The sequence below is a fragment of the Methyloceanibacter sp. genome (genome assembly GCF_041573655.1).
Classification (GTDB): Bacteria; Pseudomonadota; Alphaproteobacteria; order Rhizobiales; family Methyloligellaceae; genus Methyloceanibacter.
The window spans coordinates 1-57,671 of sequence record NZ_JBFFQD010000010.1 but is presented as its reverse complement, the minus strand read 5'-3'; the positions used below and the strand labels follow the sequence as shown (position 1 = coordinate 57,671).

At 63.7% G+C, this 57,671-nt stretch carries 46 protein-coding genes and 2 other RNA genes (1 of these 48 running past the window's edge); 31 read left to right on the top strand and 17 right to left on the bottom strand.

The window, feature by feature from the left end; all coding sequences use genetic code 11:
• Together ABY454_RS04210 and ABY454_RS04205 are read right to left on the bottom strand one after the other, a co-directional pair.
• Positions 1-1,205 carry the 5' portion of a hydantoinase B/oxoprolinase family protein gene (locus tag ABY454_RS04210; RefSeq protein WP_372928925.1) on the bottom strand. It extends 2,434 nt beyond the left edge of the window, so 1,205 of the gene's 3,639 nt are visible here — the first part of the coding sequence; it begins with the start codon at positions 1,203-1,205; the stop codon falls past the left edge of the window.
• A 19-nt stretch (positions 1,206-1,224) separates the two neighbouring features.
• Positions 1,225-1,755 carry a gamma carbonic anhydrase family protein gene (locus tag ABY454_RS04205; RefSeq protein ID WP_372928924.1) on the bottom strand — a complete coding sequence of 177 codons (531 nt, stop codon included), beginning with the start codon at positions 1,753-1,755 and terminating at the stop codon, positions 1,225-1,227.
• A gap of 230 nt (positions 1,756-1,985) precedes the next feature.
• Here ABY454_RS04205 and ABY454_RS04200 point away from each other — a divergent pair, with 230 nt between their 5' ends.
• The 3 genes from ABY454_RS04200 (at position 1,986) to ABY454_RS04190 (ending at position 3,907) form a co-directional block, all read left to right on the top strand.
• Entirely contained in the window at positions 1,986-2,312 is a 327-nt protein-coding gene (locus ABY454_RS04200) for a hypothetical protein (protein ID WP_372928923.1), read from the top strand.
• Between the two features lie 83 nt (positions 2,313-2,395).
• Entirely contained in the window at positions 2,396-3,118 is a 723-nt protein-coding gene (locus ABY454_RS04195) for a TerB family tellurite resistance protein (RefSeq protein WP_372928922.1), read from the top strand.
• Positions 3,119-3,145: 27 nt separating this feature from the next.
• A complete protein-coding gene (locus ABY454_RS04190) occupies positions 3,146-3,907 on the top strand; it encodes an N-acetylmuramoyl-L-alanine amidase (RefSeq protein WP_372928921.1) in 762 nt (253 codons plus the stop codon).
• 59 nt (positions 3,908-3,966) lie between these two features.
• On the opposite strand, the gene ABY454_RS04185 is transcribed toward ABY454_RS04190, so the two are convergent.
• From ABY454_RS04185 to ABY454_RS04170, 4 genes are all read right to left on the bottom strand, one after another.
• Positions 3,967-4,236, bottom strand: a complete 270-nt coding sequence (locus ABY454_RS04185; RefSeq protein WP_372928920.1) for a hypothetical protein — start codon at positions 4,234-4,236, stop codon at positions 3,967-3,969.
• A 196-nt stretch (positions 4,237-4,432) separates the two neighbouring features.
• Positions 4,433-4,693, bottom strand: a complete 261-nt coding sequence (locus ABY454_RS04180; protein WP_372928919.1) for a hypothetical protein — start codon at positions 4,691-4,693, stop codon at positions 4,433-4,435.
• A gap of 237 nt (positions 4,694-4,930) precedes the next feature.
• On the bottom strand, positions 4,931-6,004 hold the full coding sequence (locus tag ABY454_RS04175) for a hypothetical protein (protein WP_372928918.1): 1,074 nt from the start codon (positions 6,002-6,004) through the stop codon (positions 4,931-4,933).
• Between the two features lie 105 nt (positions 6,005-6,109).
• Complete coding sequence (locus ABY454_RS04170; RefSeq protein ID WP_372928917.1) at positions 6,110-6,820, bottom strand: Crp/Fnr family transcriptional regulator; 711 nt, start codon at positions 6,818-6,820, stop codon at positions 6,110-6,112.
• 235 nt (positions 6,821-7,055) lie between these two features.
• On the opposite strand from ABY454_RS04170, the gene rnpB reads away from it, so the two are divergent.
• Positions 7,056-7,440, top strand: an RNA gene (gene rnpB, locus ABY454_RS04165) — RNase P RNA component class A.
• Between the two features lie 145 nt (positions 7,441-7,585).
• Here the strand turns inward: rnpB and katG are convergent.
• Both katG and ABY454_RS04155 read right to left on the bottom strand, forming a co-directional pair.
• Positions 7,586-9,766 carry a catalase/peroxidase HPI gene (gene katG / locus ABY454_RS04160; protein WP_372928916.1) on the bottom strand — a complete coding sequence of 727 codons (2,181 nt, stop codon included), beginning with the start codon at positions 9,764-9,766 and terminating at the stop codon, positions 7,586-7,588.
• Positions 9,767-9,912: 146 nt separating this feature from the next.
• Positions 9,913-10,800, bottom strand: coding sequence for an alpha/beta fold hydrolase (locus tag ABY454_RS04155; protein WP_372928915.1), 888 nt, complete (start codon positions 10,798-10,800; stop codon positions 9,913-9,915).
• A 484-nt stretch (positions 10,801-11,284) separates the two neighbouring features.
• Here ABY454_RS04155 and mraZ point away from each other — a divergent pair, with 484 nt between their 5' ends.
• The 20 genes from mraZ (at position 11,285) to ligA (ending at position 36,310) form a co-directional block, all read left to right on the top strand.
• The gene (gene mraZ, locus ABY454_RS04150; RefSeq protein ID WP_372928914.1) at positions 11,285-11,767 is read left to right on the top strand and encodes a division/cell wall cluster transcriptional repressor MraZ; all 483 of its coding nucleotides are present in this window, start codon (positions 11,285-11,287) and stop codon (positions 11,765-11,767) included.
• Complete coding sequence (gene rsmH, locus ABY454_RS04145; protein ID WP_372928913.1) at positions 11,764-12,789, top strand: 16S rRNA (cytosine(1402)-N(4))-methyltransferase RsmH; 1,026 nt, start codon at positions 11,764-11,766, stop codon at positions 12,787-12,789. The genes mraZ and rsmH overlap by 4 nt, the downstream gene beginning before the upstream one ends.
• Before the next feature lie 34 nt (positions 12,790-12,823).
• On the top strand, positions 12,824-13,168 hold the full coding sequence (gene ftsL / locus ABY454_RS04140; RefSeq protein ID WP_372928912.1) for a cell division protein FtsL: 345 nt from the start codon (positions 12,824-12,826) through the stop codon (positions 13,166-13,168).
• Positions 13,169-13,188: 20 nt separating this feature from the next.
• Positions 13,189-14,883 carry a peptidoglycan D,D-transpeptidase FtsI family protein gene (locus tag ABY454_RS04135; protein ID WP_372928911.1) on the top strand — a complete coding sequence of 565 codons (1,695 nt, stop codon included), beginning with the start codon at positions 13,189-13,191 and terminating at the stop codon, positions 14,881-14,883.
• A gap of 77 nt (positions 14,884-14,960) precedes the next feature.
• On the top strand, positions 14,961-16,418 hold the full coding sequence (locus tag ABY454_RS04130) for a UDP-N-acetylmuramoyl-L-alanyl-D-glutamate--2,6-diaminopimelate ligase (protein ID WP_372928910.1): 1,458 nt from the start codon (positions 14,961-14,963) through the stop codon (positions 16,416-16,418).
• Complete coding sequence (locus tag ABY454_RS04125) at positions 16,411-17,829, top strand: UDP-N-acetylmuramoylalanyl-D-glutamyl-2,6-diaminopimelate--D-alanyl-D-alanine ligase (RefSeq protein ID WP_372928909.1); 1,419 nt, start codon at positions 16,411-16,413, stop codon at positions 17,827-17,829. Before ABY454_RS04130 ends, ABY454_RS04125 begins: the two co-directional genes overlap by 8 nt.
• A 24-nt stretch (positions 17,830-17,853) precedes the next feature.
• A complete protein-coding gene (mraY, locus tag ABY454_RS04120) occupies positions 17,854-18,942 on the top strand; it encodes a phospho-N-acetylmuramoyl-pentapeptide-transferase (protein WP_372928908.1) in 1,089 nt (362 codons plus the stop codon).
• A gap of 12 nt (positions 18,943-18,954) precedes the next feature.
• A complete protein-coding gene (gene murD / locus ABY454_RS04115) occupies positions 18,955-20,370 on the top strand; it encodes a UDP-N-acetylmuramoyl-L-alanine--D-glutamate ligase (protein ID WP_372928907.1) in 1,416 nt (471 codons plus the stop codon).
• On the top strand, positions 20,367-21,545 hold the full coding sequence (ftsW, locus tag ABY454_RS04110; protein WP_372928906.1) for a putative lipid II flippase FtsW: 1,179 nt from the start codon (positions 20,367-20,369) through the stop codon (positions 21,543-21,545). The genes murD and ftsW overlap by 4 nt, the downstream gene beginning before the upstream one ends.
• Positions 21,542-22,642, top strand: coding sequence for an undecaprenyldiphospho-muramoylpentapeptide beta-N-acetylglucosaminyltransferase (murG, locus tag ABY454_RS04105; RefSeq protein ID WP_372928905.1), 1,101 nt, complete (start codon positions 21,542-21,544; stop codon positions 22,640-22,642). Before ftsW ends, murG begins: the two co-directional genes overlap by 4 nt.
• 8 nt (positions 22,643-22,650) lie before the next feature.
• A complete protein-coding gene (gene murC / locus ABY454_RS04100; RefSeq protein ID WP_372928904.1) occupies positions 22,651-24,081 on the top strand; it encodes a UDP-N-acetylmuramate--L-alanine ligase in 1,431 nt (476 codons plus the stop codon).
• A complete protein-coding gene (gene murB, locus ABY454_RS04095; protein WP_372928903.1) occupies positions 24,078-24,989 on the top strand; it encodes a UDP-N-acetylmuramate dehydrogenase in 912 nt (303 codons plus the stop codon). The genes murC and murB overlap by 4 nt, the downstream gene beginning before the upstream one ends.
• Before the next feature lie 149 nt (positions 24,990-25,138).
• The gene (locus ABY454_RS04090) at positions 25,139-26,074 is read left to right on the top strand and encodes a D-alanine--D-alanine ligase (RefSeq protein ID WP_372928902.1); all 936 of its coding nucleotides are present in this window, start codon (positions 25,139-25,141) and stop codon (positions 26,072-26,074) included.
• Positions 26,062-27,057 (top strand): cell division protein FtsQ/DivIB, encoded by a 996-nt coding sequence (locus tag ABY454_RS04085; RefSeq protein WP_372928901.1) that lies wholly within the window; start codon positions 26,062-26,064, stop codon positions 27,055-27,057. The genes ABY454_RS04090 and ABY454_RS04085 overlap by 13 nt, the downstream gene beginning before the upstream one ends.
• A gap of 61 nt (positions 27,058-27,118) precedes the next feature.
• A complete protein-coding gene (ftsA, locus tag ABY454_RS04080) occupies positions 27,119-28,372 on the top strand; it encodes a cell division protein FtsA (protein WP_372928900.1) in 1,254 nt (417 codons plus the stop codon).
• 75 nt (positions 28,373-28,447) lie between these two features.
• Positions 28,448-30,169: a cell division protein FtsZ gene (gene ftsZ / locus ABY454_RS04075; RefSeq protein WP_372928899.1), complete on the top strand. Its 1,722-nt coding sequence runs from the start codon at positions 28,448-28,450 to the stop codon at positions 30,167-30,169.
• A 296-nt stretch (positions 30,170-30,465) separates the two neighbouring features.
• Entirely contained in the window at positions 30,466-31,416 is a 951-nt protein-coding gene (gene lpxC, locus ABY454_RS04070; RefSeq protein ID WP_372928898.1) for a UDP-3-O-acyl-N-acetylglucosamine deacetylase, read from the top strand.
• A gap of 201 nt (positions 31,417-31,617) precedes the next feature.
• The gene (locus ABY454_RS04065; protein WP_372928897.1) at positions 31,618-32,493 is read left to right on the top strand and encodes an outer membrane protein assembly factor BamD; all 876 of its coding nucleotides are present in this window, start codon (positions 31,618-31,620) and stop codon (positions 32,491-32,493) included.
• A 10-nt stretch (positions 32,494-32,503) separates the two neighbouring features.
• On the top strand, positions 32,504-34,186 hold the full coding sequence (recN, locus tag ABY454_RS04060; RefSeq protein WP_372928896.1) for a DNA repair protein RecN: 1,683 nt from the start codon (positions 32,504-32,506) through the stop codon (positions 34,184-34,186).
• A gap of 12 nt (positions 34,187-34,198) precedes the next feature.
• Complete coding sequence (gene ligA, locus ABY454_RS04055) at positions 34,199-36,310, top strand: NAD-dependent DNA ligase LigA (RefSeq protein ID WP_372928895.1); 2,112 nt, start codon at positions 34,199-34,201, stop codon at positions 36,308-36,310.
• Here ligA and ABY454_RS04050 read toward each other — a convergent pair whose 3' ends face one another.
• The 4 genes from ABY454_RS04050 to ABY454_RS04035 are packed head-to-tail and all read right to left on the bottom strand — an operon-like array spanning position 36,311 to position 41,968.
• Positions 36,311-38,131 (bottom strand): aminopeptidase P family protein, encoded by a 1,821-nt coding sequence (locus ABY454_RS04050; RefSeq protein WP_372928894.1) that lies wholly within the window; start codon positions 38,129-38,131, stop codon positions 36,311-36,313. It lies immediately after the preceding gene.
• A 33-nt stretch (positions 38,132-38,164) separates the two neighbouring features.
• A complete protein-coding gene (locus tag ABY454_RS04045) occupies positions 38,165-39,067 on the bottom strand; it encodes a 50S ribosomal protein L11 methyltransferase (protein WP_372928893.1) in 903 nt (300 codons plus the stop codon).
• Entirely contained in the window at positions 39,064-39,618 is a 555-nt protein-coding gene (locus ABY454_RS04040; RefSeq protein WP_372928892.1) for a gamma-glutamylcyclotransferase, read from the bottom strand. Before ABY454_RS04040 ends, ABY454_RS04045 begins: the two co-directional genes overlap by 4 nt.
• Positions 39,605-41,968 carry a UvrD-helicase domain-containing protein gene (locus ABY454_RS04035; RefSeq protein WP_372928891.1) on the bottom strand — a complete coding sequence of 788 codons (2,364 nt, stop codon included), beginning with the start codon at positions 41,966-41,968 and terminating at the stop codon, positions 39,605-39,607. Before ABY454_RS04035 ends, ABY454_RS04040 begins: the two co-directional genes overlap by 14 nt.
• 156 nt (positions 41,969-42,124) lie before the next feature.
• Between ABY454_RS04035 and ABY454_RS04030 the strand changes: the two genes are divergently transcribed.
• The 3 genes from ABY454_RS04030 to ABY454_RS04020 all read left to right on the top strand — a co-directional run bounded on the left by ABY454_RS04030 (position 42,125) and on the right by ABY454_RS04020 (position 48,683).
• The gene (locus ABY454_RS04030; RefSeq protein WP_372928890.1) at positions 42,125-42,505 is read left to right on the top strand and encodes a hypothetical protein; all 381 of its coding nucleotides are present in this window, start codon (positions 42,125-42,127) and stop codon (positions 42,503-42,505) included.
• 117 nt (positions 42,506-42,622) lie between these two features.
• Positions 42,623-44,032, top strand: coding sequence for an FAD-binding oxidoreductase (locus ABY454_RS04025; RefSeq protein WP_372928889.1), 1,410 nt, complete (start codon positions 42,623-42,625; stop codon positions 44,030-44,032).
• Positions 44,033-44,132: 100 nt separating this feature from the next.
• A complete protein-coding gene (locus ABY454_RS04020) occupies positions 44,133-48,683 on the top strand; it encodes an AsmA family protein (RefSeq protein WP_372928888.1) in 4,551 nt (1,516 codons plus the stop codon).
• On the opposite strand, the gene ABY454_RS04015 is transcribed toward ABY454_RS04020, so the two are convergent.
• Both ABY454_RS04015 and fumC read right to left on the bottom strand, forming a co-directional pair.
• Entirely contained in the window at positions 48,680-48,919 is a 240-nt protein-coding gene (locus ABY454_RS04015; protein WP_372928887.1) for a ribbon-helix-helix domain-containing protein, read from the bottom strand. The genes ABY454_RS04020 and ABY454_RS04015 overlap by 4 nt on opposite strands.
• Positions 48,920-48,933: 14 nt before the next feature.
• A complete protein-coding gene (fumC, locus tag ABY454_RS04010) occupies positions 48,934-50,355 on the bottom strand; it encodes a class II fumarate hydratase (protein WP_372928886.1) in 1,422 nt (473 codons plus the stop codon).
• Between the two features lie 216 nt (positions 50,356-50,571).
• Here fumC and ABY454_RS04005 point away from each other — a divergent pair, with 216 nt between their 5' ends.
• Positions 50,572-52,482 (top strand): sensor histidine kinase, encoded by a 1,911-nt coding sequence (locus ABY454_RS04005; protein ID WP_372928885.1) that lies wholly within the window; start codon positions 50,572-50,574, stop codon positions 52,480-52,482.
• On the opposite strand, the gene glsA is transcribed toward ABY454_RS04005, so the two are convergent.
• From glsA to ssrA, 3 genes are all read right to left on the bottom strand, one after another.
• Positions 52,479-54,347, bottom strand: coding sequence for a glutaminase A (gene glsA, locus ABY454_RS04000; protein ID WP_372928884.1), 1,869 nt, complete (start codon positions 54,345-54,347; stop codon positions 52,479-52,481). The genes ABY454_RS04005 and glsA overlap by 4 nt on opposite strands.
• Positions 54,348-54,495: 148 nt before the next feature.
• A complete protein-coding gene (locus ABY454_RS03995; RefSeq protein WP_372928883.1) occupies positions 54,496-55,038 on the bottom strand; it encodes an SspB family protein in 543 nt (180 codons plus the stop codon).
• 53 nt (positions 55,039-55,091) lie between these two features.
• Positions 55,092-55,476: a transfer-messenger RNA gene (gene ssrA, locus ABY454_RS03990) on the bottom strand.
• Between the two features lie 258 nt (positions 55,477-55,734).
• Between ssrA and ABY454_RS03985 the strand changes: the two genes are divergently transcribed.
• From ABY454_RS03985 to ABY454_RS03975, 3 genes are all read left to right on the top strand, one after another.
• On the top strand, positions 55,735-56,529 hold the full coding sequence (locus ABY454_RS03985) for a thymidylate synthase (RefSeq protein ID WP_372928882.1): 795 nt from the start codon (positions 55,735-55,737) through the stop codon (positions 56,527-56,529).
• The gene (locus ABY454_RS03980; protein ID WP_372928881.1) at positions 56,526-57,068 is read left to right on the top strand and encodes a dihydrofolate reductase; all 543 of its coding nucleotides are present in this window, start codon (positions 56,526-56,528) and stop codon (positions 57,066-57,068) included. The genes ABY454_RS03985 and ABY454_RS03980 overlap by 4 nt, the downstream gene beginning before the upstream one ends.
• A gap of 165 nt (positions 57,069-57,233) precedes the next feature.
• The coding region (locus ABY454_RS03975) for a protease modulator HflK (RefSeq protein ID WP_372928880.1) at positions 57,234-57,671 on the top strand (438 nt) is incomplete at its 3' end.

Here is a 57,671-nt window from a genome sequence, read left to right as displayed (position 1 = left end):
ACGGCGGCGCGGTCCAACGCTTGGTCCTGACCGGGTCCGAAGATCTTTGGGAAGAGGTCCGGCTGGAGCTTGCCGGTCATGACATTCGCGTCGGTGACCGTGAGCGGGCCGCCGCGCCCATAAGCGCGCGGTCCTGGATCCGCGCCGGCCGAATCCGGACCCACGCGGAACCGGGCCTCGTCGTAATGAAGGATCGAGCCGCCGCCCGCGGCGACTGTGTGAATGAGCATCATTGGCGCACGGACGCGCGCGCCCGCCACCTCGCTTTCGAAGGTGCGCTCATACGCTCCGTCATAGTGGCAGACATCCGTGGAGGTGCCGCCCATGTCGAAGCCGATGACTTTGGTGAAGCCGGCGGTATCCGCCGTTTCCACCGCGCCCACCACGCCGCCCGCGGGGCCGGAGAGGATCGCATCCTTGCCGCGGAACAGATTCGCCGACGTCAGCCCGCCCGAGGACTGCATGAACAGCAATCGCGGACCGGCGTCTTCGCGATGTGCCGACAGCGCCCGCGCCACGCGGTCCACGTAGCGGCGGAGCAGCGGCGACAAATACGCATCGACCACGGTTGTATCGCCACGGCCCACGAACTTGACCAGCGGGCTGACCTCGTTGCTCACGGAGATCTGCGTGAAGCCGAGTTCGCGGGCGATCTCGGCGGCGGCCCGTTCGTGTGTCGGAAACGCATAAGCGTGCATGAACACGATGGCGACCGCATCGAGGCCGTCATTTCGTGCGGCCTCCATGGCAGAGCGTGTCGCGTCGAGATCGAGCGGCACCTCAATGGTGCCGTCGGCACGCACGCGCTCGGGTACTTCGGCGACGGCGCGGTAAAGCATCGACGGTTTTTCGATTTGCCGCGCGAAGATCTTGGGCCGTGCCTGGTAGCCGATCTCCAGCGCATCGCGGAACCCTTGGCTGACGATCAGGAGCGTGGGATCGCCCTTGCGCTCCAGCAGCGCATTGGTGGCAACAGTCGTGCCCATGCGCACGCTGCCGATGGCTTGCGGCGGCAGCGGCCTCGAACGCGGCACGCCAATCAGATCGGCGATACCGGCGATGGCGGCGTCGTCGTAGGCCGCCGGATTTTCGGATAAGAGTTTGGTGGTGACGAGCCTGCCGTCAGGCGCGCGGCCCACGATGTCGGTGAACGTGCCGCCGCGATCGATGAAGAATTGCCAGGTTGCTTGGGTTGTGCCGCTCATGATGCGGAGTGTCCCCGCATCAGGCGATGCGCTTCAAGCCCGCCGCGTATTGTTTCCAGCGTTTTACGTAGACGTCGGCGCCGCGCGCGATCATGGCGCGAGCCTTGTCGTCGATCTCGCGCAACGCTTTGGCCGGCGCGCCAAGGATCACAGAGTTGTCGGGAAATTCCTTGCCTTCGGTGATGAGGGCGTTGGCGCCGACCAGGCAGTTGGCGCCGATCTTCGCGCCGTTCAGGATCGTCGTGCCCATGCCGATCAAGGTTTGATTGCCGATGGTGCAGCCATGCAGGATGACGTTGTGGCCTATGACGCAATCGTGGCCGATGTCCAACGGAAAGCCGGGGTCGGTGTGGAGCGTGGCGTTGTCCTGGATCTGCGAGCGCGCGCCGATGTCGATCCACTCATTGTCGCCGCGCAGCACCGAGCCGTACCAGATGCTCACGTCGGAATGGAGCCGCACCTTGCCGACCACGGTTGCGGTCTCGGCCACCCAATACAGGTCGTCCGCCGGGAACTCGGGGCTCTGCCCGTCAAGCTCGTAAATCGCCATGCCTTGCCTCTTGCTCCTCGCGCTGGAAGGGGTGTGGATAGACCGCCAGCCGGCCCTTGTCATGCCTCCGTCCCGCTTCGTAGCGGAAGGGCCCCCAATCGGCCCCGATTTGACCCCCCAATCTGTGCCTATTTGAGCCCTTGTAACCCGGGGTTGGCCCGGCTAATGAAGGGTCCCCGGGCCATTTTGGAAGGTCCCGGAGCCAATTTTTCGAGGATCCGCCTGAGCCGATGAGCACCGAAGCGTCCGAAACGCCAGCGCCCGAGAGCGCCGCAAAGAGCGGAAATCCGCTCGTCGTCTTCATCATTTCGCTCTGTGCCGCCATCGTCATGGCCGGCGGCTTCGCCATTGTGGTGCAGGCCTTCATTATTGCCGCCGCCAACCTGTTCGAGCTCGGTGTCACATTTCTCTGGATCGCCAGTGCCGCCAACGCCTTGGCCGCCATCTGGTTTGCCATCTGGACCTTCGTCCGCTCCTGGCATGTGGAGCGCCGCTTGCGGTCCGGTTTGGAGGTCGATGAGCCGAAAATGTCGATCCTCGCCACTCTGCGGGGATAGGGATCAAGGATTTACGCGCGTGCGGCTCTGGACAAGGGCCCGTATGCTTGGACCAACGCATCAAAGCTTAGGGGACGACGGTCATGTCAGTTTGGGGAAAGCTCGCAGGCGCTGCCGCAGGCCTAGCGGTTGGAGGGCCCATCGGCGCGCTCCTTGGCGGCGTGGCCGGACATTATGTGATCGACCGCGATCAGGTGAAAGACGGCGAAGAAGGCGGCGACCAGGTTGCCTTTACCGTTGGCGTGATCGCACTTGGCGCCAAGATGGCCAAGGCGGACGGCGTCGTCACCATGGACGAGGTCAACGCCTTCAAGGAAGTCTTCAAAGTGCCCGAAGGCGAGATGAAGAACGTGGCCCGCGTGTTCAACCTGGCCAAGCAAGACGTGTCTGGATACGAGGCATATGCCGAACAGCTGGCGACCATGTTCAAGGGCAACAGGAAGCTGCTCGAGGACGTGATCGACGGCTTGTTCCATATCGCCAAGGCCGACGACCAGCTTCATCCCGGGGAGGAAGAGTTCCTCGCTCAAGTCGCCAACCGCTTTGGGTTCACCGAGACGGAGTTCAGCTACATCAAGGCGCGCCACGTGGTCGCTGCCAAGCGCAATCCTTATGACGTGCTCGGGGTTGAGCCCGCGATTGGTAATGACGAGCTGAAAGCCCACTACCGCAGTCTCATCGCGGAGAGCCACCCTGACAAGCTGATCGCCCGCGGTGTTCCGGAGGAGTTCGTCTCCATCGCCACGGAGAAGGTCGCGACCATCAACGAGGCCTACGAGGCGATCGCCAAGGAGCGTGGTCTCTAAAGCGCTGCCGGTATGTGGGCCGACTGAATGAGTGCCCCGGATAGCAAACACGCAACCGAGTGGTGTCCATCGCCGAACTGCGAAGCGCGGGTCGCAGCGCGCACACCCGACATGCTGATCCTCCACTACACCGGTATGGAGACGGCGGCCGGCGCGCTCGACTGGTTGACCCGCGAGGAGTCCGGGGTCTCCGCCCATTACCTCATCGATGAGTCCGGGCGTATCGTGCAGATAGTCGCCGAGAGTGCGCGAGCGTGGCACGCAGGCCAAAGCTATTGGGCCGGCGAGACCGACCTCAATTCCTGCTCCATCGGCATCGAGATCCACAACCCGGGTCACGACTTCGACTATCCGGCGTTTCCGGATGTGCAGATGCGCAGCGTCGAGGCGCTCTGCCTCGATATTCTCGGCCGCCATCCGATCCCGGCGTCACGCGTGCTGGCGCATTCCGATATCGCACCGGGGCGTAAACGCGATCCCGGCGAGAAGTTCGACTGGGCGAGGCTCGCGCGCGCCGGCATCGGACTTATGGTCGCGCCGGCGCCTGTGATGGGCGATGAAGGGTTTGGCGTGGGCGATGAATCCGACGACATCGCCGCCTTCCAGCGCGCACTGCAAGAGTATGGGTATGGCGTTGAGGTGACCTCGACCTTCGGCAAAGGCTTGGAGAAGGTGGTGGAGGCCTTTCAGATGCACTTTCGGCCCGAACGGGTCGACGGCCGGGCCGACCGATCGACCCGTGACACGCTGGCGAAGCTTTTGGCTGCGCGGCGGCAGGTAGTGAGCTGAAAGAAAGAGCCCGCTCCGGCGAGAAGCGGGCTCTTCAATAGCTTGGCCGATCTTGACGGCTACTCGGCCCCGAAGGCCTCTTCCGCTTTCGCGATGTTGCCTTCCGGGTCCTTCATGAAGGCTACCTTGGCGGATTGCTTGCTGAAGCAATAGCGCTTTTCGCCGACCATCTCCTGGATCGAGCAGTCGGTGAACTTCTTCTTGCCTTGGGTCAGACCATAGGCGCAGTTGTTGCCGAATTCGCCCAAATCCCCGGCGGCGAGTGCAGCCGAACCGGAAGCAATCATCATGGCGCCAGCAAGCGTGGTGGCAAGAACAACCTTCTTCATAGACATCTCCTCATAGACCTTTGTTTTGAGCCGTGTCGGCCGGGAATGCATACCTGAATCGTCAGAAAAAACGTCTGAGGTCAATGGGCAATTGTGCTGCCAAGTCATGGCAGGGCGCGGCCTCAAACGAAAAGAGGCCCGCCGGGAATCCGGGCGGGCCTCTTTAACCGCACCGCGAGCGCGGTGAGGGCGCTTCTTATTGGTTGTCGTTGTAGAAGCTCCGGGCTTTGGCGAGGTTGCCTTCCGGATCCTTCATGAACATGGTCTTGGCATCCTGATTGCCGAAGCAATATGTCTTGCCGCCAATCATGCCGCTGATCGAACAGTCCGTGTCGACCTTCTTGCCGAGCGCAAGGCCCATGGTGCACATGTTGTCGTACTCACCGGTCGCAGCGATGGCGGCGGTGGAAAACAGAAGCGCGCCAGCAAAAGCCGGAACCAGATAGATCGTCTTCATCGCTATTTCCTCCGAGTTTAATCAAATGGGGGACACAACCCACGCGAGAGCGAAAGCCGTTCGCGTATGATTCACCCTACAGAGGAGCAACGTCCGAACTGTGTGACTGGGGTCACGAAGAGCCGTTCACAATTTCGCGAGCACGGACGGGAAAGTCGGAAAGAAAAAGCCCGCTCTCTGCATAGAGAGCGGGCCAATTTCGCAACCCGGCGCGTTGGGGGGCGGGCCGGGCGCGGGCTACAGCGTTTCTTCGAAGTCCATGCCTTCGAAAGTATAGCGGTCAACTTGCGTCCAGATGCCATCTTCCTGTATCGGGACCTTGTGCACCTTCACCTCTTTGACCTTGAGATCACCGCTGTCCTCGTCGACCCAGAAGTCGAGGTCGTAGTACTCGTCCTTGCTGCCCGGCTTGCGGAAGTCGCTGCAGGCGAAGTACTTGCCGTCGCCCTTCAAGTGGCGAACTGGACGATGCATCTCAACGAACTGCAGCTTGAGATCCTCGCCCGTCTTCTCGTCCTTCACGGTGATGTTCCCATCCTCATCTTTGTTCTCAAGGATGTAGTTATGGATGGCCGCTAGCACGTGCCACGCCCGTGCGCCTTCGATGCTGCCAGGGTGCTCCTGCACCGGCAGCCACCACCAGGCGACAGGCAGCCGCGTAATCATAAAGTAGCCGTCACCGTCGCGCTTCGGACCCTTCTGAACACGGATATCCATGAGGGTGAGCTGCTCGCCATCCGGCTTGAACCAGAAGTCGATGGCGTATTGCTTCTTCGGCTCGTCCTTGTCGTGGAAGATCGCATTGGCGAACCAGCCATAACCTTCCATGCCGCGAACGACTTTGATTTTTTCGAAGTTGAGGTTGAGGTCGGCGCCGAGCTTGGGGTCGTGGAACACGAAGGCCCCACCCTTGGAGCGCTCGTCGATGACCTCTTTAACGCGTGCGTTCACTTCGTCTTCGGTAAAGATCTTGGCGCCCAAGGCAGCCTTGGCCTTCTGTTGCTCAAGAAACTGCTTCGCTTTGGCGATGTTGCCTTTCGGGTCCTTGAGGAAGGCAGCTTTCGAATTCTCGCTGGAGAAGCAGTAGACCTTGCCGCCATCGGGATCGATCCAGTGGACCGTGCAATCCGTCTTGACCCTCTGTCCGTCGGCGAGGCCCATGGCACAGCTTTCGCCGAACTCGCTTTTAGATCCAGTCATCGACATGTCGTCGGCGAGGGTGGCTGTTGCGGTGCTCAGGCACAGGGTCGCTGCGAGCGCTGCGGGGCCGGCCAGCGAGACAAAGAGCCGATGGAAGAGTGTGTCAGTCATTGGTCTGGTTTCCTTGGGGGCGTTCTTGTTGGAATTTGAGTTATGTTGCTTCTAATTCGAACTTGGGCAAGCGGTATGTGACTTAGGTCACGTTGTGAAAAGGTGTCAGTGTCTAGCGCCGGCGCGCAAGGGTTCCTCTTCCTCGCCGGCGCCGTAACGCGCGAGCGCCGGCTTGTCGAGAACCACGATCGAGCCGCGAGCCGAGCGGACCCATCCCATGCGTTCCCACTCGGACAGATAGCGGCTGATCACTTCCCGCACACTGCCAAGATCGAGCGCGAGCTGCTGATGTGTTTTTGACACCACGCCATCCGAACCGGCCTCGGCTAAGAGCCGCCGCGCTAGCCTGAGATCGAGACTCGCGAACGCGACTTCATCGACCAGCATGATCAGGCTCGAGAGAAGGTCGCCGTAATTGCCGAGCACATAGTGACGGAACTTCGGCGATGTGACCATCAGACGGTGGAACACGGTCGATGGCAGCGCCGCCAGGAGCACATCGGCCTGCGCTGTGCTCTCGGCCGGGAAAGGGTTGCCCGCGATCAGGCAGGAGGTTGTGAGCACGCAGGTCTCACCCGGACCGACTTGATAGAGCATGATCTCCCGGCCGGATTCCGACGTCTTGAAGATGCGGGTCTGGCCCTCGATGCACATCACGTAGTTGTGGCAGACCTGGCCCTGCCGGTAGGCGATGTCCCCCTGGCGCAAGCGGTTGAACTGCGTGGCGCCGAGCAACTCGCCCTGGGCCTCGGGCTCCAGTTCGGCAAGCTCGGGGAAGGTATTGAGCCAGCGGGTGATCAGGATTTCATTCGACATTGCTCACACATGATGTTTTGCGCGGGGAGAGCCCGCCGGACCTTGCCGAAGGGGCCTGGCCGAAGGGCCTGGAGACCCGCGCCAGACGTGGCAGATCGTCGCGAGCATATGGGAACAATGGCAATTGGGGGGATCAAAAAGCCGTTACGAGGACGGGGCCTTTAGTGCTAGGCGTTAAGCATATGCCCCGCCCGGCACCTTGACGAAGCGCCTCCAAACCCCCTTATTTCAAGGGTCAGCAGGCCGGATGGCCGCTCCGCCCAGAGTTTTGCGTATCAGGCGGGGAGGAAAGTCCGGGCTCCTTGGAAGCACGGTGCCGGATAACCTCCGGCGGGGGCGACCCCAGGGAAAGTGCCACAGAAAGCAAACCGCCCTCATACGAGGGTAAGGGTGAAAGGGTGCGGTAAGAGCGCACCGCGTCTTTGGCAACAAAGGCGGCAAGGCAAACCCCACCGGGAGCAAGACCGAATAGGGGCGGCGCGGCGAGTAATCGCCCAAGTCTGTTTCCAGACTGACCGCCCGGGTTGGTTGCAGGAGGCGCATCGCAAGATGCGTCCCAGATGAATGGCCATCCCCTCGCTCGCGAGGGACAGAACCCGGCTTACAGGCTTGGTGACATGTTAGGGCCGGTGCGAGGAAAAACCTCGCGCCGGCCTCCAACTTATATAGCAGCGCAAATAGAAAACGGCCGGCGTGAAAATCACACCGGCCGTTTTGCATCGAAGCGCCGGGGAAGGTGGCACTTCGCACTACTCGCTGCCGCGACTAGGCAATGTCGAAGCGGTCGGCGTTCATCACCTTTGTCCAAGCCGCCACGAAGTCGTGCACGAAAGCGTCTTTCGAATCGTCAGTTGCGTAGACTTCCGCCAGCGCTCGGAGTTGGGAGTTCGATCCGAAGACGAGATCGGCGCGCGTGCCGGTCCATTTCAACTCGTCCGTGTTGCGGTCGCGTCCCTCGAACTCTTCTTCCTCATCCGAAACGGCCTTCCACGCCGTGCCCATGTCGAGCAGGTTGACGAAGAAGTCGTTGGTGAGTTGTCCGGGCCGGTCGGTGAAGACGCCATGCTTGGAGCCGCCGTGGTTCGCGCCAAGGACACGCAAGCCGCCGACAAGCACGGTCATCTCGGGCGCCGTGAGTGTCAGCAATTGTGCCCGGTCGACCAACAGTGTTTCCGGCGAAACCGTGTAGTGCGTCTTGAGGTAATTGCGGAACCCGTCCGCAACGGGCTCAAGGAAGTTCACGGACTCGATGTCCGTCTGCTCCTGCGTGGCGTCGCCGCGGCCGGGCGAGAAGGGCACGCTAACATCGTGTCCTGCGTCCTTGGCAGCCTTCTCGACCGCCGCACAGCCGCCCAGGACGATGAGATCGGCGAGCGACACCTGCTTGCCGCCGCTTGCCGCGTCGTTGAACGAGGACTGTATGTCTTCCAGCTTGGCGAGCACGCGTGCGAGTTGCTCCGGCTGATTGACCTCCCAATCCTTCATCGGCGCAAGACGAATGCGTGCGCCGTTCGCGCCGCCGCGCATGTCCGAGCCGCGGAACGTGGCGGCCGACGCCCAAGCCGTCGAGACCAGCTCGGATGTCGTCAAACCGGACGCCAGAATCTTGGCCTTGAGATCGGCGATGTCCTTGTCGTCGATCGGCTTGTGCGTAACGGCGGGGATCGGGTCCTGCCAGATGAGATCCTCGTCCGGTACCTCGTTGCCGAGATAGCGGGACTTGGGGCCCATGTCGCGATGGGTCAGCTTGAACCAGGCGCGGGCGAACGCGTCGGCGAATTCTTCCGGGTTAGCGTGAAAGCGCCGCGCGATTTTCTCGTATGCCGGGTCCATGCGCATGGCCATGTCGGCCGTGGTCATCATGGTCGGCACTTTCTTCGACGGATCGTCGGCGCGCGGTGCGAGGTCTTTCTCGGCCGCATTCTTCGGCGCCCATTGATGTCCGCCGCCGGGGCCTTTCACCAGTTCCCACTCGTGACCGAACAGCATGTCGAAATAGCTCATGTCCCACTGCGTTGGCGTCGGGGTCCAGGCGCCTTCGAGGCCGCTGGTGATGGCGTCGACACCTTTGCCGCTCTTGTAGGTGCTGTGCCAGCCGAGGCCTTGCATCTCGATGCCGGCCGCTTCCGGTTCGCGCTCCACATAAGAGTCGGGCGCGGCGCCATGGCACTTCCCAAATGTGTGCCCGCCAGCGGTGAGCGCGACAGTTTCCTCGTCGTTCATCGCCATGCGGGCGAAGGTCTCGCGGATGTCGCGGCCCGAGGCGATCGGGTCGGGATTGCCGTCCGGCCCTTCCGGGTTCACATAGATGAGACCCATTTGCACGGCGGCGAGCGGCCGTTCGAGCTCGCGGTCGCCCGAATAGCGCCGGTCGCCGAGCCACTCGGCCTCCGAGCCCCAGTAGATGTCTTCTTCCGGCTCCCAGATATCCGCGCGGCCACCCGCAAAGCCGAACGTCTTGAGACCCATCGACTCCAGCGCGCAGTTGCCGGCCAGGATTAGCAGATCGGCCCAGGAGAGCTTCTTGCCGTATTTCTGTTTGATCGGCCAAAGCAGGCGGCGCGCCTTGTCCAGGCTTGCATTGTCCGGCCAGCTGTTTACCGGCGAGAAGCGTTGGTTGCCGGTGCCGCCGCCGCCGCGTCCGTCAGCGGTGCGGTAGGTGCCCGCGCTGTGCCAGGCCATGCGGATGAACAGCGGTCCGTAGTGACCGTAATCGGCCGGCCACCAGTCTTGGCTATCCGTCATTAGCGCGACAAGGTCTGCTTTCACTGCATCGAGGTCGAGCGTCTTGAACGCTTCGGCATAGTCGAAGGCCTCGCCCATGGGATCGACCTTGGACGAGTGCTGGCTCAGAATCTTGAGGTTCAGTTGGTTGGGCCACCAGTCCCGGTTGGTGGTGGCTCGGTTGTGGCTAACGGGGCAGCCGCCCTCGACTTTCGCATCCATGTCTCATCTCCGATCATTGGCCTTGATTTGGCTCTTGGTACTCAGAGCGGAGATTGCGCGCGGTTCACCATAAGGGCAAATCGTATTTCCCTATTGGTGCGATAAGCAAAACTTATCTCAGATGTCGGAGAGAGTGGTGCCGGGCGTCAGCCGTCGAGAAAGTCTTCGATCAGCTCAAGCGTCGCTTCGGGCTGCTCTTCGTGGGGCATGTGCCCGCAGCTGTCGATGATCTCGAGCGTCGCGTTCGGCAGTGTCCGTCGCAGCTTCAGCCCCACGTCCAACGGGACGACGCGGTCGTAGTCGCACCAGGCGATGAGGGTCGGCAGTTCGATCGACGCGTAGCGCTTCGATATCTCTTCCAGGTCTTCCGGCATGATCTGCCGTGCGCTGTGAATGATCGCGTGCTTGCCGGCGGCGGTCCTGAGCGGCGCGGCGTACATCTCGACCTCGTCGTCGTCGATCTTGCTGTTGTCCAGATAGGCGATGCGCAGCGCCAGGCGCGCCTGAACGGCTGGGGGCAGCATGCGCACCCCGACATGGGAGACGACCGGCATGTCGAGCATTTTGAAGGCCACCGGAATGTCCTGGGGATAGGCAATTGTGTCGAGCAGCACGAGCTTCTTGATGCGGCCCTTGAGCTGCGGGTCCTCGTCGAGAGCGAGCACGAGCGCCACGCCTCCACCGAAAGAGTGACCGATCAGCGTGAGGTCGCGCAGATCCTTGTCGATGATGAGTTGCTTGAGCAGCTCGGCCTGGTCGAAGACGGAATAGCGCTCGTCGAAGGGCTTGTCGGACTGGCCGAAGCCCTTGAGGTCGACGGCGATCACCCGGTGCTGGCGTGCGAGCGCGGGCGCGATCTCCCGCCAGGTGAACGTGCTTGCGCCGAAGCCGTGGATCAGGAGCAGGGGCGAGCCTTCGCCCTTTTCCTCAACGAACAGCTTCACCGGTGCGTCGGGCGGTCCGAGCCGCGCGAACCCGGGCGTTTCTTCCGTGCCGTGGGCCGTGGGGCAAACGACGAGGACAGCGAGCAGCATGGCGACTGGGCCAAATGCGCGTCTTAAACTTCTGTTTGCCATATTTCGCCAGTCCCGCCGCAAAAGGCCCTTGGCCACCTGTCCCAGGCACAGCAGACGCCTCGAATGCGCAAATCCTAAGGCCGTCTCTAGCGTTCCGGATCACGAGGTCCGACGCATTAACGTTCCGCGCCTTTCTACGTGCTTCGCGCTCAAGCGGCAATTGAGCCTTGCGGACATTGGGTCGTCGAGCGAGACGCGCTTTCCCACAGAATTGAGGGTGCAACCCGGTCGATTCCATTGACGCCCATGTTATCCCATGCTATCCCATTAATGCCCGTTCGGTGAATAGGGGTGGGGGAAGCTGGCAGCGCTTCCCATGAGGCCACGGGGGGATTTCGCGCCGTTTCCTCCACCCCATTTTTCTCAAAGTCCGGGTGCCAAGCGCCGAAGTGCCGTTTGTCCTTGTTCAGTTCCGTCGACTTCGAAGCGCAAGAGGGGGGAGATGGACCAGTTTGTCTCGACATTCACAAATAGGATCGACACCAAGGGCCGCGTTTCGGTCCCTGCGTCCTTCCGAAACGTCCTCGCCAAGGACGGGCTCGACGGCATCTATTGCTATCCGTCTCTTGACGCCCCCGCGCTCGACGCCGGCGGGCAGCGCCTCGTCGATAAAATCAATCATCTGGTCGAAGATCTCGCGCCTTACTCCGATGAGCGCGATCAGCTCGCGACTGCGCTCTTCGGCACCAGCGAAGTGCTCTCCATCGATCAAGACGGCCGTACGATTCTCCCGGAACGCTTGCGCGAACACGCGGGGATTACGAGCCACGTCACTTTTGTCGGGCTGGGAGAAAAGTTTCAGCTCTGGGAGCCCAAGAGCTTCGAAAATCATCTCGCGGAGGCGCGCAACAAGGTACGCGACCTTCGCAGGTTACTCGGCGCGGGGCGCCGCGGAAGCGGCGAGCCAGAGGGAGAACGGGAATGATGGCGGGTCGCGGCAGCAATATGGCTGCCGTTGGCGGACCGGCCCGCCACATTCCCGTGATGCTCGAAGAGGTTCTGGCCGCGCTTCAGCCTAAGGACGGCGATATCGTCGTCGACGGCACCTTCGGCGCCGGAGGCTATACAAAAGCCATTCTCGACGCCGCCGACTGCAAGGTCATCGCCATAGATCGCGATGCGGAGGCCTTCCGCCTTGGCGGCCAGCTTGCCGAGGCCTATCCCGGCCGGCTCATCGCCATGCTGGGCCGCTACGCTGAGATGGAAGCGCTTGCCGCCAGCGAGGGGTTCGAGAGCGTCGACGGGGTGGCCCTCGATCTCGGCGTGTCCTCGATGCAGCTCGATCAGGCCGAGCGCGGCTTTTCCTTTGCCAAGGACGGCCCCCTCGACATGCGCATGGGACCCGACGGCCCCACGGCGGCGGATCTCGTGAATAGCCTGTCTGAACGAGAACTCTCTGATATCATTTACATTTATGGCGAGGAGCGGCGCTCGCGCGCCATCGCCAAGGCCATCGTCGCGGCCCGCACGGAGGCCCCGATCACGCGTACAGGCGAGCTTGCGGACCTCGTCGTGGGCGTTCTGGGCCGTAAGGGGGACGAGCCCAAGCATCCCGCCACGCGCACGTTTCAGGCTTTGCGGCTCTATCTCAACGCCGAGCTGGATGAGCTGGCCAAGGGCCTGTCCGCCGCCGAAAACCTGCTGAAAACAGGTGGCCGGCTGGTCGTGGTGACCTTTCATTCGCTGGAAGACCGCATCGCCAAGCGGTTCTTCGCCAGCCGCAGCGTCGCAGGCCCCAAGGGCTCCCGGCACCTGCCCGAGGCCGAAACGCAAGAATTTGCGCCAAGCTTCCAGCTTCTTAACCGTCGTCCTTTAGAACCCGGTAACGATGAGATTCAGGGGAATCCGCGGGCCCGTTCGGCCCGGCTGAGAGCCGGGGAGCGTACGGCGGCGCCAGCCCACCCGTTGGATCTGGCGAAAATTGGGGTGCCGCAAGTGCCGAGTTAGGGGGAGCGCGTGAGCCTCACGCGTTTTGAGTACCATGTTGCGTTTAGTGAATGTCTGCCTCGTCCTCGGCCTCGCCGCGCTGGCCTATGGAATCTATCAGGTGAAGTACGAGGCCCGCGCGCTCGATGAGCGCATTGCCGCCCTGCACACGGAAATCGAGGACGAGAGGGACGCGCTCGCGGTGGCACGCGCCGAATGGAGCCTGCTCAACAGGCCCGAGCGCATCGAACGGCTCGCCAAGAAATATCTCGAGCTTGCACCCACCCAGCCGCGGCAACTCGTGGTTATGGACGAAGTCACCGAGCGCGATCTTCAGAGCATCGGTACGCCGGCGGAACCCACCAAGGCCGCCGCGCTCAAGGCCCAACCCGTCAACTAACTTTACGGACCAGCAGAACTTTGCGCGAGACCGACAAATCCGATCCCGCCGAAGCGCGCTCCGCGCGCGCCTACCACACACGCTGCCGGTATCGTTTCCGGCTGGCGTGCCTTGGCTTCGCGGTCGCTTTCGTGCTGATCGGCGGACGGCTGGTCTCGCTCGGCTTTGCCGGAACGGAGAAAGGCCGCGGCGGGGCGCTCGACATCTCGACCACCGTACACCGTCCCGACATTCTGGACCGCAACGGGCAATTGCTCGCGACCGACATTCGTGGCGCGACTCTTTATGCCGATCCGAGACGCGTTATCGATCGCGACGAACTCGTCGAGAAGATTTCAAGCGTCTTTCCGGACGTCAACAAGCCGAAGCTGCGCAAGCGCCTAGCGGGCCGTAGTCGCTTCGTTCGCATCAAGCGCGAGCTGACCCCAAGGCAACAGTCCGACGTTCACGAGCTTGGCCTGCCGGGTCTCGGTTTCATTGAGGAGTACCGGCGCGTCTATCCCGTCGGCGCCACGGCCAATCACGTTGTGGGACTGGTCGACGTCGACAATCGCGGCCTGGCCGGCATCGAGAAGTTCGTCGACAACAATCCGCAGCTCACCATGATGAGCCCCCGCACAGAGTCGGGCGATGAGACCGTCACGACGTCGCTGGATGTCGGTGTGCAGCACGTGCTGCGCGAGGAACTGAAGAACGCCATGGCCACCTACGAGGCCAAGGCGGCCTCCGGCATCGTCATGGACGTGCACACCGGAGAGGTGGTGGGGCTGGCTTCACTTCCCGATTTCGATCCCAATCACCGCGAGCAGGCGCTCGACAAGGACAGGATCAATCGCATCGGCTTTGGCGTCTACGAGATGGGCTCCGTGTTCAAGGTGTTCACCGTGGCGGGCGTGCTCGATCTGGGGCTCGCCAATCTGAACACGACATATGATGCCACCAGTCCCATCAAGTTCGGCCGCTTCTCGATCAGCGACTTTCACGGCAAGAAGCGCCCGCTCAGCGTCACGGAATCGTTTATCTACTCGTCCAACATCGCCACGGCGAAGATGGCGCTGCATATGGGCGTGAACCGTCACAAGGCGTTTCTGAAGAAGCTCGGTCTCCTGAACTCCGTGACCACGGAACTTGGGCCGAGCGCGGCGCCGATTGTTCCGAAGCATTGGAAGAAGCTGAACACGATGACCATCGCGTTCGGTCATGGGCTGTCGGTGACGCCGCTTCAACTGGCCACGGCAACAGTGCCGCTCGTCAACGGCGGTCTTTCCGTACCGCCGACATTTCTGCCGCGCACGCGCGAGGAGGCGATGCAGGTCGCAACGCGCGTGCTGAAGCCCGGCACCAGTGAAGCAATCAACAAGCTGATGCGCATGAACGTGGTCAAGGGCACAGGCAAGCGCGCCGACGCGGAAGGCTATCGTGTCGGCGGCAAGACGGGTACGGCGGAAAAAGTCGTCAATGGCCGCTATGCACGGTCGGCGTTGCTCAACAGTTTCCTGGCGACCTTTCCGACCGACGATCCGCAATATGTTGTCCTCGTCACGCTGGACGAACCGCAGCGCGTCGCCGCGACGAACAATGCCTATACGGCCGGCGTGAATGCCGCTCCGACCGTCGGTAAGGTCGTGGCCCGCATCGCGCCCATCCTCGGGGTGCCGCCTAAGCTCGAAGCCGGTCAAGACCGGTTTGACGCCAAGGTTTCCGCCACCTATTAGAAGACTCCCCCTTGTCCTGAGGCGTGCGCGCCTTTGGAATTATTCTTAGATAACAGCCGGTTGCCGGCAATCGAACCATGACCTTGGGTGAGTTGATCGGACCGGAGGCGAAGCTGCCGGCATCGCTGGCTGCAACGCCGATCAAGGGGCTTGCCGCGGACAGCCGGCAGGTCGCGCCCGGCTATCTCTTCGCGGCGCTTCCCGGTGTGAATGCGGATGGGACACGGTTTGTCGCCGACGCCGTGTCGCGCGGCGCGGCCGCTATTCTCGTGCCCGAAGGTGTGCATCCGGAAACGAGCGCGCCGGTGATTGCGGACGCCGATCCGCGCCGGCGGCTCGCGCTGATCGCCGCGCGTTTTTTCGGAGCGCAGCCCGAGACCGTCGTGGCGGTCACTGGCACCAACGGCAAGACATCCGTTGCGTCGTTCGTGCGTCAGCTCTGGGCGGCGCGCGGTTTCGAAGCGGCAAGCCTTGGCACGATCGGTGTCGTCACACCGCGCGGCACGAAAGTGTTGCGCCACACGACGCCCGAACCCATCGAGCTTCAGGGGCTTCTTGCGGAGCTCGCTAAAGGCGGGGTCACACATCTCGCTCTCGAAGCGTCAAGCCATGGTCTGCAGCAACGGCGCATCGATGGCGTGACGTTAGCGGCGGGCGCCTTCACCAACATTTCGCGCGACCATCTAGATTATCACGCGACGTTCGAAGACTACTTCACGCAGAAGCTCCGCCTGTTCACGACGCTGCTCGCGCCGGGCGCCGCCGCTGTCATCGACATGGATGGCGATGGAAGTGTGCGTGTGGCCGATGTCGCGAACGCGCACGGGCTCGATGTCATGACTGTCGGGCGTGCCGGGGAGACCTTGCGTCTCGTCTCCGACGACATTGACGGCTTCGCTCAAGTGCTCGGCATCGAACACGGCGGCAAGCGTCATGACGTGCGTCTGCCATTGGTGGGTGGCTTCCAAGCGGCCAACGCGCTTGTCGCGGCGGGTCTCGTCATGGCCACGGGCGCGAACGCCGCCGACGTGCTGCCGCATCTTGAGAACCTACAAGGCGCGCGCGGCCGGCTCGATCTGGCCGGCACCGCGCCGGCCGGTGCGCCCATTTTCGTAGATTACGCTCACACGCCCGATGCACTGGCCAAGGCGCTCGATGCGTTGCGGCCCTATGTCAGGAACAGGCTCCTTGTTGTGTTCGGTTGCGGCGGCGACCGCGACAAAGGCAAGCGTCCCGAGATGGGTGCCGCCTCAGTCGCCAAGGCCAACATTGCCATCGTCACCGACGACAATCCGCGCAACGAGGACCCAGGCGATATCCGCCGCGAGATTCTTGCCGCGGCCCCCGGGGCCATCGAGATCGGCGACCGCGCTGAGGCCATTGTTGAAGCCGTTGCCATGCTAGAGAAGGGCGACGTGCTGCTCGTGGCCGGCAAGGGACATGAGACCGGTCAAACTGTCGGCACGACGGTCATTCCGTTCTCCGACCACGAGGCGGTGTCCGCCGCGCTAAACGATGAGGCGAAACTTGGCTGATCCGCTCTGGACCTTAGGAGAGATCTTGGTTGCCACCGGCGGTCGCAGCGAAGGCAATCCCGCCAGCAGGGTTTCCGGTTTCTCCATCGACAGCCGCAGCCTGAAGTCGGGTGAGGGGTTCATCGCCATTCGCGGTCTCAATCGGGATGGTCATGAGTTCATACCGGCCGCGCTCGATGCAGGCGCTGCCTGCGCCGTGGTGGAAGAGACCTATCACCCGAGCGATGAACAACGCCTGGTGCGGGTGACTGACACGTTCGACGCGCTCAACGATCTCGGCCGCGCGGGCCGAGATCGGGCAGAAGCCGCCGTCGTGATTGCCGTGACCGGCAGTGTCGGCAAGACGGGCACCAAGGAGGCTTTGCGGCGCGCGCTTGAGCCCAGCGGCACGGTGCATGCCTCCTCCAAGTCCTACAACAATCACTGGGGCGTGCCGCTCACGCTCGCCAACATGCGAAGAGACATTGCTTATGGCGTGTTCGAGGTCGGTATGAACCACGCCGGCGAGATTGACGCGCTGACGAAGCTGGTCCGGCCGCACATCGCCATCGTCACCACCGTGGCGCCGGTGCATTTGGGCTTCTTCGACTCCGTGGAAGAGATTGCCGATGCCAAGGCCGAGATCTTTCACGGGCTCGAGCCGGGCGGCGCGGCGATCATCAATCGTGACAATTCGCATTATGAGCGGCTGGCGGCCCGTGCGCGCAAGAACGGGGCTGAGATTGTTTCGTTCGGCGAGGACGAAGGCGCAAACGCAAGGTTGATCTCGGCGGATCTCACCCCCGAAAGCTCGCAAGTGCGCGCCGATATCATGGGCGAGACGGTGGACTACCGTCTCGGTGCGCCAGGACGCCATCTCGTCCAGAACTCGCTTGCCGTGCTCGCGGCGGTAAAGCTGGCGGGTGCCGACCTTGCAAAGGCGGCCGAGGCGTTTGGCGTCATGCAGCCCCAAGCCGGCCGGGGGGAGCGCCGCGTCATCCAGACGAAATCGGGGCCGGTGGCCATCGTCGATGAGTCCTATAATGCCAACCCGGCCTCCATGCGGGCGGCCCTGGCGACGCTCGGACTTGCGCCGCGCGATGCCTATAAGAGGCGGGTCGCGGTTCTGGGGGATATGCTGGAGCTGGGCGCGGAGGGACCAAAGCTGCATGCCGGGCTCGCGGAAGCCGTTGACGAGGCGGGGGTAGATGTTGTCTTTGCCTGCGGCGAGCTTATGGATTCACTGTTCCAGGCGCTCCCCGCGGGGCGCCAGGGCGGCTATGCTAAGTCCTCGGAGGAGCTTTCTCCGAAATTGCTCGAAGCGGTGGGGCCAGGGGACGTCATCATGGTCAAGGGGTCTTTAGGCAGCCGCATGGCCCCGCTCGTCGAGGCGTTGACGCGCCATTTCGAGGCGGAAAGCGTTTCGGCGTAAGGCGCCGAAGAAGGGGGAAAGGCGATGCTCTATTGGTTGGCCGAGCTGGCGCCGGACTCCTCTGTCTTTAATGTCTTCCGCTACATAACCTTCCGGACGGGAGGCGCGGTCCTCACCGCGCTTCTGTTCGTCTTCTTGTTTGGGCCGCGGGTAATCCGGTCCTTGCGTGTCCGTCAGGGCAAAGGCCAGCCGATCCGCAAAGAAGGACCCGAGCGGCACATCCTGCAGAAGCAGGGAACGCCAACCATGGGCGGGTTGATGATCTTGTCCGGCGTCGCGGCCTCGGTGCTGCTATGGGGCAATCTGGGCAACCCTTATGTGTGGGTCGTGCTGCTGCTAACGCTTGTCTACGGCGCCGTCGGCCTCTTCGATGATTTCCTGAAAGTCACCAGGCAGTCGGCGGACGGCTTCCGCGGACGGATCAAGATCGTCGTCGAAACCGCCGCCGCGCTCGTCGCCACCTATGTCATTGCGTCTTTTGGCGAGGAACCGTTTTCCACTTCGATCGCCATTCCGTTCTTCAAGGACTTCATGATCCCGCTGGGCAAATGGCTGTTCATTATCTTCGGGACGTTCATCATCGTCGGCGCGGGCAACGCAGTGAACCTGACCGATGGTCTCGACGGGCTCGCGATCGTGCCGGTGATGATCGCCGCAGCGACGTTCGGCTTCATTGCCTATGTAGTCGGCAACGCGCTCTTCGCCGACTACCTTCAGATCCACTTCGTGGCCGGGACGGGTGAGCTTGCCATTGTCTGCGGGGCGCTCGTCGGCGCAGGACTCGGATTCTTATGGTTCAACGCGCCACCTGCGCTGATCTTCATGGGCGATACCGGCTCGCTGGCGCTCGGCGGGGCGCTCGGCACCATCGCCGTCGCCACCAAGCATGAGCTGGTGCTGGCCATTGTCGGCGGTCTGTTCGTTCTAGAGGCCGCCTCGGTGATCGTGCAGGTCTTCTCCTTCAAGATGTTCGGCAAACGCGTGTTCCGCATGGCGCCGCTGCACCACCATTTCGAACAGAAGGGATGGCCCGAATCCACGGTCGTTATCCGCTTCTGGATTATCTCTGTGGTGCTGGCTCTGGCCGGTCTCGCGACGCTGAAATTGCGCTAAGTTCAGGCCATCATGATTCCCGTAACGATCTTCGCCGGCAGCGAGGTTGCGGTCGTTGGAGCAGGGCTAAGCGGCCTTGCGACCGCCCGCGCGCTGGACGTCGGCGGCGCCAACGTCGTGGTCTGGGACGACAAGCTGAAGGCGCGCGATGAGGCGGAAGCCGCAGGTTTCGCCGTGCGCGACCTGCCGGCCGCCGACTTTTCGAAGTTCGACGCCCTCGTCCTTGCGCCGGGCATCCCTCTGACCCATCCCGAGCCGCATTGGAGCGTGAGGAAGGCAAAGGGCGCCGGGATCGAAGTCATCGGCGATGTGGAGCTGTTCCTCCGCGAGCGCGCCAAATCCGGCGCCGGCAGCAAAGTCATCGCCATCACCGGCACCAACGGCAAATCCACCACCACGGCGCTTGCCGCGCATCTGTTGGATACCGCCGGCAAGCAGGTGGCCCTTGGCGGTAATATCGGCAAGGCGGTGCTGGACCTTCAGTCCTTCACCCCCGACATGACCTATGTCTTGGAGCTGTCCTCGTACCAGATCGACCTGACGCCCTCGCTTGCGCCCGACGCCGCGGCGCTTCTCAACGTCACACCGGATCATCTCGACCGGCATGGCACGCTTCAGAACTACGCCGCCGTCAAGGCGCGCATCTTTGCGCAGGTTCCGCCGGACGGAACCGCCGTTATCGGCGTCGACGACGAGTCCTGCCGGGCTATCGCGGACGACTTGCGCGGGTCCTTTGCCGTGAAGCGCATTGCCGTTGGACACGCCGTCGAAGATGGCGTTTGGGCGAAGGACGGCGTGTTGCTCGAAATGGAAGGCGGGCAAGAGGTCGGCCGCGCCGATCTCGCCGGCATCGGGTCTTTGCGCGGCGCGCATAATTGGCAGAACGCCGCCGCCGCCTACGCGCTCGCTCGCGCCATGGGACTGGACGGCGCTGCCATTCAGCAAGGCTTGAAGAGTTTCGTCGGCCTTGCCCATCGCATGGAACAGGTGGCGCGCGTGGGCAATGTGCTGTTCGTCAATGACTCAAAGGCAACGAACGCGGATGCCGCCGGCAAGGCGCTGGGCAGCTTCGACGACATCTATTGGATTGTCGGTGGCCGCGCCAAGGATGGCGGGCTTGCCGGGCTTGAAGCGTTCTATCCCAAAATTACGCGCGCCTATTTGATCGGCGAGGCGGCGGAGGACTTCGCGCATCAGCTGGGCGATGCCGTACCTCATGTCGTCTGCGGTACCCTCGACCGCGCCGTGACGGACGCCGCGCGCGATGCGGGCGGCTCGGACGCGTCCGAGCCCGTCGTGCTGCTGTCGCCCGCGTCTGCCTCTTTCGATCAGTTCGATAACTTCGCCAAGCGGGGCGATGCATTCCGTGAGCTTGTCTTAGGACTCGACGGCGCGACGAGCGTGACGCAGCGAGGGAAGGCGGCATGAGGATCACGCGCGCCGATAAGAGCATCCTCTCCGACTGGTGGTTCACCGTCGACCGCCTGATGTTCTTTGGCCTTCTCTTGCTCATGGGCGCCGGGCTTGTCTTGTCCTTGGCTGCCAGCCCGCCGATTGCCGAGAAGCTCGACCTGGAGTCGTTCTACTTCGTGCGGCGTCACGCCATGATGCTCCTGCCCGCGGTCGCCGTCATGTTTGCCGCCTCAACGCTGACGCCGAAGCAGATCAGGCGCACCAGTCTCGTGATCTTCTTTATCGGCATCGCTCTGATGATCGGCATTCTCTTCTTCGGGCCCGAGGTGAAGGGCGCCAAGCGCTGGCTCCAGGTCGGCGCGTTTTCGCTGCAGCCGTCGGAGTTCGTGAAGCCGGCCTTCATCGTGCTCACCGCGTGGCTCTTCAACGAAAGCCAGAAGCGCAAGGACGTGCCCAGTCTCGAGTTTGCAATCGCGCTTTACGCCGTCTTCGCTGTGCTCTTGATGCTCCAGCCGGACTTTGGCCAGACGCTCCTCGTCAGTCTGGTGTGGGGCGCGCTTCTCTATATGGCGGGCATCAATATGCTCTGGATTGCCGCCCTGATCGCGCTCGGCGCCGCGGGCGTCGTGGCGGCATATCTCCTCCTGCCGCATGTGGCCTCGCGCATCGACCGCCATATCGATCCGGCCTCCGGCGACACCTACCAATCGGACCGATCGCTGGATTCCTTCCTCCACGGGGGCTGGCTGGGGCGGGGACCCGGCGAGGGGACCGTAAAAGACGTCCTGCCGGACTCCCATACGGACTTCATCTTTGCCGTCGCCGCCGAAGAGTATGGCTTGATTGCTTGCCTGATTTTGCTGACTCTATTCGCCTTCATTGTGCTGCGTGGTCTGTCCAAGGCATCTCAAGAGCCTGACGGGTTCATCCGGCACGCCGTGGCGGGACTCGTGATGTTGTTTGGCTTGCAGACCTTGATCAATATGGCCGTGAATGTCGGCCTTCTCCCGGCCAAGGGCATGACCTTGCCGTTCATCTCTTATGGCGGTACGTCGCTCCTCGCCATGGCGTTGACCATGGGGTTCGCGCTGGGGCTCACCCGGAAACGGCCCATGGCCGGACGGCTGAAGCATTCGGCACGCGAACGGCACGGGGCGCAGACCGCAGGGGCGAGGGGGCAGACGGCTTGACTCAGACCATTCTTCTTGCCGCTGGCGGCACGGGAGGACATCTCTTTCCCGCCACGGCCTTGGCCCAGGAGCTGACGCGCCGCGGTTTCGCCGTGGAGCTCGCGACCGATGAGCGCGCCGAGCAGTACGGCACGGATTTTCCAGCTCGCGCCATCTACCGGGTCCCATCGGCGACCTTCACGAGCCGCGCACCGCTTGCCGTCGCGAAGACGCTCGGCCGTTTGGGCAAAGGCTTCCTACGCGCCCGGCGGCTCCTGGAAATGGTGCAGCCGCACGTGGTCGTGGGCTTCGGTGGCTATCCCACGGTCCCGCCCATCATGGCGGCGCGGTCGCTGGCCATTCCCACCGTCATCCACGAGCAGAACGCCGTCATGGGGCGCGCCAACCGCATGTTGTCCCGCTTCGCCGACGCCATCGCGCTGTCGTTCCCGTCGACAAAATATTTGCGCCGCAGCGCGCAGAAGCGCTCGATCGTCTCAGGCAATCCGGTGCGCGATGAGGTGATCTCATATCGCGACGTTCCCTACGCGCCGCCCGAACCGGCAGGGCGGCTTCTGGTCCTGGTGTTCGGCGGCAGCCAAGGCGCGCGCTTCTTTTCCGAGGTCTTGCCGCCGGCGATGGAGATGATGCCCTCAGCAGCGCGCTGGCGTCTGACGGTCGTGCAGCAGGCCCGGCCGGAGGACCTCAACGAACTCCGCGCCGCCTACAAGGAAGCCAATATTGCCGCGCACGTGGCGCCGTTCTTCCGCGATCTGCCCGAGCGCATCGCCAACGCCCATCTGGTGATCTCCCGTGCCGGGGCCTCGACCGTGGCCGAGCTGATGGCCATTGGCCGTCCGGCCCTGCTGGTGCCGCTGCCCCACGCCCTCGACAACGATCAGTTGGAGAACGCAACGCGTCTTGAGGAAAGCGGCGGCGGGTGGTGCATGCCCCAATCGGGCATCACGCCGGAGAATCTGTCGGAGGAACTCGCCCGGCTTCTTGGCGCGCCGGACATGTTGGCCAAGACGGCAGCGAGGTCCAAGGCCATGGCCAATGTCGATGCAGTCAAGAAACTCGCCAACCTCGTCGAGGAGCTGGCGGGGCCCGAAGAATAGACGCATCGATGCATCTGCCCCCGCCACAAACGACAGGCCTGTTCCACATCGTGGGCATTGGCGGTATCGGCATGAGCGCCATCGCCGAGGTGATGCATACGCGCGGCTACCGCGTACAAGGCAGCGACCTGAAAGAGGGCGCCAACCTTCAGCGCTTGCGCGATCACGGCATCGCCTGCCTCATCGGTCATGATCCGGGCAATATTGAAGGCGCCTCGTATCTGGTGATCTCCAGTGCCGTGAAGTCGGGGAACCCGGAATTCGAAGCGGCCAAGGAGCGCGGTATTCCGATCATTCGCCGTGCGGAGATGCTCGCTGAGCTCATGCGCCCATGCACGACGGTGGCGGTGACGGGCACGCACGGCAAGACCACGACGACATCCATCATCGCGGACCTATTGCAGGGCGGCGGCTGCGATCCAACCGTCATCACGGGCGGCATTATCAATGCCTGGGGCACCAACGCGCGCATCGGACAAGGCGAATGGATGGTGGTCGAGGCCGACGAGTCCGACGGCACGTTTCTAAAACTCCCGACAGAGATCGGCGTCATTACCAACATCGATCCCGAGCACATGGACTTTTGGGAGTCCGAAGAGGTGCTCTATGAGGCCTTCGAGCAGTTCATCGAGGCGATCCCCTTTTACGGTGTCGTTGTCGCATGCATCGACCATCCCGTCGTACGCGGTCTTATGGCTACTCTGGGCGGCGCAGAAAATGGGCGGCGCACATTGACCTATGGCGTGTCGCGCTCGGCCGACATTCGGCTGTTCAATGTGCGCCCCGACCACGCCACCATGACATTCGATGTTCGCCTGGGCTCAGGTGTTGCAGGCGGTGCCCGCGAACTCAGCGATCTGACGCTGCCGACTCTGGGCCACTACAACGCGCTCAATGCGATTGCCGCGTTGGCGGTGGCCACGGAAGCGGGCGTGAGCGACGAGGTGATCCGCACGACGCTTGCTGGCTTCTCCGGGGTGAAGCGGCGCTTTACCCGCGTCGGCGCGTGGCAAGGCATCGCCATCTATGACGACTACGCCCATCACCCGGTGGAGATCGCCGCTGTCCTGCGCGGGGCGAGTGCGGCAGGCAATGGCCGCATCATCGCGGTCATGCAGCCGCATCGCTATACGCGGCTCCAGTCGTTGTTCAACGAGTTCTCCGCCTGCCTCGACGACGCCGACATCGTGATCCTGACGCCGGTCTACTCCGCGGGCGAGCCGCCGATCCCCGGTATCGACCGCGACGAACTGGCGGCGGGGCTCCGCCGTCACGGCCACCCCAATGTGTTCATGGTCGACGACGAAGAGTCGCTGACGGCCGCCGTCGCCTCGGTCGCTAAGGACGGCGACCTCGTCGTGGGGCTCGGCGCCGGCACTATCACCGATTGGATCAACGCACTTCCCGCCCAGCTGAAGCAGCACGGGGGTAAGGCGTGAGCTTGGTCGAGACGCTGACGGCGTCCATGCCGGACCTGCGTGGACGGCTCAGAGGCGATGCGCCGCTGAAGGACTACACTTGGTTCCGCGTGGGCGGCCCGGCCGAAGTGCTTTATTCGCCCGCCGACGAAGCGGACCTTGCCTATTTCTTGAAGACACTCCCTGCGGACACACCCATCACCATGATTGGGCTGGGCTCGAACCTGCTGGTACGCGACGGCGGGATCGAGGGCGTGGTCATGCGCCTTGGCCGCGGCTTCGGCGAGATCAAGGTCGAGGATGGCCATCGCTTGCGCGTCGGCACGGCGGTGCCCGACGTCAGGGTGGCGCGCGCGGCCGCCGAAGGGGGCATTGCCGGGCTGTCGTTCTATCGCGGCATTCCGGGCGGCGTTGGTGGCGCCTTGCGCATGAATGGCGGGGCGCATGGGAGCGAGACCTGCGAGGTGCTCATCGAGGCACGCGCCGTGGACCGCGATGGCAACATCCATGTGCTGCCGGTCGAGGACTTCCACTACAGCTACCGCCATTGCGGTGTGCCCGACGACTACATCTTCACCGAGGCGCTGTTCCAAGGTGAGCCCGGCGACCCTGAGAAGATTCTTGCGGAGATGGACGACATCGCCGCCTACCGCGAAGAGGTGCAGCCCATTAAGAGCCGCACGGGCGGATCCACCTTCAAGAACCCGCCTGGCAACAAGTCGTGGCAGCTCATCGATGCCGCCGGCTGCCGGGGGCTGACAATAGGGGACGCGAAGGTCTCCGAGATGCACTGCAACTTCCTCATCAACGAGGGAGAGGCCACGGCCGCCGACATCGAAATGCTCGGCGAGACGGTGCGCGCGCGCGTCAAGGAGACGAGCGGCGTCGAGCTTGAGTGGGAAATCAAGCGCCTCGGCAAGCCCGCCTGAAGCCGCAGTTTTTCTGCCGCCTCCCTCGTGCCATTCGGCGCGAATACAGGTAACCAGGGTCTCAAGTGATTTGGTCCCAAGTGATTTGCGCGTCCGGCGCGGGGTCGGGCGCGTTTGTGCACGCCAACTAAGCAATTGGGGGCTTTGGCATGACGAAGAGGCAAACCCACGTCGCCGTGCTCATGGGCGGGCTGTCGTCGGAACGGGAGATCTCCTTACGCTCTGGCGAAGCGTGCGCCGAGGCCCTGGAGGGCGAGGGCTACAAGGTCACCAAAGTCGATGTCGGCCAAGACGTGGCCGCGCGGCTTGCCGAGATCGCGCCTGACGTCTGCTTCAACGCGCTCCATGGCCGTTATGGCGAGGATGGCTGCATCCAGGGCGTCCTGGAGTATTTGGGGCTGCCCTACACGCATTCCGGCGTGCTGGCCTCAGCACTTGCCATGCACAAGGAACGCGCCAAGGCGGCCTTGCGCGAGGCCGGCGTGCCGGTGGCCGAAAGCCGCGTGGTTGCCCGTGCCGAAGCCGCCAAAGGGCACGTCATTGCGCCGCCCTACGTGATCAAGCCCCCGGCCGAAGGCTCGTCCGTGGGCGTCTACATCGTCCGCGAGGACCAGGAGCACCCCCCGCAAGAGCTCAATTCCGCCGATTGGGCCCTCGGCGAGGAACTCATGGTCGAGCGGTTCATCCCCGGCCGCGAGCTCACCTGTGCCGTGATGGGCGAGGAGGCCTTGGGCGTCATCGAAATCCGCCCTGCGGACGGGCTCGCCTTCTACGACTATGAGTCGAAATACGCCCCAGGAGGCTCAATTCATGTGCTCCCGGCCCCGCTTAAACCAAATGTTTACCAATTGGTACAGAAGCTGTCGGTAGCGGCTCATAGGGCACTGGGCTGTCGTGGGGTTAGCCGGTCCGACTTTCGATTCGACGACCGGCCGGCCGGCACGGGGGAGCTGATCTGCCTAGAGATCAACACCCAACCTGGCATGACTTCCACGTCTCTGGTGCCCGAGCTCGCGGCCTATGGCGGCCGCTCTTTTGGAGAGTTGGTGCGCTGGATCGTGGAGGACGCGTCGTGCAATCGTTAGGCCCGGTTAGGGGTCACGCCAGAGGAAGACGGTCGCAAGAGGCCCTGCTCGCGCGCGGTATCGCCGCGCCGCGGGACGCTTCACGCCGCCTTCCGGCTCTGAGCGGTACGAGAGCCCTGATCGGTCTGAAGCCCAGGAGCCTGCGCCTCGGCCGCACCGGCCGCGACCCCGTCCGCGGGAAGTGGCTGCTTCTGAGTGCCCTATTTCTTGCCAGTGCGGTCGTCTATGGCGCCATTATCGGCGGCCAGACGGGCGTGCTGTTCAACTATGCGGTGGCCGGCGTCGAACACGTTGCGGTGGCCGTGGGCTTCGGCGTCAAGCGCGTCAGCGTCGAAGGTCAGCAAAACGCCACGGACTCGGCCATTACCGCCGCACTTGGCGCCGGTCCGCAGACCCTAATGCTCGCCTTCGACACCGACGCCGCCAAGGCGCGTTTGGAGGCCGTACCGTGGATCCGGCATGCGCGGGTCATGCGCCTTCTGCCCTCCACGCTGCAAGTGATGATCGAGGAGCGCGAGCCCTACGCGGTCTGGCAGAACAAGGGGAAGACCTTTGTGGTCGACGATCAGGGCGTCGTGCTCGCGCCCGCTTTGCCGCAGGCCTATCCGGACTTACCCCTCGTCGTGGGCGAAGGCGCCAGCGAACATGCCGCCGCGCTCTACGCCACGCTCCAGTCTTATGACCAGCTGAAGCAGAAAATGCTCGCGGCCCTCCGGGTCGGCGATCGCCGTTGGACGCTGAAATTGCGCACGGGCACGGAGATCATGCTGCCCGACGACAATATCGAGGTCGCGCTTCAGTCCCTCACGGAACTTCAGCAAGAGCACGGTGTTCTCGAAAGAGATTGGTCGGTCATCGATTTGCGGCTGCTCGACCGGATTACCGTGCGCACGCGCGAAGCGGCCATCGTGCCTCCCGACGACATTGCGCCGAGTGATGTGCCCACCGTGGCAACCGGCACCACGCCTAAAGGCAAAACATAAGAGGCTTGAGGGCAGGGGGATGACATACAGCTCGACGATCAGAAGCAAGCGACAGCGCATCGTGACCGTACTCGACATCGGCACGAGCAAAGTCTGCTGCCTGATCGGCAAGACCTCGGCCGCGCCCGACTGGTTCGAAGGCGACGGTGACGCCGTGCATTTCGAGGTTCTCGGTTTCGATCATACGCGCGCCGAAGGCCTGAAGTCCGGCATGGTGACGCATCTCGATAGCGCGGAGCAGTGCATCCGCGCCGCGGTCGATGCCGCCGAGCGCATGGCCGGTGTGGTTGTCGAGGACGTCCACGTCTCTGTGACGGCCGGCCGTCTGAAGAGCGAAAGTTTCTCGGCCAGCGTGGCCTTGCAGTCCGGCGCCGTGCGCGAGGACGACGTGCATCGGCTTCTGGCCGGCGGCCGGCAATATGCCGCCCGCGACAAGCGCACCGTCCTGCATGCCTTGCCGACCGGCTATCGTCTCGATGAGAACGGTGGCATCAGCGAGCCCCACGGCATGTGCGGCGAGCGCTTATCCGTCGACCTGCATACCGTGACCGCAGACGACGTGGCCATGCGTAACCTGATCCTCTGCGTCGAGCGGTGTCATCTGGGCGTCGCCGGTCTCGTCGCAGCGCCTTACTCCAGTGCGCTGTCCGTCGTTACCCCGGACGAAGCCAAGCTTGGTGTGGCCTGCATCGACTTCGGCGCGGGCACGACGACGTTGTCGGTCATCGCCGACGGACATTTCATTCACGCCGACGCCATCGCGCTTGGCGGCAACGGCATCACCACGGATATCGCCCGCACGCTGGGCGCGCCGATGGAGCATGCCGAACGGCTGAAGACGCTGCATGGTAGCGCTTTCGCCACGCTCTCCGACGAGCGCGAGATAATCACCTATCCTTGCGTCACCGGCACGGCGCAAGGAAACCTCAACCAGATCACCAAGGCACAGCTCGCCTGCATCATCCGGCCGCGCGTCGAGGAGACCCTCGACATGATGCGCCGCCGGCTCGCCGAGAGCGGACTTGCCGCCGACGTCGCCCAGCACCTGGTGCTGACCGGCGGTGGCAGCCAGCTCACCGGCCTACCGGAGCTTGCCTCGAACATGTTTGGACGCCCCGCGCGGCTTGGCCACCCGAGGGCGATGACAGGTTTGCCGCCAGCAGCCGCTGCGCCGAATTTCTCCGCCGCGATCGGTCTGTTCCTTCATTGGTCGCGCGGCGATGAAAGACTCGGTGTCCGCACCGAGCAACGGTTCTTGCGTACGGGGACAGGCTACTTCGCCAAAGTTGGCGAGTGGATCATGGAGAACTTTTAAAGGACACGAGCTCGAAGCGGGAAAAGCCAGCTTGAGCCTATAGCAAGGGACAATTCGCAAGGATTGGAAGCCGCCATGACTATCAATCTTAGAGTTCCAGATCTGACTGAACTCAAGCCGCGCATTACCGTGTTTGGTGTGGGTGGCGCTGGCGGCAACGCCGTCAACAACATGATCGAACGCGGCCTGAATGGGGTCGAGTTCGTCGTCGCCAATACCGACGCTCAGGCTCTGATGAGCTCATCCGCCGAGCGCCGCATTCAGATGGGCGCCAACGTCACCGAAGGTCTCGGTGCCGGCTCGAAGCCCGAGATTGGCGCCGCCGCGGCCGAGGAGGCCATGGCCGACATCAAGGCGCATCTTGTCGGGTGCCACATGACATTCATCACCGCCGGCATGGGCGGTGGCACCGGCACGGGCGCGGCGCCTGTGATCGCACGGGCCAGCCGCGAGGAAGGCATCCTCACCGTCGGTGTTGTGACCAAGCCGTTCCAGTTCGAGGGCTCGCGGCGTTTCCGCGCCGCCGAGGCCGGTATCGAGGAACTGGAGAAATACGTCGATACGCTTCTGATCATCCCGAACCAAAACCTGTTCCGTATCGCCAACGAGAAGACGACCTTCACCGATGCCTTCGGCATGGCCGACGATGTCCTGCGCTCCGGCGTGGGCTGCATCACCGACTTGATGGTCAAGGAAGGCCTGATCAACCTCGACTTCGCCGATGTCCGCACCATCATGGCTGGTATGGGCAAGGCGATGATGGGTACGGGCGAGGCCAACGGCGACCGCCGCGCGGTCGATGCGGCCGAAGCGGCCATCTCCAACCCGCTGCTTGACGATGTGTGCATGAAGGGTGCGAGCGGACTGCTTGTTTCCATCACCGGCGGTAGCGATCTCACCCTCTACGAGGTCGACGAGGCCGCAAGCCGCATCCGCACCGAGGCGGACGAAGAAGCCAACATCATTGTCGGTGCGACCTATGACGACGAGCTCGACGGCATGATCCGCGTCTCCGTCGTGGCAACCGGCATTGGCTCTGCACTGGCGAATATTGAGCCTGCCACGGAAATCGCAGCAGGGGAGCAGCCCGATCACGGCCGTCTGGCTGAGCGCCTGGCGGGCCTCGCCACGATGCCCAGCGCAGGCGCCGACGAGCCGCCCGTTGATCTCGACGAAAGCCTCATGGTTCCGGCCGAGACGCCTGAGGAACCTCAGGTCTGGCGCGCGCCGGGCAATGTGACCATCGAGAAGCGTCCGGCCCAGGCAACGGGCATCGCCTTGCCGCTCAAGCAAGCGCAAGCCAAGCCCGCGCCCGAGCCCCAGAAGAACTTCCAGCCGGCCCCGCCCGCCGCCATTAAGCGGCCGGTCCGGCGCATGCCCAGTGTAGAGGAACTTCCGGTCGTGGCCCAGAAGGCGATCAGGGCCCAGAAGGAAGTAGACGCTCAAGCCCATGGGATCACGGCCCAAAAGCGCAAAGTCGGTTTCCTAGAGCGCTTGGCCAGCGTTGGACGAAATCGCAAAGAGGAGGATGCCGAGATGCCGTCGAAGCTCGAACCAGAATTTGGCCAGCGCGTAAGCGACGAAGCCCTTGTGGTGGACGAGAGCCCCGCGCCCAGCGGCGTGCGCATCGATGCCCCGCGAGAGGCGGCAGCGCCGTCTTTGCCCAAGCCGGCGAACGTGATGCGTCCGCCGAGGGTCGCACGGGGTGGCGCTGCGGTGGCCGCCGCCGCAACGGCAGAATCGTTTGACGATGACGACTTGGAAATCCCAGCGTTTTTGCGCAGGCGCGCGAACTGAGGTGAGGCCAGGCGTTAACCAAAGTGCCTGGCCAATGCCTCGTCGGGACTGAAATGGTCTTTTGAATCAAGCGCCTAAGCGGAGTCTTAGACCGTAATACAGTGTAAGAAACCGTGATTTGTAGCCCCAAACCCCGAAGGTTATGGTTCCTAATAGATTGATCGGCAGAGCTAAAAAGGCACGCTTGACCCCGCAATAGAGGGTCCGAAATAAGTGCCAGGAAGCGCTGCTCGATGGGGGCTCGGGTTCTCCGAGCTAAGTAGGGACCATAGACGGCGCGGGGGCCATTGGGGGCCATGAAGGGTTTCATCGGGGCACGCCAGACGACGCTGGCCTGCGAAATTTCACTGACAGGCACAGGCGTCCACAGCGGAGCGCCAGTTTCCATCTCAATTTGCCCGGCCGATGGCGATACCGGCCTTCGCTTCCTGATTTCCAACGGTGATTCCGACGGGATCGAGATTGCGGCTGACCAGCAATGGGTCACAGGCGTGACCCTGTGCACCGTGCTCGGCGATGGCAACGGCGCGTCCGTTGCGACCGTCGAGCATGTTCTGGCCGCCCTGCGGGGCCTGGGCGTCGACAATGCCCTGATTGAGATCGATAGCGTCGAAGTGCCGATCATGGACGGTAGCGCCGCCCCCTTCGTTGAGGCGATCGACGAGGTTGGGCTGACCGAGCTCGATGCGCCGCGCCGCTTCTTGAAGGTTCTGAAGCCGATCTGCGTGGAGGACGGCGGCGCCGTTGGCGAGCTGGTCCCGCATAACGGCTTCCATCTCGACGTCGAGATCGATTACGAGACGAAGCTGATCGGCAAGCAAAAGCTTGAGATGGACGTCAATCCCGGCTCCTTCCGCCGCGAGATTTCCCGCGCCCGGACCTTCGGTTTCATGAAGGATGTCGAGCGGCTGTGGGCGGCGGGTCTGGCCTTGGGTGCCTCCCTTGAGAACACCGTGGCCATCGGCGATGACCGGATTATCAACCGTGAAGGCCTCCGCTTCGCCGACGAATGCGTCCGCCACAAGGCGCTCGATGCGGTTGGCGATCTTGCCTTGGCTGGCGCTCCCATTCTCGGCGCCTATCGCTCCCGGCATGGGGGACACCGCTTGAATGCGCTGGTCCTCAAGGCGCTGTTCGCCGATGCCGATGCCTGGACCATGGTCGAGGCGCCGCGCTACCGCGAAGTGCGCCATGCCGAGCTCAGCCACCGCCTGGCGGTAGCGAACTTCGCTGCCGACCGCAGCTAGCGGAGCGTCCACTTTCGAAGAAGACAGGCCTTGGGGCGGTTCGCCGCCGACACTATTGCTGTGCGTCGGGCTGATGCCCGGTCAGAGCAAAAAAACACCATAATCCGGGGATTTGGTGGGGCTCGCCCGCGTTAGCGCTTGCCGTGGGCGGATTTTGCGCGCAAAGACCGATGCGCGAGGGGGACGGTTTTGAGGGGTAGCATGGTCAGTCCGGAAGAGCCGCGTCGGGCGTTCGCGCCGCGAGTTGCGCGCTGGTGTGGGCTTGGCACCTGTTTGGCTGCCGGGCTTCTGGCCGGCTGCGGTAGCTCGATTTTCGGCAGCGGAGATGACAGCGCCGAAATAGTGAGCGCCGGCCCGCCGAACGCCATCTACGGCGATGCGGAAACCCTGATCAACGAGGGCGACTACCAGGAGGCCGCGCGCAAATACGAGCAGGTCGATATCAATCACCCCTATTCCCCGGAGGCGCGGCAGGCCATCGTCATGTCGGCCTACGCCTATTACAAAGCGGGCAAATATGATGAGGCCATCGGGGCGGCCGACCGCTATCTGACCCTCCATCCGGGCACGCAAGAATCGGCCATGGCGCAGAACATCATCGGCATGGCCTACTATGACCGGGTGCTGGACCCGAAGCGGGATCAGACCTTCGCGCGCCGGGGTTTGGCGGCGTACGACAAGCTGCTGCAGCGCTACCCCAACTCACGCTATTCGGGTGAGGCGAGCAACCGGGCGCGAATCCTGCGCGATCTGCTGGCCGCCAACGAGATGACGGTCGGCCGTTACTACCTGCGCCGGAACAACTTTCTCGCGGCAATCAACCGCTTCCGCACCGTGGTGACGTCGTATCAAACCACAGAACAGGTCGAAGAGGCCTTGATGCGTTTGACGGAGGCTTATATGGCCTTAGGTATCGTCAACGAGGCCCAGACGGCTGCCGCCGTGCTCGGCCATAACTTTCCGGACAGTAAGTGGTACAAGCACGCCTACCGTCTCCTAGGAAAGCGCGGACTGGAACCCCAACAGTACGAAGGCTCCTGGATCACCCGAGTCTGGAACGGCGGCGGCGAAGCCTAACGGGCGTGTCATGCTAGCCGCCCTGTCGATCCGCGACATCGTTCTGATCGACAAGCTCGACCTGGAGTTTGGCGCAGGGCTCAGCGCGCTGACCGGCGAGACCGGCGCAGGCAAATCCATCCTGCTCGATGCGTTCTCTCTGGCCATCGGTGCGCGGGGCGATGCTTCGCTCGTCCGCCGTGGCGTGGAGCAGGGCCAAGTGACGGCGACCTTCGAACTGGCGGCGGACCATCCAGTTCTGGCACTGCTCGCCGAAAACGGCATCGCAATCGAAGATGACGTGCTCATCCTGCGCCGCGTGCAAGGCAATGACGGCCGAAGCCGGGCCTTCATCAATGACACGGGCGTCAGCGTTCAGCTCTTGCGCCAAGTGGGGCGCGCGCTGGTCGAGATCCACGGCCAACATGACGAGCGGGCGCTGATCGATCCGAGCGGGCATCGCGATCTCATCGATGCGTTCGGGGGACTGGGGGCGGACGCCGCCAAGCTTGCCGAACTCTACGAGGCGTGGGGCGAGGCGGACGCCGCCCGCGCCCGCCACGAAAGCGAGATCGCCGCCACCCGTGCCAATGCCGAATACGTGGCGCATGCGCTTGAGGAGCTGCAGACCTTGGCGCCTGAGGCGGACGAGGAAGAGGCGCTGGCCTCGCGGCGTCAGCTCATGATGAACGCTGAGAAGATCGCCGGCGACTTGAACGAGGCAATGGACGCGCTCCAAGGGGAGGGGACGGCGGGTGCCCGCCTTGCCTCGGCGTTGCGCCGGCTCGAGCGCCAGGCGGACTCCGGCGGTCCCGTGCTGACCGGCGTGGCGGAGACGCTCGAACGTGTTCTGAACGAGACCAATGCCGCCAGTGACAAGATCGAAGAGGCGCTGGCGCTGACGGCCTTCGAGCCGGCCGATCTGGAACGCGCCGAGGAGCGGCTGTTTGCCTTGCGCGCCGTGGCCCGCAAGCATCGCGTTCGGGTGGACGATCTGCCGGCGCTCACCGAACGCCTTCAAGCAGAACTCGAAGCCTTGGACACCAGCGAGGGCCGCGCGACTGAGCTTGCCGAAGCCGCCGCGCAAGCGCGGAAAGCCTACGAACAAGCGGCACTCGCTTTAAGCAAGGCGCGCGCGAAGGCGGCCAAGCGGCTGGACCAAGAGGTCGCTGCGGAACTTGCGCCACTCAAACTGGAGAAGGCGCGCTTCGTCACCCACATTGATGCTGTGGACCTCGCCGAAGGCGGCCCCAGCGGCGTCGACCGCGTCGCCTTCTGGGTCGCCACCAATCCAGGCACCGATCCCGGTCCGATGATGAAGGTCGCTTCGGGCGGCGAGCTGGCGCGTTTCATTCTGGCCCTAAAAGTGGTGCTCGCCGCGCGCGGGTCGGCGCCGACACTCATTTTCGACGAAGCGGATTCCGGTGTCGGCGGCGCTACGGCCGCGGCTGTCGGCGAACGCCTGTCGGGACTTGCGGACAGTGTCCAGGTGCTGGCCGTGACCCACGCCCCGCAAGTCGCCGCGCTCGCGGCTGGGCACTTGATGATTGCCAAGGAAACGGTCGCAGGGCCCAAGGGCGAGGCCATGGCCACGCGGGTCGCGGTGCTTGAGGGTGAGCATCGCCGCGAGGAGATCGCCCGTATGCTGGCCGGCCAAACCATTACCGACGAAGCCCGCGCGGCCGCCGACCGGCTTATGCGCAAGTCGGCATAAGACTCTGAAAGCATGAGCAAGAAAGAGACAAAGCCCGTGGCGAAGCTCGACGAGGCCGAAGCCACGCAGGAGCTGGCGCGGCTCGCCAAAGAAATTGCTCATCACGACGCGCTGTATTACCGCAAGGACGCGCCGGAGGTTTCCGACGCCGCGTACGATGCGCTCCGCCAGCGCAACGAGGCGATCGAGGCGCGCTTTCCGCACCTTGTCCGTGATGACAGTCCATCACTGAAGATTGGCGCCGCGCCGGTCGAGGCCTTCGGCAAGGTCACCCATCGTGTGCCCATGCTCTCGCTCGGCAATGTATTCGACGACGACGGCGTGCGCGATTTTCTCGAACGCGTGCGGCGCTTCCTTGGGCTGGACGCGGAGGCGGAGCTTGCCTTCACCACCGAGCCGAAGATCGACGGTCTCTCCATCACGCTCCGCTACGAGGGCGGCCGCCTGGTGCAAGGGGCGACGCGCGGCGACGGCTATGAGGGCGAGAACGTCACCGCCAATGTCCGCACCATCGAGGACATTCCGAAAGAGGTGGACGCACGCGGGTTTCCCGATCCCTTCGAGGTGCGCGGCGAGATCTATATGAGCCATAGCGACTTTCAGGCGCTCAACGCCGCGCAAGAGAAGGCCGGCAACCGGCCGTTCGCCAATCCGCGCAACGCGGCGGCAGGCTCGCTCCGACAGCTCGACCCCGCCGTCACGGCTTTGCGGCCCTTGCGCTTCTTCGCCTATAGCTGGGGGGAGGTCGCCGCGCTCCCCGCGGACACCCAATGGGGCGTCTATCAGGCCATGGCGGATTGGGGCTTTCCGCTGAACCCGCTGGCGAAGCTCACCAGCTCCGTGGACGAGATGCTGGACACCTATCGCGAGATCGAGGAGGGAAGGGCGGGGCTCGACTATGACATCGACGGCATTGTCTACAAGCTCGACCGGCTCGATCTTCAGGAGCGGCTCGGATTCGTCTCCCGCTCGCCGCGCTTTGCCATCGCGCACAAATTCCCGGCCGAGAAGGCGACGACGATCTTGCGCGACATCGAGATCCAGGTAGGGCGGACCGGCTCGCTGACCCCCGTCGCCAAGCTGGAGCCGGTCACAGTGGGGGGCGTCGTGGTGCAGAACGCGACGCTCCACAACGAGGATGAGATCGAGCGCAAGGACGTGCGCATTGGCGACACGGTGGTGTTGCAGCGCGCCGGCGACGTCATCCCGCAGATTCTTGGGCCTGTGCGAGAAAAACGCCCTAGGGGCGCGAAACGATTCAAGTTTCCCGATGTGTGCCCGGCCTGCGGCAGTCATGCGGTGCGCGAGGTCGACGAGCGCACCGGCAAGCAGGACGTGGTGCGCCGCTGCACGGGCGGGCTCATTTGTCCGGCCCAGCGTGTGGAGCGGCTGAAGCATTTCGTCTCGCGCAACGCCTTCGACATCGAAGGGCTCGGCGAGAAGAACATCGAGGCGTTCTACGACGAAGGGTTGATCCAATCGCCGCCGGACATCTTCACGCTTCAGGCACGCGATAGGGACGCGAAGGAGAAACTCAGCGAGCGCGAGGGCTGGGGTGAGACTTCGGCACAGAAACTGTTCGACGCCATCGAGGCCCGGCGCGATGTGCGTCTCGATCGCTTCATCTACGCGCTTGGCATTCGCCATGTTGGCGAGATCACCGGGCGTCTTCTGGCGCGCACCTACGGCACTGCGGAGGATTTCTTCAAGGCCATGCGCGCCGCCGCCAAGGCTCGTGACAGTGAAGCCTTCGCCGAGCTTGAGAACATCGAAGGCATCGGCCCGACCGTGGCCGCGGCCATCGCCGACTTCTTCGGCGAGCCGCACAACGTGGATGTGGTGGAGGCCTTGCTGAAAGAGGTGAGCCCGGAAGCCCTAGAGGCGGTCGACCACGCCTCGCCGGTTTCGGGCAAGACCGTGGTGTTCACCGGCACGCTGGAGCAGATGACGCGGGCCGAGGCCAAGGCCCGTGCCGAACGTCTCGGCGCCAAGGTGGCGGGCTCGGTTTCCAAGAAGACCGACTATGTGGTGGCGGGCCCCGGCGCCGGCTCGAAGCTCAAAAATGCCAAAGCGTTAGGCGTCGCGGTGCTGACGGAAGACGAATGGCTCAAGCTGATCGGCTAGCTAGCCGATCTTCGCCGTGGCATGGCGCAGCCAGGGTCGGTCGTCGCTGAGGACCAGCGGCTCGATCTCTCGGCGCACCCGAGCGTGATAGTCGTTCAGCCAGGCGAGCTCCGAGGGCTCGAACTGTTTCGGGTCGATGAGTCGCCGGTCGAACGGCACGAGGGTCAGCGTCTCGAAGCCCATCATTTCGCGCTCCCCGCCTTCGATCTTCTCCAGCGGCGTGACCAGTATCAGGTTCTCCAGCCGGATGCCGTATTTGCCTTTTCGGTAATAGCCGGGCTCGTTGGACAGGATCATGCCGGGCTTCAGCTCCTCGGTGCTAAGCCGGGACAGGCGCTGCGGGCCTTCATGCACCGACAGATAGCTGCCGACGCCATGCCCCGTGCCGTGGTCGAAGTCGAGGCCGGCCTCCCATAAGGGGCGCCGCGCATACGGATCGATATCCTGGCCGCGGGTGCCCTTGGGGAAGCGCGCCGACGCAACGGCGATGTATGCCTTCAGCACCAGCCCGTAGTGGCGCTTCATCTCGGCCGTGGGTTTGCCCACCGCGACCGTGCGCGTGATGTCCGTGGTGCCGTCCACATACTGGCCGCCGGAGTCGATCAAAAACAGCGAGTTCTTGTCGAGTACGCGCTTGGTGGCGTTCAACGGGCGATAATGCACCAAGGCGCCATGCGGCCCTGAGGCCGCGATGGTGTCGAAGCTGATGTCCTTGAGCTGGCCTGATTGACGGCGAAAGTCCTCGACCTTCATGGCCGCCGAGACTTCGTCCTCGCGCCCGGACTCAGACACCTCGTCGAGCCAAGCGAGAAAGCGCGCCATGGCCACGCCGTCGCGCAAATGTGCCGCGCGTGCACCCTCGATCTCGGCCCTCGTCTTGATGGCCTTTGGCAGCGTGCACGGATCGTCGCCGGCAACGAACTTCGTGCCGTTCTCTTCCAGGATGCGGGCGAAACGCATGGACACCTGATCCGGATCGAGCCGGACCTTCGCGCCTCCCTCGGCCAGCGCCTTCAGCTTTTCCTCCAGGGCCTCCGACTCGGCAATGTCGATGAAGCCCGAGAGCGCACCATGGACGTTGTCGCCGACCTTGCCCGGATCGATGAACAGGGTGGGGCGGCCGGACGCGGGCACAATGGCGAACGTAAGCGCCACGGGCGTGTGTTTGATGTCGCCGCCACGGAAATTGAACAGCCAGCAGATGGAGTCTGGCGCCGTCAGCAGCACCGCGTCCTGCTCGTCTTCGGCGAGCGTCTTCTGCACTTGCGCAATCTTTTCGGCCGGACTGCGGCCGGCGAATTCGAGCGGCTGAAGATAGATCGGTGCGCTCGGCGGTTTCGGCCGGTCCGAGCCCCAAAGCTTGTCGATCGGATTATCCGCGACCGGGTTGAGCCGGATGCCGGCGGCACCAAGCGTCTTGGTAAGCCGATCGATCTCCTTGATCGTGTGCAGCGCCGGGTCGTAGCCCACCGCGTTGCCGCGCACCAGCGTCTCCTTGATCCAACTCGACGGTTTGGCTTGCGGGACCTGCAACACCTCGAAGAGGCTGGTGTCGACCTGCTCCGGCGCTTGAAGAATGTAGCGGCCGTCCACGAACAGCGCCGAGCCCTTGTCGGTGACAATGGCGATGCCGGCGGACCCGGCGAACCCGGTCAGCCAAGCCAGGCGCTCGTCGGCAGGAGGCAGAAATTCGTTCTGGTGCTGATCGCTATGGGGAACGAGGAAGCCCTTCAGTCGCCGGGACTTCAGCTCTCGCAACAATGCCTGGACCCGGTCGCTGCTTGCCGCCGGAGCGCTGGCCTCATCGAAACTCTGATACATGGCCGGATTTGTAAGCCGAAGCGTCGGTCCCGATCAATCAGACAAAATCCTTGCGCTCCGACGCCCGAGCAGCAGGGTCGCCCATCCATCGAGAATGATTCGCTTTTCCAGGACGAAGCCATGGGCGCCATAGCGTGCCTGGATGCCGGGTGCCTGCTCTGCTGTCAGCCCGGACAGGATGATGAATCCGCCCGGCTGAAGGGTCTGGGCCAGCCCCGGCGCCAAATCGTAAAGCGGCCCGGCCAGGATATTGGCGATGATGAGGTCCGGGGAGAGGCGCTGCAGCTTGGGGTGGGCGAGGCCGTCGGCCTGAAGCGCATGCACCTGCTGCGCGACCCCGGCCTTCTCCGCATTGTCGTTGGCGATCCTGACGGCCACGGGATCGTTGTCGGTCGCCACGACGGGCCGGTCGAAGGCGAGTGCGGCGGCGATCGCCAAAATGCCGGTCCCTGTGCCAAGGTCGAGCACGAGGTCGGGGTGCCCGCGCTTGGCGAGCGCGTCGAGCATCAGAAGACAGCCCCGCGTGCTCGCATGATGCGCCGTGCCGAAGGCTTGGTCGGCATCGATCTCGATCGTGAAGAGGTTGCGTACAACCGCGTCCCGATCATGGCTGCCATGGACCAGAAAACGCCCGGCGCGCACCGGACCGCGCTGTCCTTGGCTGAGTGTCACCCAGTCCGTCGGCGGAAGCTCTTCGACGCGAAGCGGCACGACGGGCTCGCTATCAGCGGCCGCCTCGATCAATGCCTCGAGCGCGGTCTTGTCCGGGCGGTTCCCATAAAGCGCCGAGACTTCGTAAGTGCCCGTGCCGAGTTCGAAGAAGCTGACCGAGAGGGCGGACGGATCGTCGACTTCATCGAGGACTTCCGCGATCCGGACTGCGGCCAGTGGCGCCGCTTCCACAGTGGCGCGATAGGTGAGGGAGGCTTTCGTCATTCTCGGTCTCGCGCTCCATCCTTTAATGTGGCCACGGCCTGCCACAGCTCATCCACCGCCGCATCGGTGACGCCGAGTTCGGTGAGATGTTCGCGCACGCCCTTGATGTACGCGTAGCTCGATCCGGCAATGCCTGAGGCCTCCACGATCATCGACGCGCGCGCGTGCAATGAGAGATCCTCGTCGATCAGCCGGGGGCCGCCATAGATATAGGTGAGTGCCCCAACCTCGGTGCCGTCCGGCAGCCTCACGGCAACTTCCGTCGCCTCGCAGGTCTCCCGATGGTTGAGATAAGCCTCGATGTCACTGCGCGCGCCATCGTCAAAGGCGAAGGCCATGCCCCGGCAGGCGCCGGTCCGCGCCAGATTAAGTGTCAATCCTGGCCGCGCATGTGTTCCCCAACGCTCCAGAGACTTCTTATTGAAGACGCGGGCGTGCCCGGGGAGGTCGGCGGGCATGCGCCGCGCGCAAGTATACGCCGTCTCCCAACCGTCCCACATCAACGAGCCATAGCCGAACAGCCACATGGGGTTCGCGTCACACCCGCTCAACGAAGGTGTCGACCACCTTCTTGCGTCCAGCCTTCTCGAAATCGACGGTGAGCTTGTTGCCGTCGATCGAGGCGACGCGGCCATAGCCGAACTTCTGGTGGAAGATGCGTTCGCCGACATCGACACCTGAGCCTTCCGCCGTACTGGCGGCGACCAGTGAGCCTTCGATGGTGAGCGGCTCGCGCCGGGGCCCCGAACTCCCGCCTTGGCGATTGCGTTGGGCGCGCTGCCAGCCCGGCGTCTCGTAGGCGCCGCTCGCGAACAGGGTCTCGGCGTTTTCGAACCGGCTCGGCCCGTAACCGCCCAGGCCCTTGTCCTCGGCGACCTCCACATGGTCGACGGGCAACTCATCAATGAAGCGCGACGGCACCGCCGTTTGCCACATGCCGTGATTGCGCCGGTTCTGCGCGAAGGTGATCTTGGCGCGCTTGCGCGCGCGCGTCAGCCCCACATGGGCCAGCCGCCGCTCTTCTTCGAGGCCCGACCGTCCGGACTCATCGAGGCTGCGCTGATGGGGCAGGAGCCCTTCGTCCCAGCCGGGCAGGAACACGGTGTCGAATTCCAGCCCCTTGGCCGAATGAAGCGTCATCAGGTTGACCCGGTCGGTGCCTTCTTCGGTCGCCGCGTCCATGACGAGCGAGACATGCTCCATGAAGCCCGCGAGCGTGTCGAACTCCTCCATGAAGCGGATCAGCTCCTTCAGGTTCTCCAAGCGCCCTTGCGCCTGTTGGGAGCGGTCCGCCTGCCACATGGCGGTGTAGCCGGATTCATCGAGGATCAGCTCGGCGAGCTCCGTGTGGCGCATCGTGTCGACGAGCGAGCGCCAGCGGTCGAAGGACGCAAGGAGATCGGCAAGCGCCTTGCGCGGCTTCGGCCTCAGTTCCTCGGTCTCGACGATCAGCCTGGCTGCTTGCGTCAGGGGAACGCCGTTTGCTCGGGCGAGTTGGTGCAGCGCCTTCAACGTGGCGTCGCCCAAGCCCCGGCGTGGCGTATTGATGATGCGCTCGAACTTCAGATCGTTCGACGGGTTCAGCGTCACTTCAAAATAGGCCGTCGCGTCGCGGATTTCCTGGCGCTCGTAGAAGCGCGGGCCGCCGATCACGCGGTAGTCGAGGCCGAGCGTGATAAAGCGGTCCTCGAAGGCGCGCATCTGGAAGGACGCGCGCACGAGAACGGCGAACTCGTTGAGCGCATGACCGTCGCGCTGCAGCTGCTCGATGTCCTCGCCGATGACGCGGGCCTCTTCCTCGTCGTCCCAGCAGCCCTCGACCACGACCTTCTCGCCTTCGTCGCCTTCGGTGTGCAGCGTCTTGCCGAGCCGCCCTTGGTTGTGGGCGATGAGGCCGGAGGCAGCCGCGAGGATATGACCCGTCGAGCGGTAATTGCGTTCGAGCCGGATCACCTTGGCGCCGGGGAAGTCGGTCTCGAAGCGCAGGATGTTGTCCACCTCCGCGCCGCGCCAGCCATAGATGGACTGGTCGTCGTCACCGACGCAGCAAATATTACTGGTGCCCTGCGCCAGGAGGCGCAGCCACAGATATTGCGCGACGTTGGAGTCCTGATACTCGTCCACCAGCATGTAGGTGAAGCGATTCTGGAATTTCCCAAGCACGTCCGGGTGCTCCTGGAACAGCCGCAAGTTCTCCAGCAAGAGATCGCCAAAGTCGGCGGCGTTCAGCTCTTTGAGCCGGCGCTGATAGAGCGCGTAGAGATCGCGCCCCTTACCGTTGGCGAAACCGAAAGCTTCGCCGTCCGGCACGCGGGCAGGTGTGAGCCCGCGGTTCTTCCAGCCGTCGATCATGGCGGCGAGCAGTCGCGCCGGCCAACGTTTCTCGTCGATATTCTCCGCCGCGAGCAATTGCTTGAGCAGCCGGATTTGATCGTCGGTATCGAGCACCGTGAAGGACGACTTGAGATCGACCAGCTCCGCGTGTCGACGCAAAATCTTCACCCCAATGGCGTGGAACGTCCCCAGCCACGGCATGCCTTCGACCACGCCGCCTATCAATTCGGCGACCCGTGTCTTCATCTCGCGCGCCGCCCGGTTGGTGAAGGTCACCGCGAGGATCTGGCCGGGCCGGGCGCGGCCCTGGCTCAAGATGTGGCCGATTCGCGTCGTCAGGACGCGCGTTTTGCCGGTCCCCGCGCCGGCCAGCACCAGGAGGGGGCCGTCGAGGCTCTCGACGGCGTCGCGCTGTTCCGGATTCAGCGCCTCCAGATAGTCGGCGGGGCGCCGCCGCATGGCGCGCTGGGACAGGGGCAAGGCTGTAGGCTCGTCCGCCTGGCTCTCGCCCTCGGTGTCCTCGGGGAGGGGGGTCGCCTCGGCGGCGGATGCGCGAATCTTGGACATGAACCAGAATTATAGCACCGGTGCGTCTGGCGGAAGGCAGGGGGGTGGGGAGGATTTACAACACTCACGGAATTGTTTTCCGGAAGACTTGCGGGCCCCCACACAGAGTGGCAAATGAGGCATTGCCGAGGATCAATTATATTTCTGGAGGTCGAAATGCTTCGAGCATTGAAGAAAGGCTTCGTGTTGCTAGGTTTTTCAATCTTGTGGCTCGGGGGACTTCAGCCGGCTGAGGCAGGCTGCGAGTTGGTCAAGGCGACCAACAGCGCCGAGTCGAAGGCCTCGGCGGCGCGGGCTGCGTATCAGAATGCGATCGACACGGCCAATCAGGTCAAGCGCCGGCGTGGCTGGAGCTACGTGACGCTGAGGCCCAGGAAGGTCAAACCCGATCCGTTCTGGAAGGCCGTGCGTCCGGTGGTCACCCCGGACATGCTGCTTAAGCCCGATGTCGTGACGTCGAAGACCTACGCCCAGTGCTGGAAGGGCGTGGTCGTGCCCTATGTGTGCACCGCCGGCGCTGTCGCCTGCGGCAACTAGCCTTCGCATCATACATACCGTCAGACTCCGGCGGGCTTGACGGACGATGCGCGCGGGCGGGCGTGAGGCTCACAAGCCCCCTGATTTTCTGCCGCGACTGCCTATAAACTGGGCGCTATGACGACACTCACGGCAGAGACAAATCCCGCAGACGAAGACAAGGACGCGCTGTTCGCAAAGCTTGCCGCGCGTTTTGGCGACCGCTTCTCGCGGAGCCAAGCCTTGCGCGAGCAACATGCCAACACGCTGACCTGGCTGAAGGTGCAGGCCCCCGACGCGGTGCTCTTCGCCGAGACGACCGAGGAAGTCGCCGAGGCGGTCAAGGCCTGTGCGGCCGCGCGCGTGCCGGTGATCCCTTTCGGCACCGGCACCTCGCTCGAAGGGCACTTGAATGCGCCGCGCGGCGGTCTCTCGCTCGACCTGTCCCGCATGAACGGCATTCTCGCCGTGCACGAGGCCGATCTCGACTGCGTGGTGCAGCCGGGCGTCACACGGAAACAGCTGAACGCGTATTTGCGCGATACGGGCCTGTTCTTCCCGGTCGACCCCGGCGCCGACGCAAGCCTCGGCGGCATGGCGGCGACCCGCGCGTCCGGGACCAACGCGGTGCGCTACGGGACGATGCGCGACCTGGTACTCGGGCTGACGGCGGTTCTCGCCGACGGCCGCATCGTCACGGCCGGGGGACGGGCACGAAAATCGTCCGCCGGGTACGACCTCACGCGGCTGCTCATCGGATCGGAAGGCACGCTCGGCGTCATCACCCAGCTGACGCTGAAATTATTCGGCATCCCCGAAACCATTCTTTCGGGCGTGGGCACCTTTCAATCGCTGGAGGGCGCGTGCAATGCGACCATCGCCGCGCTGCAGATGGGGCTGCCGCTCGCGCGGATCGAACTCCTCGACGAAGTGCAGATCAGAGGCTGCAACGCCTATTCGCATCTCACTTTGCCTGAAAGCCCGACGCTGTTCCTGGAGTTCCATGGCACGGAGGCCGGCACCCGTGAGCAGGTGGAGATGTTTGCAGGCATCGCCAAAGGGGAAGGGGGCGGTGAACTCCACTGGGCTGAGCGCCAGGAGGACCGCAACGCGCTTTGGCAAGCCCGCCATGACGCGTACTGGGCGGCGCGAGGACTGAAGCCGGGCACCGATCTCATCGCCACGGATGTTTGCGTGCCCATTTCCGCGCTCGCCGCCTGTGTTGCGGAAACGAAGCAGGATATTGAGAGGCTGGGGCTGCTGGCCCCCATCGTGGGCCATGTGGGCGACGGGAATTTCCATGTAATGCCCTTGATCGATCCGGCCGACGAGAGTGAGCGTGCCCGGGTCCAGGAGTTTCTCGACCACCTGGTGGAGCGGGCGCTTCGATTCGAGGGCACCTGCTCGGGCGAGCATGGGATCGGCCAAGGGAAGATCGGCTATTTGGCGGCGGAACACGGCCTTGGCGTGGACGTGATGATTGCCATAAAAAAGGCGCTCGATCCGTTGAATATCCTCAATCCTGGCAAGATTTTTGCGTTACGATAGAGGCGTTAAGGGTGCTTCGGGGGCGCCAGACGCGGCTAACACCTTTGTCGTTTTTTCGTGGGATCATGCGCCTGCTACCGAGCCTTAGGCAGAGACATCGGTGAACTCGCTTCTGCTCACACTCACGGCGTTGTTCATTCTGGTGCTGAGCGCGCTCTTCGCTGCGCCGCTCTTCATCGATTGGAACGACTACCGGCCGGCCTTTGAAGAACAGGCGGGCAAGCTGCTTGGCCGTGACGTCAAGGTCGACGGCCAGGTGCATCTCATCCTGCTTCCAGCGCCCGAGCTCAAATTCGACGACGTCAAGGTGGCGGACCAGAACGGCAGCTTGGAGCGCCCGTTCCTGGAGGCGAAGTCGCTGGAGGCGAAGCTCGATGTCGGTACGCTCCTGACGGGCGCCGTCGAGGCGCACCACCTCACCATTGTCGATCCGACCTTGCGACTTGAGGTCAACGAGGACGGAACCGGCAATTGGGGCGATGTCGGCAGGCCCGGCGTGCCCGCGCCATTCGCGCCTAAGGATGTGCTGCTCGACTCCGTGCAGGTCAGCGGCGGCACCGTCGAGATTCTCAAGGACGGCGTTCAGAAATTCGTCTTCGACAATATCGACGGCGAAGCCAGCGCCGCGTCCTTGTCGGGCCCGTACAAGGTGTCCGCCGAATACGACTTCGACGACCGCCGCCAGCGTTTGCGGTTTTCGACGGGGGTCATGGACGCCGGTCAGTTCCGCCTCAAGGCGGCCTTGCGCGATCCCGACCGTTCGACGACCTACCGGATCGACGGCCAAGTGACGGGGCTTGGCGGCAAGCCGGCCTATGACGGCAGCATTTTGATGCGGATGACCGACCCGCAGGCCGTTTTCGCGGCGCAGAAGCCCGAGGCGCAACCCGGTGATCCGGCTGAGACGCCCACGCCAAGCGGTCCGCGCGATACGGCGTCCTTCGTCGAACTGAAAGGCGCATTAAAAGCGTCGCCGGACAGGGCCGAGTTGCCAGAGTTCGATCTCACCATTCACGCCAATGGCCGCCCGCAGATCCTGAAGGGCAATCTCGCCGTCGAGTTCGGTGAGCCGTCCAAGACGGTAGGCCAACTCGCCGCCCGTTGGATCGATCTCGATACTCTGTTCGGCACTCCGACCGACGAGAAGCGGCCATCGCCCGCTGCCGTGCTGTACATGTTTGCCGAGTGGCTCTTGGACGAAGCCCAGCGCAGCGGCGAAAGCAAGCTCACCGTCGACATCGAGCAGGCCGGGCTTGGCGGCGACCTCGTTGGCGATCTTCAAATGAAGCTGCAGAGCCGCGATGGCGCCGTCACCATCGAGACGCTGAAGGCGGTCCTGCCCGGCGACAACCGCGTCGCGGTCTCCGGCAAGCTCAGCCAAGGTGATTTTGGTGCGCTCTTCTCAGGGCCGGTCGAGGTCGACGGGTCGGGCTTGCGCGCACTGACACGGTGGGCGGCCGGCGATCGCACCGTGTCGGGGCGCACCTCTATTGGAGAGTTTTCGCTCTCGGCTGTCGCCACCGTCGGCGATGGGGAGCTCAAGCTTGCCGACGCGCTTGGCGAAGTGAGCGGCACGAAGTTCCGTGGCCGGCTCAACTACCAGGCGGGCGACAAAAACCTAATCGAAGTGAACCTCGACAGCGATCGCATGGATCTGCGGGAGATGCTGGGCGACGGTCCAATTTGGAGCGCCTGGCTGTCGCCGGACGGCGGCAATGATGCCGCGCCGCAAAGCGGAGGCGGTAACCTTCTGACGCAGCTGCGCGACGATGACGTGCGCGCCACGCTTCAGGTCGGCGAACTCCTTCTGCCGAATATTCCACCCGGCAAGCTCGACGCGAAGCTGACCCTGGCTGGCGGGACCCTGGACGTGGAGGCTTTGGATTTTCTGGCCCCCGGCGCCATCACCCTCAACGGCAAGGGCAGGATCGAAAACGTGGCAGACGCCCCGCAAGGACGCGTGGACGTGACGTTGCAGGCTGAGACAACCGAAAGCGTGCGCGTCCTGTCCGAGCTATTCGGATTCTCCGAGGATGTCAGCGGCTCTAAGCAGCTCTCGGCGCTGGTGCCGCTCGATGTGCAAGCCGGTCTCGTGGCCGCGCGCAACGAGACGGCGACCAAGGCTTCGCTGGAGTTGAGCGGCAAGATCGGCGGCTCCGACATCGGTCTTAACGCGCACGCCACGGGAAGCCCGGCGAAGCTCGCGGACGCGGAGATCGATATCGCCGGCAGTGTCACAGGTGACCGGCCGCAAGCCTTGCTTGCGCTGTTGTTTCCGCAATTGCCCCAAGACAGGCTTTCGGCGGCCGCCGGCACGGAAGGCACGCTGTCCGTGGAAGTGGCGGGCGTGCCGAGCAGTAAGCTCACCGGCAAGGCGTCGCTCGTAACCCGCGCCATGCAACTGGCCGTCGAGGGCCAAGGCGCGCTGACGGACGATGGCGTGACGCTGAATGGCTTCGGTTCGATTGCCACGGAAGATGCGAGCCTGGCCATTCCGCTCTTTGGTCTCGATGCACCGCCCAGCGCGACGGGTGTGCCGCTCACCGTGAGCGCCAACATCGCCAAGGACGGGGACGAGATCGAGCTCGAGCAGGTCAAGGCCAGAATCGGCGGAGACGCCGTTGAAGGCAACGCGCGGTTCGAGCGCGACGGGGCCAAGACGACATTCAAAATTGCCGCGAACGCAGACCGTGTGTCGCTTCCGGCGGTGCTCGGGATCCTCGTGGCCTGGGAGCGCTCGTCGGAGACCGAAGAGATGCTCGGCACCATCAGCGCCGACACGGCGGAGGTCTGGCCTGCGCGCGGGTTCGCGCTCGACATCATCGACCAGGCGCAAGGCGACGTCACGCTGAACGCCAAGACGCTCATGCTTGGCACGCCCTTCGAGGTCAAGGGCGCCACGCTCAATGCGCGCGTCGATGACGATGGGATTGCCGTCACCGGCTTGGATGGCCAGCTATTCGATGGCGCTTTTGCCGCCTCCGGCACGTTGTCGCCGCGCGGCAACGGCGCGGCGCTCACGGCGCAAGCCAAACTGCAAGGCGCTAGCCTCGAAGAGCTGTCGCAAGGCGTTGCCGGCAAGAAACTCGCCGAAGGTCCGTTCGATCTCGGCTTTGGCGTCGAAGGGGAGGGCCTCAGCCCGCCCGGCATCGTCGCCGGGTTGAGCGGAGACGGCAGTCTGTCCCTTAGAGCGGGCAAGCTCTTCGCGCTTGAGTCGGGGCCCTTGCGCCAAATTGCAGCCAAAGCGGCGAAGACCGAAATCAAAGCCACCAAGGCCGAGATCGACGCGGACACCAAGAAGATCCGCGACACGCTTCCAAAAGGAACGTACGCGTACGCACCTGTGAACATTGCGCTAGAGGTGGAGAACGGCACCTTACGCCTTGTGCCTGCGACGCTTGCAGGGAAGGGCGCTGACACCGGCCTCACCGCTCATGTGGAGCTTGCAAGTCTCGATCTCGACAGTGAGTGGAAAGTGAAACTGACCGGCGCGGACAACAAGGATGTGCCGCCGGTGACCATGGCGCTCGCCGGTCCGCTCGATCAAACGGACAGCATCACGCCTGTGATCGATACGGCGGCCATCGAGAGCTATCTGACGATCCGGCGGCTGAAAGAGGATGTCGAGCGCTTGGAGACGCTGGACGTGACGGGGCAGTCTGCGTCCGATGCCGAGGCGAAGCGCGCTGCGGCGGAAAAGGCCGCGGCCGAAGCCAAAGCCGCCGCCGAAGCAAAGGCCGCAGCGGAGCGCGCCGCGCGCGAACAGGCCGAAGCCGAAGCTGCACAAAAGGCGAAAGAGGCCGAGGAACAGGCGGCCCGGGAACGGGCTGCCGCAGAAGCCAAAGCCGCCGCCGAAGCAAAGGCTGCTGCCGAAGCGAAAGCTGCCGCCGAGGCAAAAGCCGCGGAAGAGCAGGCTGCGCGCGAACGGGCCGAGGCCGAAGCCGCACGAGAAGCCAAATTGGCCGCAGAGAAGGCGGCAGCAGAGAAGGCAGCCAAGGAGCGCGCCGCCGCCGAGGCACAAGCTGCAGCGGAAGCCAAAGCCGCCGCACAGGCAAAGGCAAAGGCTGAAGCAGAGGCTGCACGAAAAGCGAAGGTTGCGGCGGAGAAGGCGGCCAAGGAGCGCGCCGCCGCTGAGGCAAAAGCCGCAGCGGAAGCCAAAGCGGCTGCAGAAGCCAAGGCCGCCGCGCAGGCAAAGGCGAAAGCTGAAGCAGAAGCCACACGGAAAGCCAAAGCTGCGGCGGAGAAGGCCGCCAAGGAGCGGGCCGCGGCAGAGGCACAAGCTGCCGCCGATGCCAAAGCCGCCGCCGCGGCAAAGGCTGCGGCGGAGAAGTCAGCGAAAGAGCGTGCCGCTGCGGAGGCAAAAGCTGCTGCGGACCGTGCCGCCCGCGCGCGCATCGAAGCGGAGGCTAAGGCCGCTGCGGAAGCCAACGCTGCGGCAACGGTGCCGAGCGCGATTTTGCCGTCCGAATTGCCGTCCAGCGATGCGGCAACGGATCCGATCGCGGAGGTTCTCTCAGGCGAAGCAGGTCCAGAGGGCGTGGACGCGGTGGAAGGGGAGACAGCCGAAGAGCCCGCGCGACGGCGCTACCGCCGCAAGAGGGAAGCGCCCGACGCCTGGAAGAAGAACTACCCCATTTTCGGTGGCCGCTAGAGCGCATCGTCTTTCGTCTGCGCGCGTTCCAGGACATAGAGTCTGATCGCGGCGGAAAGGCTCTCCGCTTCGCTTGTCCCGCTACGCGCTTTGTCGATTTCGCCGACAAGCTCCGCGATTGATTTGCCCTGTTGCTTGGCAAGCGCTGCGAGCGCGGTCCAAAACGGCTCCTCCAAGGACACGCTGGTGCGGTGTCTGGCGATCGTCAGCGAGCGCTTGTTGCGGGCCTTTGTCATCAACGGCGTGATCGTCACTCCTTGGGCGCGACCATCTCCTGAGGCTTCACCAGGCGGTCGAAGTCCTCCTCACTCACATGGCCGAGCCGCACCGCTTCCTCGCGGAGCGTTGTGCCGCGTTTATGCGCCTGCTTGGCGATCTCGCTCGCCTTGTCGTAGCCGATATGCGGGGCGAGCGCGGTGACCAGCATCAATGAGCGTTCCAAGTGTTCCTTGATCCGCTCACGATTGGCTTCGATCCCTGCAACGCAGTTTTTGGTGAAGCTGTCGGCCACGTCGCCCAAGAGCCGGATCGATTGGAGAAGCGCGTAGGCCAGCACCGGCTTGAACACGTTGAGTTCCAAATGCCCCTGGGTTCCGGCAAAGCCGACCGTTGTCTGGTTGCCCATGACTTGCGCGCAGACCATGGTCACGGCCTCGCACTGCGTGGGGTTCACCTTGCCCGGCATGATCGACGAGCCGGGCTCGTTCTCCGGAAGCAAGAGTTCGCCGAAGCCGGAGCGCGGTCCGGAGCCGAGCAGGCGAATGTCGTTGGCGATCTTGAACATCGACGCCGCCACCGTGGCCAGCGCGCCATGGGCGAAGACGAAGGCGTCATGCCCGGCCAGCGCCTCGAATTTGTTCTCCGCGCTGATGAAGGGGAGCTTCGTCAGATCCGCGATCTTGGCCGCGAAGAGATCGGCAAAGCGCGGATGTGAATTGAGCCCGGTGCCCACGGCGGTGCCGCCCTGGGCGAGTTCGTACAGCCCGGGCAGCGTCATCTTCGTCCGCTCGATGCCGTTGCTAACCTGCGCCGCATAGCCGCCGAATTCTTGCCCCAGGGTCAAGGGGGTCGCGTCCTGCATATGGGTGCGCCCAATCTTGAGCACGTCCTGGAACGCCTCGGCCTTGTCTTTCAGGGCCTGGAAGAGGCGGGACATCGCGGGATTGAGCCGGTAAGCGATCTCCTCGGCCGCCGCGATGTGCATTGCCGTCGGAAATGTATCGTTCGAGGACTGGCCAAGGTTGACGTGATCGTTGGGGTGAACCGGCGACTTGCTGCCGATCTTTCCGCCCAAGATCTCGCTGGCGCGGTTCGCGATCACCTCGTTCAGGTTCATATTGGTCTGGGTGCCGGACCCGGTCTGCCAAACCACCAAAGGAAAATGGCCATCGAACTTCCCGTCCACGATCTCGTCTGCCGCCGTGGCGATCGCCTCGGCCAGGGTCTTGTCGAGACGCCCGAGCTCCAGATTGGTCAGTGCCGCCGACTTTTTCACCAGGGCCATGGCGCGGATCAGGGGGGCGGGCATGTGCTCATCGCCGATCTTGAAGTTTTGCCGCGAGCGTTCGGTCTGGGCGCCCCAATAGCGGTCGCCCGGGACCTTGATCGGGCCGAAAGCGTCCGATTCTGTACGAGGTGCGGCGGAGGACTGGGGGCCGTCAGCTAGAGGCATGGTCGCAATTCCCTTTTTGGCAGTCTTGGTATTCTGGCAGCCCGTGTGCCTGGCGGCGGTCGCCGATTGGCTATCGGGGGTCTGGGGCCTAGGCTATAACATCGCGCGAGAGGGTGAGAGAACCGGACTCGTCGCGATCTTTTTTGGGGCTTTTGTCCTCGGAGCGTCCAAGCTGCCTGCGGGGGGCGTTGCTGGGAGGCCAGGCGAGGAAGGCGAGTGACGGCAGCATCGAGTCATATTTCATTGCCGGTTCCGCGCGCGGCCGACGCATCGGTGGACGTTGCGCGGCTTGCTGCGCTTCTCGTGTGCATCATCGGCGAGGTGGTTCTGGCCATGTGGCTGGAGATCATCCCGAGCGATGTCATGCCCAGCCTTGTCGGGATGACGCCCACGGCCGCGCTCGGCGTGATTGTCGCTGCCCTCGGACTGTTGTGTCTCACGCTTCGGCGCTTGCGGCCGGTCGCCCGTCTCATCGGCCTGTTTCTCGTCCTCATGGGCCTGCTCATCTTCAGCCAGGACTTGATCGGCTACCGGCTGGGGATAGACGAAGCCCTTGTGCCACCCGGCGACGCCCCAAAGCAATTGACCCGCACGGCGCCGGGCGTCACGGGCTCGCTGATCCTCTTCGGGCTTGGGCTCCTCTATGCCAAGCGCCGGCCGACGCTGTCTCTGTTCAGTCAGATCGTCGCCCTGGCCATGCTGGTGCAGGTCCTCATCGTGGTCGCAGGCCAAGCCTATGGCGTCATGCCGCAGGACGACTCCTTCCCGTTCATGAGGCTGTCGGCCTATGGCGCGATCAGCGCGGCGCTGCTCGCTTTCGGTTTGATCGCCGCCTCGCCGGAGCACGGCATTGCCTCCGCGATCATCGAGCCGTCGCCTGCGGGCGAGATGCTGCGCCGCCTCTTGCCCGGCATTCTCGTGGTGCCGTTGATCATTGGCTGGTTCGCGCGCCAAGCCGAGGTGCAGTCGCTCTACGACAGTGCGGCGACGCTCACCATCTTCGCGGTGGCGAACATCGTTGTGCTCGCTCTGTTCGCCTGGGCCACGATCGGAGCTGTCCGGCGGGCCGACGGCGATCGCCAAGTGGCGCTGGTGGATTTGCGCGGCCAACGCGAATGGCTGTCCACGACGCTCGGATCGATTGGCGACGGCGTCATCGCCTGCGATCCGAACGGCAGCGTGCTTCTGCTCAACAAGATCGCTCAGGAGTTGACCGGGTGGACGGCGGCGGAAGCGCGCGGGCGCCCCATCTGGGAGGTCTTCCGGGTGGTTGACGAAGTCACGCGCAAGCCTGTCGACGACCCGGCGCTCAAAGCGCTGCGCGAGCGCGCGGTCGCGAGACTGGAGTCAGGCGCGCTTCTGCTCACGCGTGACGGCAAGGAACTGCCGGTGGAGCACAGCGGTGCGCCCATCGTCGGGCAAGACGGGACGTTGGCCGGCGCCGTGCTCGTGTTCCGCGACGTGACCGAGCGCCGGCGCACCGCGCAGCGGCAGACCATGCTGGTCGGCGAGCTCAACCATCGCGTCAAGAACGCGCTCGCCATCGTGCAGTCCTTGGTGCAGGCAAGCTTGCGCCAAGCTACGACCAAACCGGCGCAAGTGATGGCGCAGACGCTTGCCGAGCGGTTGCAGGCCTTGCATCGGGCGCACGATCTTCTGCTCGAGTCCCAGTGGTCGGGCGCGAGCCTCAAGGCGATGGTCGAACGGGAGCTCGATCCTTACCGCCGCGACGGCGGACCGAAGATCGTCATCAAGGGGCCGGACATATTGCTGCCGCCGCAATGCACGTCGATCCTCGCCATGACGCTCCACGAGCTTGCCACCAACGCCGTGAAGTATGGCGCGCTATCGCAGAACACCGGTCAGCTCGGCGTGACCTGGAAGAAGGCCCGCGGCAACCGGCTTCTCCTTGCCTGGGAAGAACGCGGCGCGCCGTCCGTTCCGCAGAGGCGCAAGCGGACTGGCTTCGGCACGCAGCTCATCGACAAGGGCATTCGCCACAATCTTGGTGGAGAAACCAAGCTCGAGTTTAGGCAGGCGGGGCTTTATGTGGAATTGAACGTGCCGCTCACGCCATCGAACGAACCGCGGGCGGCGAAGCCGGCCGTGCAGGCGCCGGCGGCCTAGTCGAGGACGCTGATTTCCTCATTGGCATGGCGCAGGCGTTCGCAGAATTCCCGCGTCAAATTGCTCAGAATTGTGATCATGACGTTCGGGTGCTCCTCGGACAGCTCGTGAAGTTCCTCGACCCCGAGGCCGTAGCAAATCACCTTCTCATTGGCGACGATATCCGCGGAGCGCGTTCCGCCGTCGAGCAGCGCCATCTCCCCGAATGTGAGCCCGGGCCCGATCGATGCCACGCGCTTACGCCGTTCGCTGTTGCCATGAACCTTGATCTCAACACTCACCGTGCCGCGTGCCAGGACGAAGAATAGCTTGGCGGGATCGCCTTCACGCATGATCACGTCTCCCTTGTCGAAGACAAGTGGCCTTACGACGGATTCCACGAGACGGCATTCGTCCTGGGTGAGCCCCTTGAACAGGTTGATCTGCGAGAGCGAGAACTTGGTGCCGAAGTCCGAACCCGCGACTGCCAAGAGCTGGTCCTCGCACCATTCGACTGCAGTGTCTGCGTCGCGGAACCGTCGCAGATTGTGACCTTCCTCGCTTTCGGCCAGCGCGCGCGTCAGCCGGTCCAGCGGCCCATCATCGGTGATCGACGCAAAAACCAGGGTCGTATCGCTCTGCGCCATGGCGCGCACGGCACGCACGATGAGCTTGCACGCAGACGCATCGGCGAGATGAACGCGCTTGAAGTCAACGACTACATAGTCGGAGTCCGAGGCCAGCTGAGACATTTTGCGAAGCAGCTGCTCGGTAGAGCCAAAGAACAGCGCGCCTTGCGCCTCGAGGACTGCGACCTTCCGGCCTTTCTCGGCGAGGACCGTGCGCTCCTCAAGTGTGCGCAGGCGGTTTGAGCGGACGACGTTTGCCCGGTAATCACGCCTTATGACGGTGCGCACATTGGTGCGATTGTTGAAGGCGTGAAGTTGGAAATCGTTGGAAATCGCGTGGCATACGCGGATGCCGCGAATGCTGTTGCCCTGCTTGTCTATGGGTGGCGCGTAGACACAAATGCCGATCTGGCCTGGGATGACCGCGATGATGCAGCCTGAAACGCCGCTCTTGGCGGGCATGCCGACATCGTAGGCCCACTCGCCGGCATAGTCGTACATGCCGCAGGAGTTCATCACGGTCAGGATATCGCGCACATATTGGGTGTCGTAGATACTCTGATCGGTGATGGGATTTGTGCCGTCATTCGCGAGTGTCGCGGCCATGACGGCAAGGTCGGTGGCGGTAACGTTGAGCGAGCATTGGCGAAAGTACAGATCGAGGACGTCGCTCGGGTCATGTTCAATCATCGCCGTGTTGAGCATCATGTAGGCGATGGCACGATTGCGGTGCCCGGTGGCGAGCTCCGAAGCAAAAACGTCCTCGTCGATGTCCAGCTTGCGTCCCGCGAGGCTTGAGAACAACTCGAGCATGTTCGCGACGCGCGCATTCTGCGTGTCGCCCTGCATCATCTCGGCAATGGCGATCGCGCCGGCATTCACCATCGGGTTGAAAGGGCGATTGGCGACCTCGTCCAGCACGATCGAGTTGAAGGCCTCGCCGGTCGGCTCCACGCCGACTTGTCGGAGCACGTGCGCGCGGCCGTAATGCTGGAGCGCGTAGCCGTACATGAAGGGCTTGGAGACGGACTGGATGGTGAAGGGGACATCCATGTCGCCCGCCCCATAGACCTGTCCGTCCACCGTGGCGATGGCGATGCCCAAAAGGTCAGGATCGACCTTGCCGAGTTCGGGAATGTAGTCCGCCGGCGCGCCACCTTCGATCCGCGACGCCCGCGCGTGAAGATCGGCGAGATACTCCTCGATCGGAGCAAGAGCTGTGCACCGGGCCGAGGCCGCGTCGGAAATCGCGTCCATCCTGTCTAGCGTCCCCCAAAGGTCCAAGTCGCGTGGGGTACTTTAGGCAGAATCCGTGCCAGACCCAAAGACTGGATATGCGCCCCTGACCGCGAAACGGCTCGAACACATTGCCTGAAATTTGGGCAGGACGCCTTGGGGAGAGCAGTTACTTTTTACGGAAGCTGTCGAGCTGCACCACTTCGGCCGGCGGCCGCGACATGACCACTTCGACGCTATCCCCATCGCCGGACTCCTCCGGAGCCGAATCCGAGTTGTTGGCCTCTTCAGGCCGGTCGCCCACGAGGTCGGGGAGGGCGGACGCCATATGCTGCCGTGCCGAGTCGTTGGCCGCGCCGGGTTTGCCGAATTGGAGCCCGAACTGCGCCGACGGGTCGTAGAACGCCTTCACCGCGCTGAACGGCACCACGAGACGTTCGGGCACGTTGGAGAAGGACAGCTTCACCTCGAAGCGTTCGTCCGTCACTTCCAGGTCCCAGAACTGGTACTGGAGGACAACGGTCATCTCCTCCGGATACTGCTCCTTCAGGCGCTTGGAGACGGACACGCCGTCCGCACACGTGTCGAAGGCGATATAGAGGTGATGTTCGCCCGGAAGACCGTCGCGCTTGACCTGAGTCAAGACGTCACGAACCACGCCGCGAAGCGCGTCCTGTGTCAGTAGGTCGTATCTAATTTCTTCGTCTGCCATAGATGGCGTCGCTCCAGATTACGCGACGTGAGGCAGGACACCCCGTCAAGTCAAGTGGAGGGCTTCTGTTGCCCGGTGCCCTCCGAAACCGCGCCTAACCCCTGCGAGGAGGCTAGGACTTAATTTAGGCTATCGCGCTGACTACGCAGCGAGACGTGCCTCCGCATAGTTGTCATTGGCAACTATTTGGTTTGGCCCGATAACGGCGGATACCATGCCGAGCGAAAGTACGACCTTTACACCCTCGTCGAGCCTATTTCGCCCCCGCCACGTTTCAGTCTGCATCGCACCGCCTCATCTTAAGAGGAACTGAAACCTGGTGGAGGCGCCGGGTACCGCCCCCGGGTCCGAATGGCTTATTACGTCGCCCGTTTATCGCCATAGCCAGCTTGCGCCAGCACCTCGAATATAGGCCTCCGGAGCGGCAAAAAAAAGATTGTTGATTGAAAACCCCCAGCCAAAAGGCCGCGAATCGGCTGGGCGCCCAGAGGCTTGCCTAAGTCAGGGGCAAATGGTGCCCCGGAAAGGCTAAGGCGCGCACGTTCATGGCCCGCATGTCGCCGAGGACAACTGTCAGAATACGCATTGAATGCGCCTGTCCCAGGGTCTATCGACAACGGAGCGGGACGGGCCGAGTCTCACTCGGGGCCCACCCGCAGAGTTAAGATTGGCTCCTTCGAATCACATGGGACCACGTTGCGCCAATATCTCGACCTTCTGGCCCGCATTCGGAATGAGGGCTTGCGCAAAGAGGACCGCACCGGCACGGGCACGCTGAGCCTTTTCGGGGCGCAGATGCGATTCGATCTGAGCGACGGCTTTCCGCTCGTGACCACCAAGAAGCTGCACGTGAAGTCGGTCGTGCATGAGCTGCTTTGGTTCCTGCAAGGCTCGACGAATATCCGCTACCTCAAGGAGCATGGCGTCAGCATTTGGGATGAGTGGGCGGACGAGACAGGCGAGCTCGGACCCGTCTACGGACGCCAATGGCGGTCATGGCCGACGGCCTCGGGCGAGACCGTGGACCAGATTTCGGCTTTGGTCGAAGGCCTCAAACGCGACCCCGATTCGCGCCGGCACATCGTCAGCGCTTGGAACGTGGGCGAGATTCCCAAAATGGCCCTGCCGCCGTGCCACTGCCTGTTCCAATTCTATATTGGCCAGGGACGCCTATCCTGTCAGCTTTACCAACGTTCCGCCGATGTGTTCCTTGGCGTGCCCTTCAACATTGCCTCTTATTCGCTGCTCACGATGATGGTGGCGCAGGTGACCGGGCTGGAGCCGGGCGAGTTCGTGCACACCTTTGGCGACGTCCATCTTTATTCGAACCACATCGAGCAGGCGGACGAGCAGTTGTCGCGTAGCCCCCGCGCGTTGCCGTGCATGGAGATAAATCCCGAGGTTAGGTCGCTGTTCGACTTCGCCTATGAGGATTTCGAGCTGATCGGCTACGATCCGCACCCGGCGATCCGTGCCGAGGTGGCGGTGTGAGCGAACAGGCCTTGCCGCAAGATCCTGTCATCGCGCTGGTCGTGGCCATGGGCGAGAACCGCGCCATCGGGCGCGGCGGCGAGTTGCCGTGGCACTTGCGCTCCGACATGAAGTTCTTCCGCAAGGTGACCATGGGCAATCCCGTAATCATGGGCCGCCGCACGTTCAACTCGCTGCCGCGGGTCCTCGACGGACGCCTCAACATCGTGCTGAGCCGCAATGACGGCTTCGCGGTGCCGGAAGGGGTGGTTCTCGCGCGGAGCCTGAAAGAGGGGCTTGAGGTCGCCCGGGGCGCCTGCGCGGAAACCGGCGCGGAGGAGATCGCGGTCATCGGCGGAGAAAACATCTTCCGCGAGGTCTTGCCGCTCGTGGGCCGCATCTATCTGACGGAGGTGCATGCCTCTCCGGAGGCCGATACCTGGTTTCCGGAACTCGATAAGACCGCGTGGCGCGAAGTGTTCCGGGAAGCGCATGAGGCCGGCCCCAAGGACGACCACGACTTCAGTATTGTGGTTTTGGAGCGGATCGTGGGGTCTTAACCCTGCCCGAGCCCGGATTGCGCCCCTTTGGTGAAACGCCTATAACCCCCGGGACTCTTGTCGCGGTTCCGCCATTTTGGTGCGCCTAATCTTCCCTGCGATTGGCGCGCTGCTAAGGGCTCAGGACACGCGCGGCCCCCACACTAAATCGGGACGATATATAATATGCCTTGGAGCAATCAGAGCGGCGGCGGCGGCAATGGCGGACCTTGGGGTCCGCGGCCCGGCGGCCCTGGCGGCGGTCAGCAGCCAGACCTTGAAGAGATTTTGCGCAAGAGCCAGGACCGGCTCCGCCAAGCGATGCCCGGCGGCGGCATGGGTGGTTGGCTTGCCGGCGTGCTCGGGCTGCTCTTGGTTCTGGTGATCGGCATCTTTGCCTTCACCGTGCGCGTCAATACCGACGAGGTCGGCATCGTCCTGCGCTTTGGCGAGTATGTGCGCCAGCTGCAGCCTGGCCTTCACTTCCGCCTGCCGTACCCGATCGAAGAGGTGGAACTGCCCAAGTTCACGCGGATCAACCGCATCGAGATCGGCATGCGCGGGTCCTCGGACCGCGGATCGACGCGCTCCGTGCGCGACGTGCCCGAAGAGAGCCTGATGCTG

What these genes read in the sequence shown, in the direction of transcription:
- recN (WP_372928896.1), top strand. Translation starts at nt 32,504, where the DNA reads ATGCTAGCCGCCCTGTCGATCCGCGACATCGTTCTGATCGACAAGCTC.
- ABY454_RS04155 (WP_372928915.1), bottom strand. Translation starts at nt 10,800, where the DNA reads ATGCTGCTCGCTGTCCTCGTCGTTTGCCCCACGGCCCACGGCACGGAA.
- ABY454_RS04180 (WP_372928919.1), bottom strand. Translation starts at nt 4,693, where the DNA reads ATGAAGACGATCTATCTGGTTCCGGCTTTTGCTGGCGCGCTTCTGTTT.
- ABY454_RS03995 (WP_372928883.1), bottom strand. Translation starts at nt 55,038, where the DNA reads ATGGCAGACGAAGAAATTAGATACGACCTACTGACACAGGACGCGCTT.
- ABY454_RS04030 (WP_372928890.1), top strand. Translation starts at nt 42,125, where the DNA reads ATGCTTCGAGCATTGAAGAAAGGCTTCGTGTTGCTAGGTTTTTCAATC.
- ABY454_RS04090 (WP_372928902.1), top strand. Translation starts at nt 25,139, where the DNA reads ATGACGAAGAGGCAAACCCACGTCGCCGTGCTCATGGGCGGGCTGTCG.
- ligA (WP_372928895.1), top strand. Translation starts at nt 34,199, where the DNA reads ATGAGCAAGAAAGAGACAAAGCCCGTGGCGAAGCTCGACGAGGCCGAA.
- ftsZ (WP_372928899.1), top strand. Translation starts at nt 28,448, where the DNA reads ATGACTATCAATCTTAGAGTTCCAGATCTGACTGAACTCAAGCCGCGC.
- ABY454_RS04130 (WP_372928910.1), top strand. Translation starts at nt 14,961, where the DNA reads ATGACCTTGGGTGAGTTGATCGGACCGGAGGCGAAGCTGCCGGCATCG.
- ABY454_RS04195 (WP_372928922.1), top strand. Translation starts at nt 2,396, where the DNA reads ATGTCAGTTTGGGGAAAGCTCGCAGGCGCTGCCGCAGGCCTAGCGGTT.
- glsA (WP_372928884.1), bottom strand. Translation starts at nt 54,347, where the DNA reads ATGGACGCGATTTCCGACGCGGCCTCGGCCCGGTGCACAGCTCTTGCT.
- murC (WP_372928904.1), top strand. Translation starts at nt 22,651, where the DNA reads ATGCATCTGCCCCCGCCACAAACGACAGGCCTGTTCCACATCGTGGGC.
- mraY (WP_372928908.1), top strand. Translation starts at nt 17,854, where the DNA reads ATGCTCTATTGGTTGGCCGAGCTGGCGCCGGACTCCTCTGTCTTTAAT.
- ABY454_RS04045 (WP_372928893.1), bottom strand. Translation starts at nt 39,067, where the DNA reads ATGACGAAAGCCTCCCTCACCTATCGCGCCACTGTGGAAGCGGCGCCA.
- ABY454_RS04025 (WP_372928889.1), top strand. Translation starts at nt 42,623, where the DNA reads ATGACGACACTCACGGCAGAGACAAATCCCGCAGACGAAGACAAGGAC.
- ABY454_RS04015 (WP_372928887.1), bottom strand. Translation starts at nt 48,919, where the DNA reads ATGACAAAGGCCCGCAACAAGCGCTCGCTGACGATCGCCAGACACCGC.
- ABY454_RS04050 (WP_372928894.1), bottom strand. Translation starts at nt 38,131, where the DNA reads ATGTATCAGAGTTTCGATGAGGCCAGCGCTCCGGCGGCAAGCAGCGAC.
- rsmH (WP_372928913.1), top strand. Translation starts at nt 11,764, where the DNA reads ATGATGGCGGGTCGCGGCAGCAATATGGCTGCCGTTGGCGGACCGGCC.
- fumC (WP_372928886.1), bottom strand. Translation starts at nt 50,355, where the DNA reads ATGCCTCTAGCTGACGGCCCCCAGTCCTCCGCCGCACCTCGTACAGAA.
- ABY454_RS04200 (WP_372928923.1), top strand. Translation starts at nt 1,986, where the DNA reads ATGAGCACCGAAGCGTCCGAAACGCCAGCGCCCGAGAGCGCCGCAAAG.
- ABY454_RS04205 (WP_372928924.1), bottom strand. Translation starts at nt 1,755, where the DNA reads ATGGCGATTTACGAGCTTGACGGGCAGAGCCCCGAGTTCCCGGCGGAC.
- ABY454_RS04170 (WP_372928917.1), bottom strand. Translation starts at nt 6,820, where the DNA reads ATGTCGAATGAAATCCTGATCACCCGCTGGCTCAATACCTTCCCCGAG.
- mraZ (WP_372928914.1), top strand. Translation starts at nt 11,285, where the DNA reads ATGGACCAGTTTGTCTCGACATTCACAAATAGGATCGACACCAAGGGC.
- katG (WP_372928916.1), bottom strand. Translation starts at nt 9,766, where the DNA reads ATGGATGCGAAAGTCGAGGGCGGCTGCCCCGTTAGCCACAACCGAGCC.
- ABY454_RS04065 (WP_372928897.1), top strand. Translation starts at nt 31,618, where the DNA reads ATGGTCAGTCCGGAAGAGCCGCGTCGGGCGTTCGCGCCGCGAGTTGCG.
- murD (WP_372928907.1), top strand. Translation starts at nt 18,955, where the DNA reads ATGATTCCCGTAACGATCTTCGCCGGCAGCGAGGTTGCGGTCGTTGGA.
- ABY454_RS04185 (WP_372928920.1), bottom strand. Translation starts at nt 4,236, where the DNA reads ATGAAGAAGGTTGTTCTTGCCACCACGCTTGCTGGCGCCATGATGATT.
- lpxC (WP_372928898.1), top strand. Translation starts at nt 30,466, where the DNA reads ATGAAGGGTTTCATCGGGGCACGCCAGACGACGCTGGCCTGCGAAATT.
- ftsL (WP_372928912.1), top strand. Translation starts at nt 12,824, where the DNA reads ATGTTGCGTTTAGTGAATGTCTGCCTCGTCCTCGGCCTCGCCGCGCTG.
- ftsW (WP_372928906.1), top strand. Translation starts at nt 20,367, where the DNA reads ATGAGGATCACGCGCGCCGATAAGAGCATCCTCTCCGACTGGTGGTTC.
- ABY454_RS04035 (WP_372928891.1), bottom strand. Translation starts at nt 41,968, where the DNA reads ATGTCCAAGATTCGCGCATCCGCCGCCGAGGCGACCCCCCTCCCCGAG.
- ABY454_RS04190 (WP_372928921.1), top strand. Translation starts at nt 3,146, where the DNA reads ATGAGTGCCCCGGATAGCAAACACGCAACCGAGTGGTGTCCATCGCCG.
- ABY454_RS04175 (WP_372928918.1), bottom strand. Translation starts at nt 6,004, where the DNA reads ATGACTGACACACTCTTCCATCGGCTCTTTGTCTCGCTGGCCGGCCCC.